Below are 56893 nucleotides of genomic sequence, written 5' to 3'. Positions count from 1 at the left end.
CCGTACAGGGCCAAGTCAGCTTCGCTCTTCATCAGGTTGTTGAGCTTCTGGATGGTGGTGACAACGATCTTGTTGTCGTCCTTCTCCAGGTTGCGCTTCAGGCCCGCCGTGCTGTCTGAGCCGTTCACACTGTCAGGCGAAAAACGCTGGTACTCCTTCATGGTCTGGTAGTCCAGATCCTTGCGGTCCACCACGAAGAACACCTTGTCGATGAAGTCCAGCTCAGTGGCCAGGCGCGCCGCTTTGAAGCTGGTCAGGGTCTTACCAGAGCCCGTGGTGTGCCAAATGAAACCACCGCTCTCCGTGTTGCTCCAGTTCCTGGACTGATGGCTGCTCTTGATCTTCCACAGAATGCGTTCCGTGGCAGCGATCTGGTAGGGGCGCATCACCAGCAGCGTGTTGCTAACGTCGAACACCGAGTAATGCAGCAACACGTTGAGCAGCGTGTGCTTCTGGAAGAAGGTGGCCGTGAAGTCCTTCAGATCCTTGATCAGCGTGTTATCCGACCTCGCCCAGTTCATGGTGAAGTCGAAACTGTTCTTGTTGCGCTGCGTGGTGTTGGCGAAGTAGCGGGTGTCGGTGCCGTTGGAGATCACGAACAGCTGCAAGAACTTGAACAGCGACTGATCGCTGTTGAAGCTCTCCTTGCTGTAGCGGTGCACCTGGTTGAAGGCCTCGCGGATGGCCACGCCACGCTTCTTCAGCTCCACCTGCACCAGCGGCAAACCATTGACCAGGATGGTCACGTCGTACCGGTTGGCGTGCGTGCCCGTCTGCTCAAACTGCTTGATGACCTGCACCTTGTTGCGGGTGACGTTCTTCTTGTCCAGCAGGTAGATGTTCTGGATGCGCCCGTCGTCAAAGACGAAGTCGTGGATGTAGTCGTCGTGGATCTTGCGGGTCTTCTCGACGATGCCATCACTTGGCTTGTCCAGCCAAGACTCTACAAATCGCAGCCATTCACCATCGGTGAACTGCACTGCGTTGAGCGCCTGCAGTTGCACGCGTACGTTGGCCAGCAGATCGACGGGGGTCTTGATGAACGGAGCGAACTCGTAGCCCTGATTGACCAGATCCTGGATCAGCTCACGCTCCAGATCGCTTTCGCTCTGGTAGGTCTCTGCGACCTTCCACTCGCGGGTGTATTGGTCGAGGACGATGAAGTTCTTGGACTCGGCGATGGCCTTGTAATCGTTCATTTATCAGGCGCCCTGTGGCTGCCAAAAGGCATGTGTAATCTTCAAGTGATCCAGCAGTAGCTTGACTGTGGCGCCTTCAGCCGGCGTAGGCTGAGCAACGGCCATATTCGACAGCGTGCTGTGGCTGGTGAAGTTGATGATGCGGCTGTAGTACAGCTGCTTGTCATCCGGCAGAAGTTCAGACCACTTCTGGTACCCCAAGAAGCTGGCTGTCTTCTCGTACAGATTACGGAGAAGCGTGAAGTGAAAGCGCTCGACCTTGCTGCCCGCAATGGCCTCTTCAATGGTCTGCAGCAGATGCAGATGGTAGGAAAAGCTCTTGTTGGAGTCGCCTGGCTTTTCAGTGAGCGTGAAGCTGCCGTCTTCCAAACGCTCCAGCATGTAGCAGCCCTTGTTGCTGAACTCGTTGAACAGCACGTTGTAGAACAGCGGACTGTGCGTGGTGATGATGAACTTCAGGTCAGATTGACTGGATTTGATCGAAGAAGCCAGGTTAACCGCCAGTTCGATCAGGTGGTTCTCGTCCAGCGAGCTTACCGGGTCATCCACGAAAACGTGGGTCAGGTTATTGAAGGCCTCGGTGGACCGGTTGTCGGCTTCCGGGATGTTCAGCTCGGCAATCACCTGCTCCAGCAGTGCATTGAACACACTCCAGATGAAGTTGCTTTCTTCGCCTTTAGAAATCTTGATGTGGGGTTCTGGCGCCTTGTTTCCGCGCTCAAACGAGAAGTTGACGGATGAGAAGTCTGCGCTGAAATGCGGCGTCAACTTGTCGCTGGTGTAGCGCTGGAAGGTGGTGGTGATGCTCTGGTCCTGGCCTTGCTCTTCCAGCACCCATTTGGTGAACGCATTAGGTTGAATCATCAGCTTGGGCTCAGCATCCCGCCCCAAGTCGTTGTCCCAATAGAACAGGTCTTCGGTGAAGGCACTGTAGTAGAGAATCTTCTTGTCGGCCAAATTCGATGGCGACGGGTCATCACCTTCCCCTTTAGGCGCAATCAGTTGCTTGAACGCCCGTGACAGGCGCGTCTTGCCCGTGCCGTTGAATGCATAGATCAGCTGCACCTTCTTCTTGGCGCCTTTCAGCTGCTGGGCTATCTCTTCGAGCTTCTTGCCCATGTCATGCCTCTACGCCCTCTGATTTGGGGAAGCTCAGCAGCAAGTCGCGGTAGTAAGCGTACTGCTTTTGGCGCAACTCGATTTCTCGGGGCAAGCCTTCGGTGAGGGAGTTCGTGAGGGCGTCGAATTTGTCGAGGGTGTGGGCGATTCGATCTTGCTCCGGTAGTTCAGGAATCGGAATCAGTAGCTCTTTCAAGCTGCCTGCATTCAGTGCAGGAATTCCATCGTATGTACACAGAGCCTGAATCTCCGGCTGCATTTTTTGCAATAGATGATAGAGGTACCTAATTCTGAGTGTGGTCTTGTCGCGAATCGTGGCTGAATAGTTCAGATTGCCTCGAAAGTACTTCCCTTCAGCCCAGGTGATGGAGCCCACCCCAGCGCCTCGTGAAGTAATGCCAATAGGATCGTCGCTTACGTTCCATTCGTCAATGAACCCGAGTGGTTCTTTCCCGCTATTTAGGACGGGGTAGTGGCCCGGATTTTCAGAAATCATTTGCTTGTTTACGGATTGGCCAGTCTTAATGACCGTCATTTCCCCCAACGTCTTCCACTCCACCTCACCATCGTCAAAACTCAACAACAGATCCCGATAGTGGTTGTATTGCTTCTTCCTGGCGGTAAGTTCGGCGGTAAGCTCGGTGGTAAGCTCGGTGAAGGTGTCCAAGATGCGGACAATTTCGCCTTGGATTTCAAGCGATTTTGGGGGATTTTCGGGGCAGGGGATGGGGACAAGAAGCGGTGCGAGATCCCGTGTGTTGAAGTACGGAATTCCGCCACCCTTTGCTAGGCCTTGAATCTTTGACTCATTGCTCTTTAGAAAAAAATATAGAAATCTTTGGTTTAGTTGGATGATTGGTGATAGAAGGAAAACATTATTAGCCAACCAAATTGGGGTTGGCCAATAGTTGACGTGGCCGGCGTATGCACCATGCGAAGTCACAGTGACACTAATAGGCCCGAAGTTCCACTCTGAATGTGCGCCAACTTCCGTTTTGCTGGCGGTCACTATTGGATAGGTCCCTGGAATAATGTTGACTGGTTTTAGTTGTTCGCCGCGTTTAAATTCAACAACGTCAGCAAGCGGCATCCACGCTACGTCAACGCCGTCTAGCAACTTGTGCACGTACTTCAGGTGGCTCATGCCTCCACCTCCCCGCCCTCAATCTCCGCCACGATGGCGTCAATGTCCCTGCGCAACTTGTCGATGTTGGCCATGGTGGCTTTCAGATCGGCGTTGAGCTTGGCGATGTTCACCACCTCGCGGGTGTCTTTGGCTTCGACATAGCTGCTGACTGACAGGTTGTAGGCATTGGCCGCCACTTGCTCCAGGGGCACGGACTTGGCTAAGTGCTCGACGTTTGCCTTGCTGTCGAACACGGCCATGATTTGCTCGATGTGGGCATTCAGCAGCACGTTGTTGTTGGTTTCTTTCTTGAACAGGCTGCTGGCGTCAATGAACTGCGTGGTTGTGTCCTTCTTGTTCTTAGCCAGCACCAGAATGCTCACCGCGATGGTGGTGCCAAAGAACAGATTGGAGGCGAGAGAGATCACGCTCTCGACGTAGTTGTTGTCCACCAGGTACTGGCGAATCTTCTGCTCAGCCCCACCCCGGTAAAAGATGCCGGGAAAGCACACGATCGCCGCACGCCCCTTGGCCGACAAGTAGTTCAGAGCGTGCAGCACAAAGGCGAAGTCCGCCTTGGACTTGGGCGCCAGCACGCCGGCCGGGGCAAAGCGCTCGTCGTTGATCAGCGTGGGGTCGTCACTGCCGATCCACTTCACCGAGTACGGTGGGTTGGAGACGATGGCGTCAAAGGGCCTTTCGTCAGCAAAGTGCGGCTCTTCGAGCGTGTTGCCCAGCTGGATGTTGAACTTGTCGTAGTTCACGTTGTGCAAGAACATGTTCATCCGCGCCAAGTTGTACGTGGTGTGGTTAATTTCTTGCCCGAAGAAGCCGTCTTCGATCAGGTGCTGGTCGAAGTGCTTTTTGGCCTGCAAGAGCAGCGAGCCCGAGCCGCAGGCCGGGTCATAGATCTTGTTGATGCTGGTCTGGCCGTGCATCGCCAGCTGCGCAATCAGCTTGGAGACCTGCTGTGGTGTGAAGAACTCGCCGCCTGACTTGCCGGCGTTGGCGGCGTAATTGGAGATCAGGAATTCGTAGGCATCGCCGAACAGGTCGATGTGGCTGGCATCGAAGCCGCCGAAGTCCAGTTCCGCCACGCCCTTGAGCACGGCGGCCAGTCGCGAGTTCTTGTCCTTGACGGTGTTGCCCAGGCGGTTGCTGGTGGTGTCGAAGTCGGCAAACAGGCCCTTGATGTCGAGCTCGGAGGGGTAGCCGCTGGCAGAGGCCTCAATGGCTTTGAAGATGTTGGTCAGGTCGGTGTTCAGGCTCTCGTTTGTGTTGGCATTCGCCGCAACGTTGACGAAGAGCTGGCTGGGGTAGATGAAGTAGCCCTTGGTCTTGATGGCGTCGTCTTTCGCAGCCTCAATGTTCTCGTCATCGTCCGCCATGGCGGCGTAGTCCACGCTGGCATCGCCGCCGGTGATGTAGTCGACGAAGTTCTCGCTGATGAAGCGATAGAACAGGGTACCCAGCACGTATTGCTTGAAGTCCCAGCCGTCGACGGCTCCGCGCACTTCATTGGCGATCTTCCAGATTTGGCTTTGTAGCGCAGCTCTTTGCTGGATGCTGGTCATGTATTGTTCTTTCGATTACGACTAAAGATTGATGGCGCAGCCAAGTGAGTACTCCCGGCTAATTCACACCCTCAAGCGCACGGGATAGTCTACTTGGGCTCTATCAGCCCCTCGGCCTGAGCGCCTGTACCCGGCGGTTGCTGCAAACGTACACGCCAACGATCTCGAACGGCTTGCACGGCACACGCGTGAGCACTGCGCCCGCTCGTTCTATGTAGGCTGTGACCATGCTCGATCGCGTGGCACGACCAAGTGAAAAGCCCCGTGAGCTTTTGAGCGCACGGGGCTTTCGGTGCTTGGTGAGCCGGAAGTTCCTACTTCTGAACGGTACTGAATCGGGTACAGGGTCATTGGTGGCCTGGGGCGGATCGAACCACCGACACGCGGATTTTCAATCAGCGTGGCGACTTCACATAACGCCGCTTGGTTATTTTTCGGGCAAACCGCGGCTACTTTGGTTTTCTTTGAGTTTGTGCAGCCGGCCACGGCCCTTTGGCGCAGTATCAGGCCTTCCTTGGTGCAGATCGCGATTGGCCGTCCGAGCCCGGTGCTGTGGTCACCACGCCCAGTTGGCTCAGCAACTGCGCCGGCCGCACCCAGTAGAGAGCTTCTCCGCCACAGCCGCGGTCGATCCACGCCAGGTTCAGCGCCTCGTACACGGGCTGCCAGCCCTCGCCACGGCGCAGCAGCAGCGAGGGACTGGGCACGTAGCGGCCATGGCGCACGCGGCGCCAAAGCCGACGCGCCGGCCGGTAGTCACTGTCGACCTCTCCACGAGCCAGTACATGGTTGAGGTAGCTGCGCTTGCGCCGCTTGTCGCCCCACAGGTGCGGTGGCAAGGCCTCGAGCACACCGTGCAGTTGTTCGGCAAAGAAGCCCTCCTGGTACTTCCAGAGCTCCATTGGCCGCTGCACGCAGCGCGACCATTGCGTCTTCAAGCCTGCCAGCATCAGCGTAAGCACCCAGTATTCGCCGTGGTGGCGTTCGATGCGCACCAGGCGTCCATCGGTCTGCACGTCAATGGCTGAGGGCGCCAGCAGATCGAAAATCGCCGGCAGCCCCGTGCGGGTGAACTCCGTCTCCTCCAGCGCGCGGCCGACCGCGAACAGCCATGCCGTGTGCCCGAATTCGTCGTGCACGTCTGGATCGGCGCCCTTGTCCAACAGTGCCCGCACCAGTGGCGCGTTGCCGGCGCGCGCAGCCAGCATCAATGCGGTGGCACCGACCGGCGTGCGGTGGTCCACGCCATGCACGTCGGTCTGGCGCAGCACCTCCTTGAAGTTTTTGGCCGCATAGGGCTGCAGGTGACGCTGGCGCAGTGACGCTACCGTGCGGCGCACCTGCAAGTGGGCCTCGTCCCACAACGGCATCCGGATATCGCGGGTATCGAGCCAGCCTGCGCCAATGAAATTGCCGTCAAGTACCAGCGGACGTGCCGGAGCGAAATTCACGGCCGCGAGCCGCTCGACCCAGTGCTGCTGCCCATGCCACAACGCGTAGTCGAAGAGGGCCTGCCGCGGCTTGATACTTGGATTGGCGGCGTCGAACGCCTTGAGCGCAAGCTGTTCAATGTGTCCTTGGTCCCACGGCGCCCAGGGCACCGTGCGATGCTGCAGGAAGGCCTCGCGGATGGCCTGTGCCTGCTCGGCCTTGCCCTGCAGCTCGAGCTTGCGCGCTTCCTGTGCCCATTCGTCCTTGGTGGAAGCGCGCGACGGCTGCAGTTGCGCCTCGCCGGGCCGCAGGCCCAGCAACTCCAGCAGCGCATGGCCGGTGTCGGACTCCACCAGCGTGAGCGAGCGCACCGCGCGCGTCATCGCCACGTACAGCGCATTGACGTAGAACTTGTAGACCTCCAGCGAGCGATCAGACTTGTCACGTGCGCGGGCGTAGTCCAGGCTCTCGCGCTGCACGTCGGCTGCCGTGACGCCCTCGCACACCTCGGCGTACGCCGCGCGCTGCCCCGACACCAGGTTGAACAGCACCACGTGCGGGTACTCGAGGCCCTTGGCCTCGTGCACCGAGAACAGCAGCGGCGTGCGAAAACGTTCCCGCGCCGCGGCCTTGTCCTCATCGCGCAGCACGATCACCGCGTGCTGCACGGAAGCGCGCGTGGCCGCGTCCAGCGCCTTGAGCGCCGCGTCCTTGGCCGGCACCAGCGAAACGTCGCCCTCCTCGCCAGAGGTGCTGGTGACGAGGAAGTTGCTCTCGCGGTCCACCGAGCCGAAACGCGACTGCTTGATCTTGAGCAGCCGGTTGGCCAACTCCGTGACGCGGCGGGTGTTGCGGAAGTTGGCCTGCAGCACGTGCAGCTGCTGGCGCTGCGCCGCCGTGCCAGCCAAGCCGTGCCAAAACATCGTCTTTACCGCGGCCCAGGAGAAAAAGTTGGGGTGCACGATCTGGTTGCTGTCGCCGCACAGCAGGAACTGCCCCGGTATCTTGAGCGTGGCCAGCACCAGCGCCAGCTGCACCGGGGTGAAATCCTGCACCTCGTCCACCACCACGAAGTCGTACTCGGGAACCGCCCGCGCGCGCCACTCATGCGCCACGAGGTTGGCATCGAAGAGCCCGGCCTCGGCCAGCCACTGGCGGTAGCGCTGGAACAGCGCGTGCGCCGCCTCGCGCGCCGCGGGCGGCAAAAGGCTCTGGCGCGGACCCAGCGCCAGGTACTCCTCCAGCGCCATCGGCCCGCCGGGCTGGGCGCCGATGACGCCGCGGAACTCCTCGAACAGCGCATGGGCGTCGATGTCGCCCAGGGCGCGCACGGCCTGGCGGTGGCGCTCGCACCAGCCGCGAAAGGAGCGCAGGTCCACTTCGCGCCCCGGCGGCACGTGCAGGGTCTCCAGCAGCTCGCGAAAGCTCACGAACTGCGCTTCCTGCGCCGGGTTCTCGAACCCGTGTGCCCCGTAGAGTGCCAGCGCGCCTTGCGCCAGGTACGGCGAGAGCGTGACGTACAGCACCCGCCCGGGAAGCTCGCGCAGCCGCGAGATGGTCAGCGCCGTCTTGCCCGAGCCCGCGGAGCCGGCCACCACCAGCGGCAGTGCCAGCCGCGACAGCGTGTCCTGCGCATCGTCGAACACCACGGGCTTGTCCAGCAGCTCGAACTGCGAGCGCTGCGGATGCAGCCAGCGCAGCGGCGCGAGCTCCGTCTCAGGCACCGCCGCGGGCTGCACCGGCGGCTCCTGCTCGATCTTGGCCTCGTCCACCATCGCACCGCGCAGGAAGCGCGAATGGTCATAGGCGTGGTTGAGGATTACCTCCAGTGCCAGGCACACCGTCTGGCCCTCAATGCGCGCAAACTGCAGGAGCAGCCGGTTGGCGTGGTCCAGCCGCGCGCGGTAGTACGGCCCCGCATGCAGCTTTTTCACGTCCGCCGTGCGGAAGTCGCCGGCCTCGATGGCTGAACGCACCTTGTCGAAGGCCGCGCGCACGCGACGCAGGTCGAGATCCTTGTACTGGAGCACACGCATGGGGTTGAAGCGCTGGGGCAGATGTACCAGGGCGCCCATTGTCCGCGCATCGCATTGAGCGAAATCGTGTTTTACGTGGCTCTGATACCATGACCTCGCAAAACACGAGATTCATCATGCAACGCATCAATGCCACGCTCTCGTTCGAAGTGACGGTGCATCGCTCCAGCGCCGACATCGAACGGTTGCGCCCCCGCAAGGAAGCCCTGCGCAGCACTGTGAACGCCCTGGCCGAGATCGCCACCGAGCGAATGCTCACTCAGCGTGAGCAGTTGCACGAACGCCTGGTGGAGGACTTCCTGCAAGGGGTGCAGCTCACGCCGCTGGATGTGCGCCGTGCGCGCATGACGGCCGAGGCGCTCAAGGACATCTTTCAGAACACCGAATGGCTCAGTACCGAGGAAATGGGCGAGCAGGGCGAAGCGGTCGAGGCGCTGGCCTGCGGGACGCCGGTTGCGACGCAAGACATTCCGGCTGCGCAGCGCCGGGCTGCGGCCTCCAGAGTCAACCGTTGGAAACGCGAGGGGCGGCTGTTCTCGATCCCGCGACAGGGAAGGGACTGGTACCCGCGCTATGCCGTCGATGCGATGTTCCGTCCGTTGCCTGTCGTCCAGCACATCGTGGCGGCCTTTGGCGAGGGCTCGCCGCTGCGCATCGCGAGCTGGATGGAGTCGCCCAACTCCTATCTGGACGGGCAACGTCCCCGCGAGCTGCTGGAGAAGGCGCCGCAGTTGGTACTGCACGCGCTGGAGCGGCACCGCGTGGGCGCACTGCATGGATGAGCTGATTGCAGCGATCCAGGGCACGCCTCATCTTGCACAGGTCAGCATCAACGGCTGGTGGCGGGTGCATCCCGATCGTTACGCCGGGGACGCCTTCAATCCCAGCGCCGACAGCAACGCGCGCTTCAGTCCGCTCAAGCGCGCCGACACGACGGTACTGCCGGTGATGTACGCCGCCGACAAGGTCGAAGGTGCGCTGATGGAGACGGTGTTCCACGAGGCGCCCTGCCCGTCCGCCGGAGCGCAGCTGCAACGCGCCGAAATCGAGGCCAAGTCGCTGGTGCTGTCGCAGCTGAACTGCAGTGCTTCACTGTCGCTGATCGACTTCAGCAGCACCGGGCTGCGTCGCGTGGGCTTGGTGAAGAGCCAAGTCATTGATACCAATGCTGTGCACTACCCGGCTACGCGGGCGCTGGCACAGCACCTCTACGAGCGCGAACCACAGGCGCAGGGGCTGCTGTGGATGTCCCGGCTCTTCGACCAGAGCCGGGCCGTGATGCTGTTCGAGGACCGAATCCCGGCGCAGTCCATCAGTGTCACTGCGCCGCCGCGCAGCGTCCTGGACGCTGACGTGGAAGAAACGATCATGGACTTGGTCGATCAGCTGGGCATGCGCTACCTGAGTTGAAACCTTTTGTGGCCACAGTTGACATAACGTCCTGATGCAGCCTGCACCGTGTAGGCGCCAATTAGTAATGTCGCATTCCAGCCAAGTAGAGATGTCGCATCTGTCGCAGCCCTGGGCACTGCTGGGAGCGCGGCCATGGCGACGGATGGAGCGACGATCACGATGAGCATGCGCGAAGCCGATCGGCTCAAGACCGTGCAGGCAGTGGTGGATGGTGCGCTGCGCGTGGGCGTGGCCGCGCAGCGCTTGGGGGACTGAGCCGACGTCAGCTTGAGCGGCTGCTGCAGCGCTACAAGGTTCAAGGCGCCGCCGGGCTGCTGTCGCGCAAGCGCGGCCGGCCTAGCAACCACCAGTTGCCCGCTGGGCTGGCCGAGCAAGCCATCGCGCTGATCCGCCGGTTCTATGCCGACTTCGGCCCAACACTGGCGGCCGAGAAGCTGTGCGAGCTCCATGGCGTGGTGCTGGGCAAGGAGACGGTGCGCCAACTCATGATCGCCGCGGGCCTATGGGTGCCACGCCGCCAGCGCACAGCGCCCGTGCACCAGCCCCGCAGCCGCTGCTCGTGCCTGGGAGAGCTGGGGCAGATCGACGGCTGCGAGCACGCGTGGTACGAGGACCGCGCGCCGCCGCGCACGCCGCTGGTGTTCGTGGACGGCGCCACGAGCTGGCTGATGCAGCTGTACTTCGCGCCGACCGAGACGACGTTCGCCTACTTCGAGGCGCTGCGTGTCTACCTGGGCTGCCATGGCAAGCCCATGGCGCTGTACAGCGACAAGGACAGCATTTTTTCGTCCCACACGTGATTCGGTCGATTTCGGCCGTGGCCAGTGAGGCTGGCGCTGGAATCCATGAAGTGGGTCGAAGTTCCAACGGGTGCGGCGATTGCCGCAGAACAGGCCAGCAGCGCAGGTACAAGTCGCTTCCTTATCGTCTCCTTCATGACAAGGCGACGAAACTCGGAACTCCTTGCGCAGAAGTGAACACTCCACCTGCTGGTCAAATCGCAAACGGGCGCTAGAACTCCTGCGGGCGACGCAACAACGATTGCCGGCAGTGTCGGACTACCGGAATCGGACACACACGGTGGAACACGTTGCCCGCCGCCACCCAAAGGTACTCGGGAGCCCGCTGGGCGGCGAACCAGGCAGATCCATGCTTTCGACTTACGCCGTACAAGTTCTGCTAGCGCATGAAAAAGCGGCCTACAGGCCGTTTCATTTTTCCTAAGTCCTTGATTTTAAAAGAGTCTCAACTTGAGACGCTATGAATGCCGTGCCTTGGCCATGTCGTCGAGCAGCGTGGCAATGCGCCGGCGGGCATCTTCCATGTCCACGTCCGCGTGAAACTCCACCCGCACCACGCTGCCGCTGATCCGGTAGTCCGCAAATTTGAACTTACCGGCCTTCACGGTGCCGGTCGCCGTGGCAGCCCGCGTCGCGCGGGGCGCCGTCCTTACATGGGCCGGCGCCTGGGCTTGCGTGATGCGCCCCGCCGCGATCAGGCGCACGGTTTCCACAACACGTTCGGCATTGGCTCCCGTGCACAGCTTGGCCAATTCCTCGGCGCAGGCTGCGCCCATGGCATCGGGACGCAGCTCCAATTCGGCCAGCGCCTCCGCCGGCAAACGGGAAAAGGCAAAAAGCCGGCTGATGGTGGCTTTGTGCACGCCGGCCAGGCGGGCCATTTCGGCCAGGCTGGCGCCGGTCGCCCGCTGCTCACGATCGAACCCCTTGTACTTCTCAAAATCGGGCAAATCATGGGCAATCAGGTTGGCGTAGAAGGCGGCCCGCTCGGCCGCCTGCTCCGCCACGTCCAGCACTGTGACACGTATGGCCGGCATACCCAACTCGCGGTACGCGGCCAGACGGTTCTCGCCGCTGACCACCTCGTAGCGGCCACTGTCCTTGCGGCGCACGGTGATGGGGTGCACCAGCGGGTTGGCGCGCAGGTTCTCCCGCAGCTCATCGAACTGCTCCTGCGTGAGTTTGCGCCGGCGTCCGGGCACGCTGTCTATGGCATCCAGCGGCAGCTCATGCGGCTGCCGCCGGGCCAGCTCGGTTTCGAGCTCGCGCACGCGCTCATGAACGTCGCCTTCCTGTGGCGCTTCGCCATCCGGTGAGGAAGGCACCGCTTGCGGCGCCACTACGCTGGCGCGCTGCAGCAGTTCCTCGTCGCTAAGCCGGGCGCCCCCTGCACGTTGCAACGGATTGAGCTTGACCGCCACCGGCGCCGCCGCCTTCTTTGGGCGCAGCGACGCAATCATCTCCGCGTCGGAAAGGTGCTTAGGCGACATGTTGGGGCTCCACGGTTCGGCTGCCGCCCTTGGCGGTGAACAGGCCCAGACGGGCCGAGATAAGGCGGGCCACGGCGCGCACATCGTCGGCCGCGGCGGACGTCGGCCGCGCCAGTAGCAGCGGCGCCTTGGGTTCGCTGTCCAGCGCGCGCGGAAAGTCCTCGCTGCGGCGCACGGTCTGCGCCAGTAGGGCGTCGCCATACTGGGCCGCGATAGCCGCCACGTGCATGCTGGAGCGCACACGCTGCGGGTCATGCTCGTTGCCCAGGATCATCAACTCCGGACAGCGACCGTAGTGCTCCACCATCTCGTTGAGCACGATGGCCAGGTAGGACAGCGCCTTGGTGCTGTAGTGCTCGAAGTTCACCGGGGACACCACCGCGTCGCTGGCCAGCAAGGCCGCGCGCGTGAGCCGGTTCTTGGACGGCGGGCAGTCAAAGAGGATGGCGTCGTAGATAGACAGGTCGCAGCCTGGCGTCTTGCCGGCACGGCCCTCGGCGATCCACTTCGTGAGCGCCAGGTCCGACTGCGCACCGGAGAGCGTTTCCACCAGCAGCCGGTAGTCCACGATGTCCAGCATCAGGTCTGCTGGCACCAGGTGCGGGCCCATCTCGCCCCAGGGCTTCTTGATCACGCGCGCGAGCGGCTGGCGCTCGTCCGCGCCCGGCAGCAGGTGGCCCAGGTGGTACTCGATCACATCATCTTCCGGCCGTCCCTGGGCCTTGGCCTCTTCCAACGTGAGCTCGCTGTCGTAGCCAAATCCCAGCGTCAGGCTGCCCTGGAAGTCCAGGTCCACTACCAGCACGCGCAGTCCCTGCAGTGCCAGGGCAACGGCCAGGTTGCCCGCCAGGGTGGTCTTGCCAATGCCCCCCTTCGGGTTCCATACCGCCATCACGGCCCGCTTGGCAGGTGCGGGGCCGTGATGCGTCGCGCGCCAGCGTGCGATGGAAAACAGGTCTGCCGGCCGGAACACGCGAGTGGACGAAGCCCCGGTCTGTTTGCGTTCCACCTTCAGGCCCGCGTCGTCGGCGCTTCTGCGCAACGTGTCTATGGTCAAGCCCAGCGCGGCGGCGGCGGCTTGGCCTCTGTACGTAATGGACAACTTCCTCTCCCAGCAACTTTGGCGGCGCGACTTTACCCGCCACGAGCATGGATGCAAGGTTTTTTGTTGTTTGCTCGCAAAACTCCTTGCATCCAAGCAAATAACTGATGAAACAAGCGTGAAGCCGGAGTGCTGGCGACCACGGCAGGCGCGCCCTTCATCCCCATGCCAGGACAAGGTGGGGAAATTTGTGCGCCTCCGTTTTTCGACGTGAACAAGGCCACGAACAGCGCATAGCGCGCCTCATCACCGGCCGGCATGCACTGCGCGGCATCGACAAAGTGGGGCTTCTTGTGAAGCCGCGGCGAGCACGAACATCAAAAAGGTGAGATTTCTTGTGCCGCGTTGCCTGGGCACCAACACGGCCTTCACAACAGCGCGGCGCGGAAGGTGGGGAAATTTGTGCAACAGCATTGTGCGACCGGGCACCCGCCACGAGTTGCATTGGCGACACCAGTGAAGCCACCGTTCCAGCAGGCCCTGCCTCCACACGCGTGGCGGTGTTGCAGTTGCCGGACAAACCAAGGTCACGGGCAGCAAAGTGAGGTTTTTTGTGCCGCCAACGAAGCATTGCGGGCAGTGCTTGGAACCTGGCCACTCCAGGCTGTACAAGGTGGGGAAATTTGTGCTGCCGCCTGGCATGCCTTGGCAAAGGAGGCTGAAACCTCGGCCTGCTTCACAAATTTCCCCACCTTTGCCTCGCGCCAGAGATGCCGTGGCATTACCGCATGCATCACAAAAATCCCCGGCATGGCTTTTGTGCATCAAGGTCCGGCATGCGCAGCCCTTGCCATGCGTAATTCCATCGGTCTTCCTGCGCAGCTCGGCTACAGGACACGTGTTCTGGTGGACGCTCGGTTTTTTACTGTCTACAAGCAAGCATCAATACAAGCAAGCAATTCGGCCGGCAATTTCTTTTTGAAAATCAACAACTTGCGCAAGAAAAAGTGGGGTTTTTTGTGTGCAAGGCAGGGTTTTTTGTGCGCAAGGTGAGGTTTTCTGTGCAGCGATGGTGGGGAAGCTTGTGCGGCAAAGCGGGGTTTTTTGTGCGCGATGGGGAGGTTTTTTGTGCAGCTACTGCAGCGCACCGGCGCCGACGACAGATTGGTGTTGCCCACGGCGCGCTTCATGGCCTTGTTGCGCGGAATCAGCAAAGGTGAGGTCATCTGTTGACCGACCCCACCTTTATGCCTAGTCTCGCGCATCCCTGAGCCCGGAGAGCATCTTGCGCGACCGCCCCGTTCCCTTGTCAGCCAATCCAGGCGAGCAACTGGCGCTGGCGGTGTTTGAGGAAACGGTGAGCCGCGAAGGCGCCCAGGCGACGCTGGCGCGCTCCAGCACCGACATCACCTACCGCAAGTCCAACGTGCTCATCGACGTGGGGGAGCTCAGCCTGGCCGCGCGCAAGGGGCTCAACGTGATGCACTTCCTCGCTTCACAAGCGCCGGCGGACGTGCAGCGCTTTGACGTGGAGCTGGGGCTCTTCAAGTTCCTTATGAACTATGAGAGCCGCAACCACCAGCACCTGGAGAAGGCGCTGCGCGAGGCGCAGAAGTCCAGCATCCGCATAGAGCGCATGCGCCCAAACGCGACGTCGCCGGACTGGATCTCCGTGCCGCTGGTCGGCGCCGTGGGCGTGGCCGGCGGCCGGGTGTACTTCGACTTCCACCCCGCCATACGCAAGCTGCACCTGGACCCCAGTAGCTACACCTACCTGTCGCTGCGCACGAGCTGCGTGTTCACGTCCATCTACGCCCACGGCCTGTACGAGCACCTGAAGGCCCTGGCCTACAAAGGATCGCCCACCGAGTGGGTGCCACTGGAGGACGTCAAGCGCTGGCTGGGCGTGGCAGAAACCAAGTGGCTCGCCGAGTTCAAGACCTTCCGCAAGGAGGCGCTGCAAAAGGCCGTGGACCAGCTCTGCGAGCTTTCGGACCTGCACGTCGAGTACGAGACGAAGTCCGTGCCGGGATCCAAGAAGGTAGGCCACATCCGCTTTCTCTTCCGCACGCAAAGCGGGGCGCTGGCGGTGTCGGTGGAGCACACCCAGGCGCTTCGCAGCCTCTACGACACGCTGGTGCGCGAGTTCGGCCTGGGCCAGTCGGACGTTGAGCAAATCACCCAAAGCGGCACCTCGCCGGAGCGCATCAAGGCCGCCATCGACTTTGTGCGCCACCGCATCGCCACGCAGCGCAAGAAGATCAGCGCCCCGGGCCGCTACCTGATGACGGCCATACAGGAGGGCTACGCCATCCCGACCGCCGAGGTCGAGGCGGTCGTCCCTTCCGCGCCCCTTGCTGCGCCGGCCGCCGCTGATACGCCCGCGCCCGCCGCGGCGTCCCGGCGCGCCGCTCCCTCGCCGCGCGCGCGCGCCACGCGCCAGGCGGCGCATGAGCAGCAGGCCGAGCAGGCGCTGCAGCGCGACTACCAGGAGCAGGGCGAGCGCGGCTATGCGCTGTATTTGGCCGCCGCGCAGGCGCAGCGCGACGAATGGCGCGCCTCGTTCGCCAGGACCCTGGTGTTCCGCGCGTTGAGCACGCAACTGCAGCGCGCCAAGGGCCCGCTCAGGGAAACCGAGTTGCACGACTCGCTGCGCCTGCGCCACGCGCTGGGCCAGCACGTCCTCAAATCCATGGGCAAAAAGCCCCGCGGTGCCGATGGGGCGGCCAAGGACCAAAGCCTGCTGTTCCCCGCGCAGTAATCGCGCCGCTGCCATTTCCGCAGGACAGCCCAACCGCCATCGCCCGGCCGCTTGCACGGCGGCTCTCGCATGCTTGCTTGATATCTTTTCATCAAAGCGCACCATTTTTTTGGAAAACTACGAGACCCCCAAGTTGCGCTGCTTCGATGCCGACTTCAGCGCTGCGAAGGCGTGCAAGTGCTCAGGCCGCGGCCGGGATCGCTGCGCCCGGTGTTCGGCCGCCTCACGTTCGCGCCTTTTGTCTTCGCGCTCGCCGGCCAGCGTGTTGGGACCCTTGACCGACCCTTGCACTGCAACCCCCTTGTGCCCGCCAGAAGGCGTCACAGGTCGCGTCCAGTCCTCGCCGCTGTGGATCAGGTGTATCAGGTAGCCAACGGGCTCCCGTGCGGCGAGGATGGCCGGCAACCGGTGCGCCATCACGTCTTGCACCCACACGTCGTGTGCGCGTGCAACGGCCAGCAGCTTGCGCACGGCATCCGGCTGTATCACCTGCAGCAGCGGCTTCAGGTCGTCGCGTACATGAATGGCACGGCCTTCAGCGGGATCTGTTGGGCTGCGGGCTTGGGTAGCGGCAGCTTCTTCCGCGGGCTGGGGCGCAGCCCCTTCGCTCCCTGAAGGGTTTGGTTCTTTATCTACTGGCTGCGCAACCTTTTGCGCACGTGGGCCGAAGAACAGGGCATCGGCGTAGGGCGTAAGCCAGGTTTGCGCGATCGGCGTGCCGGTACGGCGTGCGCCGCGCATTTCCTGGGGCGGGCGTTCGATGAGTCCCCATGCCACCAAGTCGGCGTTGGCGCCAGTGATGCTGCGCCGGCAGTAGTCCGTCGCGCCCTGGAGCTCGCGGACTGCCGTGTCGAACACGCGGCGCCGGCCGCAGCCATCAACGCTGCTGAGGTCAGCCTTGGCCAAGTACTCGTACAGCACGGCCTCGGCCCGAGCGGGCAGGCCGTGCAGTTCGCCTCGGTGTATCTGCTCCCCGAGCCGCAGGTGAGCTTCGTGAATGGGTTCAGGGAGATTGCGCGAGCGGCGGCAAGAAGGGGAGGGCGCACGTGCGCCCGTCTGGTCCGAAGTGGACTGGTTCATGAATTTGCAGGGACGAGTTCACCCGCGTGTTGCGGATTCCTTCGCGGCCCCTACACTTCAAGCCTGCAACAGCGGTGTGTCGGTCTCTACAGCAAGGGATCACGCATCACGGAGGACGCCTCGGGACTGGTAACCCCGGGGCGTTTCTCTTGGCGGGGTCAGATTTGCGTCTGAGCGGTCCCGGTCCTTTCTTCATCGGTGGCGCTGGCCAGTGGTAGGCCGGTCCAGCGCCGAGGTTGGCAAGGTCCACAGCGGCGGCGGCCATGGCTGCCGCAGCACCGTCAGGGTCTCAACCGGCGCGCAGCCTGTGCCCTTGACGCTGCCGGACACCCTGCGTCTGGCGTTGCGCCTGTTCCTGCGCCTGCTTCTGGTCGGCAGCCTGGTGGATCAGCTGGGCTTGCTTCACTTCCGGCAGCACCTGGCGCGTCAAGGCTTCGCGGCCGAGCGCGCTCCGCTGCGCGAGATCGTTGAAGTCGGTGTGCTTCTTCATCTGCTCCAGCGCCGCGACCTGCTCAGGCCTGAGCAGGTCAGCTTGCAGCGCTTGCTTGGCATCCGCGGTGATGCCGCCTTTGGCCAGCAACTCGCTGGCGTTTGCATGGGCGCGGTAGGTGGCGGGCGTGACTGGCGGCAGGTGGTCGGGATACGTGTTCTCGCCCGATGCGAATACCGGGAAGATAGCGCGGCCGCCAACGTCCCGCGCTGCGGCTTCGGCCTTCTCGCGGCCCGGGTTGAAGCCCTGCGTGATCTGCACCGCCTGGTCGTCGTCGCCGGCCACCAAGATGGGTTTCAAGGGATGGAGCTCGCGCAGAGCCTTGGCCACCGGCCCCAGGTTCCCGGAGTCGAAGGCCACGACCGCCGCCACGGTCGCACCCGCGGCTTCCTTGAGCGTCGCCATGGTGGCGTAGCCCTCGCCGACGACGATCACCGGCGCACGCTCCAGCTCCTTGATGCCGCCCAGCACATGGAAGCAGCCCTCCTTGCGGCTGTCCTTGGCGAAACGCTTCGTGCCGTCGGCGTCGATGTACTGGGTCGTCCACTGCTTGCCGGCTTTGTCGTAGGCGGGGACGAAGGTGGTCTTGCCGGCGTGATCCGTGAAGAGCCCGCGATGGGCCTGTACGCCCTTGGCCCGCAGGTAGGGCGTGGGCTGGTTGGGGTCCAGTGGCTCGACGGTTGCCAGTTGGCGCTGCACGCGCTGCGCGGCGGCCTCGTGCTGGCGCTGCTGCTCGGCCTCGCGCTCGACGCGTCTGGCTGCAGCCTCGGCGGTGAGCTGAAGCCGCTCTTCATCGCTGAGCCGGTAGCCCTTGGCCTTCCAGCGCAGCTCCTGGCCGGTGCGGTTGTTCTTGGCGTAGCCGGCCGGCACGTGTCCATTGAGGTGGGCGACGTAGAAGCCCGCCTGCTCCTTACCCTTGTCGCCGACCGCGGCAATGCGGTGCGACGCGCCGTCCATGACCGGGTGCTGGCCCTCAACGATGAACCCCATGCTGCGCAATTCATGGCCGAACTCTTCGCGCGCGGCTATGGCCGGATCCTGCTGCTGGCGCTGGTTCGCGGGCAGCCACTTGCCCAGCGTGCCCATGTCAGCGCCTTCGCCCACGTACCAGGACTTGGCCAAGCCGTCCCAGCGCGCGCCCGCGGCCTTGGCCTGGTGTCGCTCGACGTAGGGCACGGCGAGGTAGGTGCGCGGCTCCTCTTGGACCGGCGCCGACGGCTGATCGGTTGGCGTTGCCTGCGCCTGCCGAGCCGCCTCTTCCCTGCGCGGCCACTGCGCCAGCAGCGGCGCCGCCTCCACGCCGGCGGGCACGTACCAGGACTGCTCCTGGCGGTCCCAGCGCGCTCCCAGCGCCTTAGGATTTATCCGTAAATAATGTTGACCTTCAACGGAACCTTGCGAAAGGCAATGATGGCCGCTGCCAAGTGGTTGAGCGCTACGAAGCTGCGCTCAAGCTTTTCGTAGCGTACGAGCAGCTTTCGGAACCGGTTGAACCAGCCATGGCAGGCCTCCACCACCCATCTACGAGCTCTCTTCTTGGGGTCCAGGCGCAAGACGTCGGCTTCCTTGCGGCGGTCCACAACGTGAGGGATGTAGCCGTGTTCCTCGATGATGTTCAGGCACTCGGCGCTGCGGTAGGCAGCATCGGCACACAGGTGTTTGCTGCGGCGTACCGGCGGGGCCTTGCGCTTGACCATGACAGCGCTGAGCACCTCGTCGAGTCGCTTGCCGTCATTGACGTTGGCCCCGGTCACGATGAGGGACAACGGGACGCCACACCCGTCGACCAACAGGTGGCGCTTGCTCCCGTTTTTTCCCCCGATCCGTCGGATTCGGGCCGACAGCTTCTTGTGCCAGGGGCGCCTTCATCATGGCCCCGTCGATGCTTTGCCAGCGCCAAGCGATGCCCTGCATGTCGTCGTACTCGGCAAGGCCGGCACACCACAGCGCCTCGAAAAATCCCGCTTCCTCCCATTCGAGGAAGCGCTTGTGGATGGCGCTGGCGCTGCCGAAGCGTTCCTTGGGCAGCGCCTTCCACTGACAGCCTGTGCGCAGCACGTAGACGATGCCTTCGAACACCTGCCGCGCGGGCTTGGGCGGCCGTCCCGCACCGGGCTTGCGAAGATAAACCTTGTCCGGTGAAGGCAGGCGCTGAGGAACCAACGGCTCCACTCGCTGCCAGAAATCATCCGTCACGTCCCAGGACTCAACCCGCTTGCCCAACCTCGCGCTCCGTCACCGCATCAAGTGCAGCTCGGAGTCATTTTAGCTAATTACGGATAAATCCCTAGTTCCGTCGCGAGGAACTCATGCGTTGCTACCCGAGGAAGTCAGCGCACTGTGTAATCCACCGCTGCCCACTCGAAGTAGGGCTTCAGCTCGGCGATCAGTGCCTGGTGCGCCGGGTGGAACAGGTAGTCGTTGAGCGCCTGCACGTCGTCGAAGGCTGACTCCAGCGCGTAGCCCCAGCAGATGGGCCGATCGAGCTCGTTGGCCGAGAGCTTCCACTCGCGGATGAAGTCGATCTGGTGCACCAGCGTGTCCATCTGCGCCACCAGCCGTTCCTCGAGCACCGGCTGCGCCGGCACGTCCGCCTTGCGGCGGAACAGCACGATGTGCTTCAGCATGGCTGCCCCTTGCGTGCCACCAGCCAGGCCGGCGCGTCCTGCAGCGCCACGGGGCGCAGGAAGCGGTCCATGGCGTCATAGCCCACCGAGGTGGTGAAGGGCTGCGTGGAGGAAGGGAAGGGCCCGCCGTGCTGCTGCGCCGCCGTCACCGCCACGCCCGTGGGCACGCCGGCGAAGAGCACGCGGCCGGCGGTCTGGGCTGCGGCACGCACCAGGCGGCGGTTCTCCGGCGTGTCGGCGTCCGCACCTCACACCGTCACGGTCAACGAGCCGCCCACGGCGCGCAGCACGGCAACAGCTTCGTCATTGGAGCGCACGCGCACGGCCAAGCAAGCCGGGCCGAACACCTCTTCGCGCAGCGCGTGGCTGGTGATGAAGGTGGCCGCGTCTGTGACGGCCAGGAAGGGCTTGGGCGCCGCGTTGGAGGCGTCGGCACAGGCCGGCGACTCCAGCAGCGGCTGCACGCCCTGGGCGGCCGCAAGACGCGCCACACCGGCGTCGAAGTTGCCGCGCATGCCCGGTGTGAGCATGGCGTGCGGCGTCTGCGCCGCCAGTGCCGTGCCCAGCGTGGCCAGGAACGCTTCGCTCTCGGGCGTGTCCCACAGCAGCACGATGCCGGGGCTGGTGCAGAACTGGCCGCAGCCCTGGGCGATGGACGCCGCCAGCGTCTTGGCCAACTCCTCGCCACGCTGCGCGAGCGCCGCGGGCAAGGCCAGCACCGGGTTGATGGAGCCCAGCTCACCGTAGAAGGGAATCGGCACCGGGCGCGCCTGGGCCGCGGCCTCCAGTGCGCGGCCGCCTTGGAAGGAGCCGGTGAAGGCCGCTGCAGCGATGTCGGGGTGCTGCACCAACGCCACGCCCACCGCGCGGCCGGCGCCTTCGACCATGCCAAAGAGGCCCGCGGGCAGCTCCAGCCGCGCGATCACGTCGCGGGCCAGTGCCGCCACGGCGCGGGAGAGCTCCGGGTGGCCGGAATGGGCCTTGACGACCACAGGGCAGCCGGCAGCCAGGACCGAGGCCGTGTCGCCACCCAGTACCGAGAAGGCAAACGGGAAATTGCTGGCCGAGAACATGGCTACCGGGCCCAGCGGCACGCGCACCTTGGCGAGATGCGGGCGGCCTGCCGGCGGCGCGCCGGCCACGGCCGGGTCGTCGGTCAGCGCAAAGGCGGCACCAGCCTCCACCCGCTCGGCGAAGCCGCGCAGCTGAAACGCAGTGCGGTCGAGCTCGCCATTGAGGCGTGCAGCACCCAGCGAGGTCTCGCGGTTGGCCAGCGCCACCAGATCGGCGCGCTGGGCCTCCAGCGCCTCGGCCAGGGTGCGCAGCAACCGCGCGCGGGTGGCGCCGCTGGAAGCAGCCCAGTCGTCGGCCACGGCTGCGGCAGCCGCCACGGCAGCGTCCACGACGTCGGATCGGGTCACGGTTTGATCATTCATGGCGGTTCATTCCCAGCGCAGGTGGTAGCCGCGGCCGGCATAGTCGAAGTCCACCAGCTCGCCCATGCGCGTGCCGTTGACCTCGGGCAGCGACTGCGCGTTGCTCACGGTGGGCGCGGCGTAGTAGGCGCGGATCTCCTTGATCAGCCCCGTGGCGTCGTCGAAGACGTACCACTCGTCGCCGCGCTGGGCGACGCTCTGCTCGCGCTTCCAGTGCGTCCACTCGATGACGGCCTCGTTGGAGTCGTGGCTGCACAGGATCTTCTCGATGGTCCACTGCGAACCCAGGTTCTGCACGCACCAGACCCACTTGCGGCTGATGGTGTCGGCGCTGCGCCAGGGAATCTCCGGCAGCCCGGGCGGGAAGTAGTGCGCCGCGTCGGGCGTGAAGCACGACATGAGCGCGTCGTAGTCGCCAGCGTTGCAGGCGTCGAAGTAGCGGCGGATCAGCGCGGCGCGCGCGTCGGCGGGAGAAATGGCCATAGTCGATGTGTCCTCAACGGGCTTTGGACTGCCTCAGGCAGCTTTGATCGGCGGGCGGCCGGCGGCCACCCAGGCCTTGTGCTGCTCGCGCGTGGCGGGGCTGGGCGGGTACAGGCCCCACAGCGCCTCGCCGGCCTGCACGCGCATCGCCAGGTAGGCTTCCAGGTCGTCCTGCGCCTCGCACAGCTCGGCCATCTCGGCGGCCAGGTGCGCCGGGATGACGGTGATGTTGTCGCCGTCGCCGTGGATCACGTCGCCCGGGTACACCGCCACACCGGCGCAGCCGATGGGCACCTGCAGGTCGGCCACGTGGTGGAAGGACAGCCGCGTCGTGGCCGTGACGCCGGCGCTCCAGATCGGGAAGTTCATCTGGGAGAGCTCCGTGCCGTCGCGGAAAGCGCCGTCGGTGACCACGCCGCGCGCGCCGCGCATCTTCATGCGCGTGATCAGCATGTTGCCCATCGAGGCGGCGCTGGCGTCGCGGTAGCTGTCGATCACGACCACCTCGCCGGGCTTGACCTCTTCCACGCCCACCCACTGCAGGTTGTTGATGTGCGGCTCGGTCGTGAGCGTGGCGTAGGTGTCGATGTCCTCGCGCGCCGGGATGAAACGCATGGTGAAGGCACGGCCGGCGAAGGGCTTGAACGGCGTGTTCAACGGCTTGAGGCCCACCATCACCGGCTGGCGGTAGCCCTTCTTGAAGAGCTGCGTGGTCAGCGAGCCGCTGGTGGCCTTGGCCAGGCGGTCGAGCACATCATCGGGCACGAATATGGGGGCGGGACGGGTCGGGATGCTCATGGAATGACTCCTGCGCAGTAGCGCTCAATGCAATAGATGGTGGTAGTCGGGCTCAGGCGCCCTTGCCAAAGGTCTTGTGGTCGGCGGTCCAGGCCAGGGCCTGCTCGCTCAAGCTGAAGCCCAGGCCGGGCCGGTCAGGCACCCACATGCGGCCGTTCTTGAGCTGCAATTGCTCGTTGAACATGGGGCCCAGCCATTCGAAATGCTCCAGCCAGGGCTCGATCGCGTAGGCCGCGGCCAGGTGCAGGTGGATTTCCATGGCGAAGTGCGGCGCGAGCTTGCGGCCCTTGAATTCACCCAGCGCCATGATCTGCAGGAAGGGCGTGATGCCGCCCACGCGCGGCGCGTCGGGTTGGATGAAGTCGCTGCCCTCGGCCATGATCAGCTGGGCATGTTCGCCGAAGCTGGTGAGCATCTCGCCGGTGGCAATGGCCGTGTCAAAGCGGCTGGCCAGCTGCGCATGCCCTTCGAAGTCGTAGGCGTCCAGCGGCTCCTCGATCCAGGTCAGGTCGAAGCCCTCGAAGGCGCGGCAGGCGCGCGTGGCCTTCTGGCGGTCCCACTGCTGGTTGGCGTCCACCATCAGCGGGAAGTCGTTGCCCAGCAGCTTGCGTACCTCTCCGACTCGTTGGATGTCGATGGCGAGGTCCGGCTGGCCGACTTTGAGCTTGATGCCGCCGATGCCGCTGTTGCGCGAGATCTCGACGTTCTTGAGCACCTGGTCCAGCGGCGTGTGCAAGTAGCCGCCCGAGGTGTTGTAGCACTGCACCGAGTCGCGCTGCGCGCCCAGGAGCTTGGCCAGCGGCAGACCGGCGCGCTTGGCCTTCATGTCCCACAGCGCGATGTCGAAGGGCGCGATGGCCTGCGTGGTCAGCCCGCTGCGACCCATGCTGGCACCGGCCCACAGCAGCTTGGTGAAAAGGCGCGAGGTGTCGTTGGGGTCCTCGCCCAGCAGGTGCTCGGCGAGTTCCTGCGCATGCGCGTACATGCCGGGGCCGCCGGCGCGCTTGGAGTAGCCGAAGCCGATGCCTTCGTGCCCGTCGCGGCTGCGGATCTCGGCAAAGATGAAGGCTATTTCGGTGAGCGGTTTCTGCCGGCCGGTGAGCACCTTGGCGTCGCTCACCGGCGTGGCCAGCGGCAGGTAGACCAGCGACAGCTTGATCGACTCGATGCGGTCGCCGCTGTCGGCGGCGGTGCGGGCGTCGCCCGCGACCTGGGCGTAGGAAACGATGTTGGATTCGACGGCCATGGCGGCTGCTCCTTGAATTATTCGACCTTCAGGCCACCGGCCTGGATGACCTTGGTCCAGCGCACGGTTTCGTCGTGCACGAACCGGGTGTAGTCAGCCGACTTGGACGCTACGACGACAAAGCCGTTGACTTCGAGCTTGGCGCGGTTGGCGGGATCGCTGAAGCCCTTGACCATCGCGGCTTCGAGCTTGTCCACGATGGGTTTCGGCGTGCCCTTGGGCACTGACAAGCCCGTCCACGACACCGCGCTGAAGCCGGGGTAGCCCGACTCGGCCACGGTGGGAACGTCCGGGAACAGCGGGTTGCGCTGCGGGCTCGTGACGGCCAGCGCGCGCAGCTTGCCGGCCTTGACGTGCGGCAGCACCGCATCCTGGTTGACGATCATCAGCGGGATCTGGTTGCCCAGCACGTCCGAGAGCGCTGGCGCGCCGCCCTTGTAGGGAATGCCCACCATGTCCAGCCCGGCGGCCTGCTTCAGGTACTCGGTGGTCAGGTGCCCGGAGGACGCGTTGATCTGGCCATAGCTCACCTTGCCGGGATGAGCCTTCACGTAAGCCACGAACTCCTGGAACGTCTTGGCCGGGAAATTGGGGTTCACCACCAGCACGTTCGGGCCGGCGGCCAGCTGCGAGACGTGGATGAGGTCGCGCTCGGAGTCGTAGCTGGGCTTGGGCGAATTGAAGCCATGGATGATGGCGTTGGAGCCGATGCCTGAGAGCACCAGCGTGTAGCCGTCGGCCGGCGAGCGCACGGCCTCGGCCACGCCGATGGCCCCGCCCGCACCGGCCTTGTTGTCCACGATCACGGTCTGCTTGAGCTGGGCCGCCAGCACGTCGGCAATCAACCGGCCCATTGCGTCGCTGGTGCCGCCAGCGGGGAAGGGCACGATGAGCCGGATCGGCTTGGTGGGCCAAGCCGCTGCATCGCCTTGCGCCTGCGCCGCCAGGGGCAGCGCCACCAGCGCGGCCAGTACACCGGCCAGGAATCTCGAACGCTTCATCATGCTTGTCTCCATGTGGTCGCGGCACAAGGCGGCCGCCAGGCTGTTGCGCAGTCCACCAAGTCCTCAGGGCACTGGCAGCCGCGACGTTTTCGTGATCGATGTGTGAAAAGACGCTTTCAGTCCGTGACGCCGATAGGCCAAGGCACGAACTCGTTGCGCCCAACGCCCAGTGCTTCGCTGCGCGTGGGCTCGCCTGAGGCATGGCGCAGGATCTGCTCGAAGATGCGCTGCCCCATCTCGGCGATCGTGGCCTCACCGTCGATGACGACGCCGCAGTTGATGTCCATGTCCGCAGTCATGCGCACGTACATGGGCGTGTTGCTGGCGAGCTTGACGGTGGGTGCCGGCACCGAGCCGAAGCACGAGCCGCGGCCGGTGGTAAAGCAGATGAGGTTGGCGCCGCCGGCGATCTGGCCGGTGGCCGAGACCGGGTCGTAGCCTGGGGTGTCCATGAACACCAAGCCGTGCTGCGTCACGGGCTCCGCGTAGCGGTACACCTCCATCAGCGGCGCGTTGCCGCCCTTCTTGGCGCCGCCCAGCGACTTCTCCAGCACGTTGGCCAAGCCGCCGGCGTTGTTGCCCGGGCTCACGCGGCCGTTGATCTGCGTGTCGCGGCCCGCGTTGTACTGCAGCCACCAGTCGATGCGCTCCACCAGCTTCTTGCCGACCTCGGGCGTGACGGCGCGGGCGGTCAGCGTGTGCTCGACGCCGAAGATCTCGCTCGTCTCCGACAGGATGGCGGTGCCGCCATGGCGGATCAGGATCTCCATCGCCGCGCCCAGCGCCGGGTTGGCAGACAGGCCAGAGAAGCCGTCGGAGCCGCCGCATTGCAGCCCGACCATGATGTGCTCGGCTGATACTGGCTCGCGCTTCACGGCATTGGCCTCGGGCAGCATCCGCGCCACCATCTCGATGCCGGCTTGAATGGCCTTGCGCGTGCCGCCTGCCTCGCCCACCACCAGCGTGCGCAGCATCGGCCCCGGCTGCAGCCCGGTGGCGGCGAGGAACTCGTCCAGCGCGTTGTGTTCGTTGCCTTGGGCGATCACGAGCGCCCCGGCGGTGTTGGGGTGGCGGATGTAGCCCGAGAGCGTGCGGCGCAGCAGGTCCATCGGCTCGCCGCTGAGCTCCATGCCCGCGCCCTGCTCGTGCACGTAGGGCACGACGCCATCGACGTTGCCAAAGCCTGCCAGCACTTCCTCGTCAAAGGCGTCGGCGACCTTGCGCGCCACGGTGGCCGCGCCATGGCCCACGATGAAGACACCGATGTAGTTGCGCGTGGCCACCCGGCTATCGGCGCGCTTGATGCCTTGGAAGGTCGCGCGCTTCTCGGGCGGCAGCAGCTCGGTGGGCCGGTAGTCCAGGCCGTGGCGGTAGTCCTTCTGCAGCTCGCCGAACGCGATGTTGTGGCTGTGCATCCAGGTGCCGGGCGGCAGGTCCTCCGAGGCGAAGCCGATGATGGTGTTGTACTTCAGGACCGGCTCGCCCTGGGCGATGAAGCGCGCGGCGATCTTGTGGCCGGCGGGCACCGGGTGCAGCGTAACGAGGCCTTCACTGGGCACCTCGGTGCCGGCCGGAACTTCCATGCGGGCAACGACAACGTTGTCAGCGGCATCGAGCCGGATGAAGGGATTGCGCGGGGTGGCGGTGGTCATGCTTGGAACTCCAATCGATTGCTTCAGGCCAGCACCCCAATCGGCCAGGGCACGAACTCGTTCTCGCCCACGCCCAGGTCCTCGGCACAGGTCTTCTCGCCCGACGCGTGGCGCAGCAGCCGCTCGAAGATGGCGCGGCCCATCTCGTCCACCGACGCCGTGCCGTCCACCACCGGCTGGCAGTCCATGTCCAGGTCATCGGCCATTCGCTCGAACAGGGCGCCGTGGCTGGCGAGCTTCACCACCGGCACCATCTGGGAGCCGAACACCGTGCCCTGGCCGGTGGTCATGGCCACCAGCGTGGCGCCGCTGGCGATCTGGCCCGTGACGGCCACCGCCTCCTGCGTTGGCGCATCCATGAATACGAGACCGGAAGCCGTCACCGGGTCGGCGAAGCGGATTACGCCGTCCACCGTGCCGCTGCCGGCGCAGCGCAGGTTGCCGAGGGCCTTCTCAGCCGCCGTGGTTAGGCCGCCGCTGGCGCCGTCGGCGCGCGCGCGCCGGTTGATCTGCGTGTCGCGCCCGGTGGTGTAGGCGTGCCAGGTGTGGGCCCGCTGCGCCAGCTGTTCCGCCACGTCAGGCGTGGCCGCGCGTGCCGTGAAGCCAGGGCCAGCCAGCGCCAGGTCGCTGCTGCCGGCGACGAGGGCCGTGCCGCCATGGCGGCGCAGCAGGTCCACCGCAGCACCCAGCGCGAGGTTGGCGCAGGCGGCGGAAAAGCCGTCCGGGCTGGCGGCATGCAGGCCCACGACCAGCTTGGAAACGGGCACCGTCTCGCGCCGCACGTCGTTGGCCGCGGGCAGCATGGCCTGCACGGCGGCGATGCCGGCATCGATGGTGGCCTGCGTGCCGCCGATGTCTTGCATTACCAGGGTGTGAAGCATCGGTCCCCGCACCAGCTTCTCCTGGTCGAGGAAGCCTTGCAGGTTGTTGCGCTCGCAGCCCAGCGCGATCACCAGCGCGCCTGCGATGTTGGGGTTGCGGATGGTCCCAGCAATCGTGCGGCGCAGCAGGTCCATAGGCTCGCCGGTCATTTCCATGCCGCAGCCGATCTCGTGCACGAAAGGCACGACGCCATCGACGTTGGCAAACGCGGCCAGGCGCTTGGGCGTAAACCAGTCCGCCACCCGCCGTGCGGCCGTGGCACCGCAGTTGCCGACCACGAACACGCCGATGCAGTTGCGCGTGGCCACGCGCCCGTCGGCGCGCACGATGCCCTGGAAAGCCGCCGGCTCGTTCACGGGCGCCAGCGCGGCGGCCACGCTCTTGGCCTCCACATCGCCACCTGCCGTGACGTTGTGGCCGTGCAGCCAGACCCCGGCAAGCGTGTCGGCAGCAGCCACCCCAATGACCGCGTCGCCTAGCCGAACCGCCTCGCCCGCACGCAGCGGACGTGCCGCGAGCTTGTGGCCTGCAGGGACGTCCTGCTGTACCTGGATGCCTTCGTCGGCCAAGGCCATGCCTGCCGCCAAGGGGCGAGCAGCCACCACGGCGTTGTCCTGCGCATGCAAACGGATCGTCATTCGGGTGGGTGTGTTCATGGCAAGACTGATGAATTGCGCTGAAAGCGCTTTCAATACATTTTGAAAAAAATCGGCTTCTCCTGCCGATCAATGTCGAAAGTATATGAAAGCGTTTTCAAAGGTGCAAGACTGATTGGGCGTCCCTGTTGAGGCGGCGGGTATCATTGCGGCGATGGCAGCTACAGGCTGCTGCTTTCATTGCCGTTATCACCTCGTGGCTCGTTCTAATTCCGCAATTGCTGCCTCTCGGCTTCCAGCCAGCACCCGCATGTCCGACGTGGCACGCGAGGCCGGCGTGTCGCTGGCCACGGTGTCGCGGGCCATCAACGAGCCGGAAAAGCTCTCTGCCGAAAAGCTGGCGCTGGTGCGCGCCGCAGTGGAGCGCCTGGGCTACGTGCCCAACTTGAACGCGGGCAGCCTGGCCTCGGCTGGTGGCAAGTCGCGCATCGTGGCGGCCATCGTGCCTACGGTGGCCAACGTGGTGTTCTCCGAGACGGTGGATGCGCTGGCGCAGACGCTGGCGCGCGGCGGCTACCAGTTGCTGCTGGGCCAGACGTCCTACCGCAGCGGCGACGAGGAAGGGCTGGTGGAGGCTTTCCTGGGCCGGCGCGTGGATGGTCTGGTGCTCACCGGCACCACGCAGTCGGCCTCGCTGCGCGCGAAGCTCAAGCGCGCGGGCATTCCAGTGGTGCAGACCTGGGACCTCATGGACAAGCCCATCGACATGCTGGTGGGCTTTTCCAACTTCGAGGTAGGACGTGCGGCAGCCGAGCACCTGATTGCCCGGGGCCACCGGGGCTTGGGCTTCATTGGCGCACAGGAAGAGCGCTCACGCCAGCGCCTGGAGGGCTTCCGGGCTGGGGCAGCCGCGCACGGCGTGGCTGACGTTCAGGCCGAATTGATTCTTCCACCCGTAGACATCGCTGATGCTGGGCCGCGCTTTGCACAGATGGCTAGCCGCTGTCCCGAGCTCAATGCTGTCTTCTGCAACAACGACATGCTGGCCGCAGGCGTGGTTTTCGAATGCCATCAACGCGGTTGGGCCGTGCCGCAGCGCATGGCGGTGCTGGGGCTGGGCGACCTGCCCATCGCGCGTGCGGCATTTCCGCGCCTGAGCACGGTGGAGGTGCGCCGGGGCCAGATTGGCACCCGTGCCGGGCAGATGCTGCTGAGCCGGCTCAGTGGAGAGCGTTCCGGTGCCGACATCGTTGACCTAGGCTTTGAAGTTGTCACGCGTGCGAGCACGTGAAGAGGCATTTCAAGATTGTCCTGTGCCGTTGCTAACGCAACTTGTTTAACATAAATGTTAATGAAGCGATGTTGCCCGGCAGGGGCCGGTATGAGCGTCTTCCTTCGCCGATTACGTTGAGTTTGCAACGTATTTCACATAATGGTAATTGTCATGTCGCCACACATGATGTGCTCTTCTACGGAGCATCAACGACCATTGCACCTGCTGCCCCAGCATTATGGAAGTCGTCTACGCTCTCTCCGTTCGAGCGCTTTTCTGCGGGCAACCTGTAATGCCGGGACTATCCACGGCGGCGAAAGCCCTGCCGTCAATGTGCGGCCATGACGGGCCCCGCTGCCAAACGCCTGTCAGGCTTCTTGCAGGAGCGGCTTGCCTCGACCAGCATCCGGGTATACGGATGCCGGGCCGCATCGCTGCAGACGTCGTCGATCGTGAGCAATTCCAGGATACGACCCTGCTGCATGATGGCCATACGGTCGCATAGATGCGCCACCACGCCAAGGTCGTGGGCCACGAGCAGGTACGTCAGCCCGTCACGCCGGCGTAGCGAGTCAAGCAGGTTCAAGATCTCGGACTGCACCGACACATCCAGCGCTGATGTCGGCTCGTCCAGCAGCAGCACGCTGGGTTCCAGGATCAGGGCTCGCGCAATCGCCACGCGCTGGCGCTGCCCACCCGAGAGCTGATGCGGATAGCGGTAGCGGAAGCTGGCATTCAAGCCGACCTTCTCCAGCATGGCCTCGACGCGCGCCGACTCGTCGCCGATGCCATGAATGCGCAGCGGCTCGGCCAGCGCTGTATGCACGGTGTGGCGTGGATGCAGCGAGCCATAGGGGTCCTGAAACACCATCTGCACCTGCCTGCAGTGCGCCCGGTCGAGCTTGTGGCCCAGCCGGCGCCCTGCAATACCTAACTCGCCCTGCCAGTGCTTGTACTGCCCGGCCAGGCAGCGCAGCACGGTGGTCTTTCCTGACCCCGATTCGCCGACGAGGCCGAAGCACTCGCCGGGCTGGACGGTGAAGCTCACATCGTGCAGCACCCGTGTGGCCTGCGGGCCGTGGCCGAAATCCAGGTTCAGGCCGCGTACGTCGATCATCGTCATGGTGGTCCTTATCAGGCATTCAGCCAGGCAGCGTCGCGCTGCAGCACGGGCAGGGTACGGCGCCGGCAGTCGATACTGGGCAGCGCATCGAGCAGGCCTTGCGTGTAGGGATGCTCGGCGTGGTCCAGGTCGGCCGCGGCGATGGATTCGACGACGCGGCCGGCATACATCACCAGCACCCGATCACAGAAGTGGCGCACCAGGTTCAGGTCGTGGCTGATGAAGATGAGACCCAGGCCACGCTCGCCGATGAGGTCGTCCAGCACCGACAGCACCTGCAGCCGCACCGAGATGTCCAGGGCCGACGTGGGCTCGTCGGCGATGACGATCTCTGGCTTCTGGATCAGCATCATCGCGATCATGATGCGCTGGCCCATGCCGCCCGAGACCTCGTGCGGATAGAGCCGGCAGACCCGCTGCGGCTCGCGGATGCGCACGGCTTCGAGCATGGCCAGCACGCGCTCGTCCGCCTCGCGGCGCGAGGCCTTGTGGTGGGCTCGAAAGGCCTCGGCCACCTGATCGCCCACGCGCATCACCGGGTTCAGCGAGTACTTCGGGTCCTGCATGATCATGGACATGCGCCGCCCGCGGATGCCGCGCATGGTGGATTCCGAGGCGCTGCGCAGGTCTATGCCGTCGAAGCTGAGCCGCTCCGCCTCGATGTGGGCGCTGCGCGGGTGCAGCTTGAGCAGCGTGCGGCCCACGGTCGACTTGCCCGACCCGGACTCGCCCACGATGCCCAGCTTCTCGCGCCCCAGCGTGAACGAGACGCCGCGCACGGCATGGACGGTCGAGCCGCCGGTGGCGAAGCGGATGTTCAGGTCCTCGACCTGCAGCTTCGGCTCATTGATGTTCAGGCTCATTTCAGGGCACCTTATTCGCTGCGCGGGTCGAGCACGTCGTACAGGCCGTCGCCCAGCAGGTTGAACGTCAGGCTCACCAGCAGGATCGCGCCACCGGGCGCCGCCACCATCCACCAGCTGTCGAGCATGTAGCGCCGGCCTTCGGAGATCATGGCGCCCCACTCGGGCAGCGGTGCCTGTGCGCCCAGGCCGAGAAAGCCCAGGCCGGCGGCCGTGAGGATGATGCTGGCCATGTTCATGGCCAGCCGCACCACCACCGAGGGCAGGCACAGCGGCACGATGTGCCGCACCAGGATGCGCAGCGCGGATGCGCCTTGCAGCCGGGCCACGACGATGAAGTCGGCGTTGCGCAGCGACAGCGTCTCGGCGCGGGCAAGCCGCGCGATTGGCGGCCAGGCCGTGAGCGCGATGGCCAGCACGGCATGGTCCAGGCCCGGGCCCAGCGCGGCCACGAAAGCCAGCGCCAGCACCAGGCTCGGGAATGAGATGAAGATGTCGGTGATGCGCATGAAGACCGTGTCCACCCAGCCGCCGAAGTAGCCCGACGTTGCGCCCACGGCCAGGCCGATGGGGCCGACCACCACGGTGACGAGCGCCACGATGTAGAGCGTGATGCGGGCGCCGTGGACAAGGCGGCTGAAGATGTCGCGGCCGAACTCGTCGCTGCCGAACCAGTGCGCGGCGCCAGGTGGCTGCAGCGCCGCGGCCAGGTCCTGCGCCAGCGGGTCGTGCGTGGCGATCCAGGGCGCGAACAGCGCCACGCCAAGCAGCACCGCGATGACCACGGCGCCCGCCAGCGTGAGCGGATTGCGCAGCAACCGGCGTCCGCCCTGGGACAGGTCGCGCAGCAGCGCCTGCAGGCTCGAATGCGGTTGCCCGGCATGCGTGCGGCCCGGCTGGATGGAAGAAACGGACGTGTGCATGGAGCTCATTTGCGGGTCCTCGGGTCGAACACCTGGTACAGCAGATCCGACAACAGGTTGAGCGTAATGAAGATGAGGCCCACCACCAGCACCGAGCCCATGACGGCGTTCATGTCGCCCAGCAGCAGGCTGCTGGTGAGGTACTGGCCGAACCCGGGCCAGCCGAACACCGTCTCGATGAGCACGGCGCCTTCAAGCAAGCCGCCATAGGCCAGCGCGATGATCGTGAGCAGCTGGACCAGGATGTTGCGAAAGGCATGGCGCCAGATGACGGTGCGCTCGGGCAAGCCTTTCACGCGTGCCGTGAGGATGTACTCCTGCGACAGTTGCGAAAGCATGAAGCTGCGCGTCATGCGGCTGATGTAGGACATCGAGTGCAGGCCCAGGATGCTGGCCGGCAGCACGATGTGGTGCAGCGCGCTGCCGAACATCTCCCACTCCCCGGCCAGCAGCGTGTCCACCAGCAGCAGCCCCGTCACGGGCTCCAGCAGGCCGTCGAAGGCCAGGCCCACCCGGCCGATGCCGCCGGCCCAGCCCAGCCACGCATAGAACACCAGCAGGCCCATCATGCCGAACCAGAAGATAGGCGTGGAGTGGCCGAGCAGGCTTAGCAGGCGCACCGCGTGGTCGCCCAGGCGGCCCCGGTGCGTGGCGGCGAAGACGCCCAGCGGCACGCCCAGCAGCGCACCGACCACGATGGCCAGCGTGGCCAGCTCGATAGTGGCCGGCAGCACCCGCGCCAGGTCGTCGCGCACGGCATGGCCCGTCAGCAGGGCATTGCCCAGATCGCCATGCAGCAGGTCGCGCAGGTAGTAGCCGAACTGCACGACCAGCGGGCGGTCCAGTCCGAGCTGGCGGTAGACCTGGTCGTAGGTGGAGCGGTCGGCATCCGGGCCGACGATGGACAGCACGGGATCGAGCGGCATGACCCGGCCGATGATGAAAGTCAGCAGCAACAGGCCCAGCAGCGTCAGCAGTACGCTGCCCAGGCGCTGCGACAGGGATCGCATGCGCATGAAGCGCAAGCCTGGCGGAATGGGAATGGCAGACACGGTGTTCTCCGTCACGGGGAGGTGGATGGGCGCTGGCGCGGCAGGCAGCAAGGCCACGCGCGTTCAACGCTGCTTGTAGACCTCGCGCAGCCGCGTTGTGGCCGACGGATGGCCGACGAAATTGCGCACGCTCTTGTGCAGCACCACGGTGTCGACCATCTGCGACACGGGCTGCATGGCGGGCACGACAGTGTCGAACACTCGCTGCACCTCCTGATAGGTCTGGGTCTGCTGGCGCTCGTCACGCTGCAGCAGCGCCTTCTCTATGAGCTCGTTGAGCCGCGGGTCACTGAACGAGGTGCGCCAGCCCTGGAAGTTCGAGAGCTTGGCCTGGTCGCGGTTGTCCGGGTTGTAGGCCAGCGCGCGCAGGCTGGAATGCGGATGCGGCTCGGCGCCCCCGCCGCCGCGTCCGACGATGATCTCGAAGTTGCGCTCGCGCATGGCGCCGTACACCTGGTTGCCGGTGCCGGGCAGGATGCTGGCCTCGATGCCGGCCTTGGCCAGCGTGGCCTGCAAGCTGGTGGCAATGTTGGTGAACGGGGACTCGGCCACGACGCGGATGGTGGTCTTGAATCCGTTGGCATGGCCCGCCTCGGCCAGCAGCCGGCGCGCCGCCTCGGCGTCGAGCTTGTACCCCGGCTCGGGCAGCGTGGCCGCCAGCCCCAGCGGCACCGGGCGCTGGTGGTAGACCCCATAGTGCGGCATCACCACCGCGTTGATGCCGTCGAAGTCGATGAGGTGGCGCAGCACGGCCTGGCGCACGCGCACGTCCGCGAACTTCGGGTCCTTGGCGCTCACGGCCACGTAGTACAGCGTGCCGCGCTTGACCGCGTGCACCTCGGCGTCGGGCGTGCGCTTCATGGCCTCGATGTCCGGGACCGACATGCCCGTGGCGATGTCGAGGTCGCCGCGGCCGAGCATCAGCCGCAGCGACTGCGACTCGGTCATGTGGCGCAGCACCACCCGGCGCAGCTTCGCCGGCTCGCGCCAGTAGCCGTCGAAGCGGCTCATCAGCAGCAGCTCCTTGGCACGCCACTGGTCCAGCCTGAAGGGGCCGGAGCCGGCGGCGTGGGTGGTCAGCCAAGCCGCGCCCATGTCGCCATTCTTCTCGTGCTGCAGCACCGTCTTGCGGTCGAGCACCACCGCGCTGACCGAGGTGCCGAGCGTGTAGAGCACGAGATGGGGATCGGTGGGTGCGGGCAGCTCGATCACCAGGGTGTCGTCATCGACGGCCCGGATGGCCTGCTCCACGTTTTTTGCTGTGAAGCCGTAGCTCTTCCACGGCGTGGCCAGCGCCAGGTTGAGCTTGAGCACGCGCTGCAGCGACCAGGCGGCATCGTGCGCCGACACGGCATGGCCGGAATGAAAGCGTGCGCCGCGGCGCAGCTTGAAGGTGATGCTGCGGCCGTCCTCTGCGATGGCCCAGCTCTGGGCCAGTCCGGGCAGCACGCGGGAGGTATCCAGCGGGTCGAGCTCGACCAGGTAGTCGTAGACGTTGCAGGCAATCTCGACCACGTCGTTGCCGGTGGCGGCGGCGGGGTCCAGGGACAGCAGGTTGTTCATGCTGACGCCGATGACGAGCTGGTCGGCGGGCGTCCTGGCGGGGGCGGCCGTGGCCATCAGCAGCGAGGCGGCCAGCAGGCACGCGCGCAGGGCAAGGCGAGACTTCATGGGCAGGCTGGGATGGGCGTACAACCGCCGCTCAGTAAGTGGCCACGGCATGGGCCGCGATGTACTCGAAGTTGATGTCGTCGCCCAGTCCGGGCTGTTGCGACAGGTGCACGAACCCTTCGCCGTCCATCGGGTCCGACAGGCTGTTGAGATAGGCCGGCACCTCGTCGTAGTCGAGGAACGGGTGCAGCAGGCCGCGCTCGTACCAGCGGCAGTTCTTGACCGCGGCGCAGACGGCCAGGTTGGCCGCACCGTTGCCATGGATCTCGCAATTCATGCCAAAGGACTCCGCCAGGTGAGCGACCTTGAGGGTTGGCGTGATGCCGCCCACGCCGGGCACGCCGGCACGCAGCACGTCGCACGCGCCGGCCTTCACCCAGTCGGCGCGGCTGTGATGCTTGCCCGACAAGCTTTCGGGACCCACGATGGGGATGTCGAGCTGGCCGGCGAGCCAGGCGTACGAGTCCATGCTCTGCTCGTTCATCATTTCCTCGAACCAGGCGAAGTTGAGCTTCTCCAGGGCGCGGCCGATGCGCACGGCGTCGGTACGGCTGTAGTTGTGGTAGCCGTCCAGCATCAGTTCGATGTCGGGTCCGACGGCCTCGCGAACCGCGGCGCAGGCCTTGATGTCCATGCCGGGATCGGGCGCGAAGCGCACCGGCGGCATCCAGGTGTGCAGCTTGATCGCCCTGTAGCCCCGCGCCACCAGCTTCTCGGCGAATGCGGCGTACTCCTGTGGCGTGGACAGGCCGCCGGCCAGCTCGTCGCCGCACATGGTGCTGCCGTAGGCAGGCACCTTGTCACGGTAGCCCCCCAGCAGCTTGTACACCGGCAGGCCCAGCGCCCGGCCTGCCAGGTCCCACAGCGCCTGCTCGATGGCGGCCAGCGCCCGGTCGGTGAACTGGCCGGCGCTGCCGCGCTGCCAGTGCTCCAACGCCATCCAGATCTTCTCGCGCTGGAACGCGTCCTCCCCGATGAGCACCTTGCGGGCGTAGGACTTCAGCACGTACGGCCGGATGACCTGAGGCGGCGCGAAGGCATGGCCCTGGTGCCCGTCGTCGGTGGTGATCGTGATCATCGCCATGCGGGCCAAACCCTCCGGCCCGGGATGGGAATGCCCGGCGCTGTCCACGCTGCGCCGGCTCGGATAGGTGAACTCTGTACCGCAAACGCTCTCGATCTTCATGGTGTCGTTGCCCTTGTCAGTCGTCTGATGTGTTCATCCTATCCCGAGAAGTCTGACGACTTGACTAGGGTTTTACCCAAGTTTTGGACGCGGCCAACGTCAGTCGTCCGGTGTGCTGTAGGGGGCGGCCGGTATAGTCAGCCGCCCGCACACCAGACCAACGACATGAACGCCCTGCCCTCGCCTGACCAGCCCACGCGCACCAAGAGCCAGCCGCAGCGCGTCGTGGACGGCGTAACGGCGCGCATACGCAGCGGCGAGCTCGGCCCCGGGGACCGGGTGCCGCCCGAGCCCGAGCTGATGCGCGAATTCGGCGTGAGCCGCTCGGTGGTTCGTGAAGCGATGTCCCGGCTACAGGCTAGTGGCCTGGTCGAAACCCGCCAGGGTGCCGGAACCTTCGTACTGGCGCAGTCAGCGGCCGAACCGCTTCTGAGCATCGCCACCCGCGGCGTGGAAGTGCGACGCGTGCTTGCGATGCTCGAACTGCGCATCAGCATCGAGTCCGACGCGGCCAGCCTGGCCGCACAGCGCCGCGGCGATGCGCACCTCGCCGCCATGCGGCAAGCCCTGGACAGCTTCGACGCGCACAGGCGCACGGGCCAGAGCACGATAGAGGACGACTTCCGCTTCCATGCGCAGGTGGCCGCCGCCACGGGCAACGAGTATTTCGAAGAGGTGCTGCGCAGCCTGGGCAGCCTCACCATCCGCCGCGGCGCAACCAAGCCGGATGCGGCCGCAAAAGCCCCGCAAGCGGATCAGGCCGAGGTACAGCCCCGCTTTGGCGAGGCCCAGCCGTCGCTGGAGTACAACAAGGAAATCACCCAGCGCGAGCATGAGGCCATCTACGAGGCCATACGGCGCGGCGACGCGGCCACCGCACGGGCCGCGATGTTCATGCACCTGAGCAACAGCCGCGAACGCTTGCGCAGCACCCTGCCGGACTGCTGAACGCTTCGCCCGGCGGAACCGCTGCCGGCACGGCGGGCAGCGCCATGCCAGTGGTGTCCCCCACTTTTGCGCAGCCTTCCGGCACGGCATGCGCAGCAGGCGGTTTCAAGAATGACCGCGGCAGCTAGGGTTTTCACTCGTCAGATGACTTTCAGTCCGGGACTACATTGCGCTAACTCGTCTGACGACAGACGACGTATGTAAAACCATCCCGTCGAGACTGGTCATGAAACCATCACTGCTATTCGCGGCTTTCCTGTGCACGGCCGCTTGCACGGCTTCCGCGCAAACCGGTGTCAACATCTTCGGTATCGCGGACGCGTGGGTCGGCCAGACCCGCCACAAGGCCGGGGCTGCGTCCACGGACCGCGTGAGCGTGTTGGAAAGCGGCGGCGCACAGGCCAGCCGCTGGGGCCTGCGCGGCAGCGAGGACCTGGGTGGCGGGCTCAGTGCGCGCTTCGTCCTGGAGCAGGGCATCAGCCTCGATAGCGGCACCGTCACCAATGTGTCGGCCTCCAATGTCGGCTTCAACCGCAACGCCTACGTGGCCCTGGCCAAGAGCGGCCTGGGCGAGGTGCGCCTTGGGCGCATGCTCACCGCCTACGACGCACTGCGCGGCTCCAACAACCAGCTCTACGATTCGTCTGGCTTCGCTTCCACCGGCCAGGTATGGGGCGCGGGCGCGGCAGCCGGCAACGGCCAGGCGGAGGTCAAGGGCAGCGATTACCTCGCCCGCGGCAACAACACGGTCCTGCTGCGGACCGCGCCGATGGGCCCCTTCATCGCATCGGTCAGCGCCAGTGCCGGCAAGGGGCCACGACAGAAACCGCGTCGCCGCGGCTGCTAACTGGCCACGTCGAGTACGCGGCGAACGCGCTGCGCGTGGGCTACGCGTTCCAGAACGAGCGCTACACCACGGGCACCAACAAGTTCGACATGCTTGCCGCCGCCTACGAGTTCCCGCGCTTGCGGGTGGTTGCCAACTACCAGCACCAGGACGACGGGCGCGTCGCGACCGGCCAAAAGTCGCGTGAATACCAGATCGGCGTGAATGCGCCATTCGGCGCGGCAACGGTGGCCCTGGGCTATGCCAAGGCGGTCACGCGCAATGGCGCCGGACGCGAGATCGTCGATGCCAGCGGCATGAGCGCCATGGCGACCTACGACCTGACCAAGCGCACGCGCCTGTACATGGCCTTGCGCAAACTGTCAGTGGACCGCGCCGACGGCTCCCAGGCTTTTGAGCAAACGCGCTACGGCGTCGGCATGACCCATTCGTTTTGAGCGGGCAGGACGCACGTCCATGACGTGAACAAGCCTCGCGGGGTCGCGCCACGCGCCGCAATGTGCGGCATTTGTCCAGCAAGGTCTCACGCAGCGGCCAGCCGACGCTGGGCCATGGTGCGGAACTCGGTGGGCCGGTGCCCGGTGTGCTTCTTGAAGAAGCGGCCGAAATAGGCCTCGTCCTCGAAGCCCAGCACCGCGGCAATCTGCTTGATGCTTAGCAGCGAATAGGCCAGCTCGCGCTGTGCCTCGTGGACAACGCGGGTATTAACCACCTCCAGCGCCGAGATGCCCAGCACGTCGCGGCAGAGGCGGCTGAGCTGGCCGACGCTCACGCCCAGCGCGCGGGCTTAGCTGCTGCGTCAGGCGCTAGGTACGGCGCCATGATCTCCTGCAGCCAGTCCATGAACGCCTGCACGCGGCGTGGCAGGCGCCGGTGTGCGTAGAGCAGCGACACGGGCATGGGCGCGGGCCGCAAGCCTGGCAGCACCTCGACAAGTTCCCCGCGCTCGATCCAGGGCCGCATGGCAGGCTCCGGCGCCTGGATGATCCCTAGGCCTGCCAGGCAGCCGTGCAGGTAGGCCTCGGAGTTGTTGACGGTGAGCGCACCGGCCATGGGCACGAGACGGGTCTGCCCGCTCTCGTCGAAATATTCGAAGCCGGGTGAGCGGGCGCCCAGGCCGGGCAGGTAATGGATGAGCCGCTGTGTCGCCAGGTCCTGCAGCGACTGCGGTAGCCCAAAGGCGCGAACGTAGTCCGGGCTGGCGCAGTTGATCAGCGGCAGCCGCCCCAGTGGCCGTGCCATCAGGCTGGAGTCGCCCAGCGGCCCCACGCGCAGCACGCAGTCGAAGCCCTCGCCCACCAGGTCCACGCGCCGGTCGGTGCTGCTGAGCTCGACCTGCAGCGCGGGATGCGCCTGCAGGAACTGAGGCAGCCGCGGCAGCACCAGGTTGCGCGCCATGCCGATGGGCATGTCCACGCGCAGCCGCCCCTGCAGCGCCGCCGGTGTGTCCTGGAACATCTGGCGCAGCTCCTCGGCATCGGCCAGCAGCTCGCGGGCACGCTGTGCGAAGGTCTCGCCATCTGGCGTGAGCTGCACGTGCCGGGTGGTGCGGTGCAGCAGCCGGACGCCCAGCAGCTTCTCCAGCCGCTGCACGGCCGCCGACACGCTGGTGCGCGGCAGCCCCATCACCTCGGCCGCCTTGGTGAAGCTCGCCGTTTCCGCCACACGCATGAAGACATGCACCACGTCCAGCGGCAGCGGCACTGGATTGTTCGTCATGGATGGACAGTCTAGTCAGGCAGCGCCCGTTTATCCGCGCCAGCCGGACAAATAAGCTCCGCTGCATCTTCTCCCCCGCCCTGCAAGGAGCACAACATGGCGAACAAGGTTGCACTCATCACCGGCGGCAGCCGGGGCCTCGGCCGCAGCGCCGCCGAACACCTGGCCTCGCGCGGCATCGATGTCCTCGTCACGTACCGCAGCCGGCGTGACGAAGGCGACGCCGCCGTGGCCGCCATCGAGGCCGCCGGCGCGCGCGGCGCGGCGCTGCAGTTGGACGTGGGCGACAGCGCCACCTTCCCAGCCTTCGCGCGGGCCGTGCGTGAGCAGCTCGCGCGCTGGGACGTGCAGCAGTTGGACTTCCTGGTGAACAACGCCGGTATCGGCATTCACGCGCCGTTTGCACAGACCACCGAGGCGCAGTTCGACGAGCTGGTACGCATTCACCTCAAGGGGCCCTTCTTTCTGACCCAGGCGTTGCTGCCGCTGCTGGCCGACAGCGGGCGCATCCTCAACGTCTCCAGCGGCCTGGCGCGCTTCACGGTGCCCGGCTATGCCGCCTACGCGGCGATGAAGGGCGCTGTCGAGGTGCTCACGCGCTACCAGGCCAAGGAACTGGGCGCGAGGGGCATCCGCGTCAACACGCTGGCGCCGGGCGCCATCGAGACCGACTTTGGCGGCGGCGTGGTGCGCGACAACTCGGCCATGAACCAGCAGCTCGCGGCGCAGACGGCGCTGGGCCGCGTGGGGCTGCCCGCCGACATCGGCGCCGCGGTGGCGGCGCTGCTCTCCAACGAAACAGGCTGGATCAACGGGCAGCGGGTGGAGGCGTCGGGGGGCATGTTCTTGTAAAGGCCGCCCTCGCCTGGCTTGGCGGCGGTGCGAAGCGCTCGCTGGCTGCACGGCCTCAGGGGCGTTTCACGGTGCCCACCGGCGCCGATGAGGGCGCGGTTCGTGCTGCGTGCCGGGCGTGGGTCGAAGCCCAGGGCGCCGGCCCTGCCGGACAGCCCTGGCAATGCTGGTCAAGTCACCTTCGTGCGACAGTGCCGCGGTGTTGTCCACGCTCAAACGCCTGCACGCCATGACCGACCTGTCTAGCTTTCCCATCGCGCGGCAGCGCCCGCCGATGTTTCCTGATCGCATCCAGCTCTATTCGCTGCCCACGCCCAACGGCGTGAAGGTCTCGATCATGCTGGAGGAAACGGGCCTGCCCTACGAGCCGCACCTGGTCAGCTTCGACAGGCAGGAGCAGCTCTCGCCCGAGTTCCTGGCGCTCAACCCGAACAACAAGATCCCCGCCATCATTGACCCTCACGGGCCCAACGGGGAGCCGCTGGCACTGTTTGAATCTGGCGCCATCCTGCTCTACCTTGCGGACAAGGCCGGCATGTTCCTGCCTGCGGACCCCGCCGTCCGCTACGAGGCGATCCAGTGGCTGATGTTCCAGATGAGTGCCATCGGCCCGATGTTTGGCCAGGTGGGCTTCTTTCACAAGTTTGCCGGGAAGGACTTCGAGGACAAACGCCCACGTGACCGCTACGTTGCCGAGGCCAGGCGGCTGCTGGCCGTGCTCGACCAGCGCCTGAGCGGCCGGCAGTGGATCATGGGCGACGAGTACTCGGTGGTGGACATCGCAACTTTCCCCTGGGTGCGCAACCTCATTGGCTTCTACGGCGCAGGCGAGCTCGTCGAGATAGATCGCTTCCCGCAAGTCACGCGCGCCCTGCAGGCCTTCGTCTCTCGGCCTGCGGTGGTCAGGGGACTCGACATTCCCCAGCGGCAGTGAATTGCGGTTGTCGGCAGCAGCTGCCCAGTGCTCGCCCACTACGGGCCCGAGACTTGCCCGCAATGCTGCGCTGCTTGTCGACACGCTCGGCCATGCAGCAACACCAGCGCGGCGGCAGGGCTGTTTTCTCAGTTTGCCGGGTACCGGCCGAAGTGCTTCGCAATGCACGGCTGTCGCGGGAATGCCCGCTGGACAAGCGGCGGGGCCGGCCGCCTGCGCGTATGCCGATCATTGGAGACTGAAGACCATGCTGCAGCACAACCCGATCTACGTGTACTTTCCAGCCAGCGACATGGGGCGCGCACGCCAGTTCTACGAAGGCAAGCTGGGGCTCGTGCCGCAGCAGGAAATCAACGGTGGTGTTGTCTACGCCTTCGGTGGGGGCACCGCCGCGTTCCTGTACCCGACCCAGAATGCCGGAACATCGAAGGCCAGCCAGGCGTTCTGGGCCGTGGCCGCCGTGGACCAGGAGATCGAGGAACTGAAGCGACGCGGCGTCGTTTTCGAAGACTACGACATGCCAGGCGAGAAGAACCCTTCAGGCGCGATCTCGGCGGGAGGCGCCAAGGCGGCATGGTTCAAGGACAGCGAGGGCAACATCCTTGCGTTGATCCAGAGTCTTTGAGCCGCCGCAAGGCCAGCCTCCTGGCAAGCCATTGGCCAGCTCGCATGGAAGGCATGGGGCTTGCGCTTGAAACGCATCCACGTTCGGGCTGGCTCGCGCGGGGCGGCTGCTGAGCCGGTGCGCCGCGCCGCGCCCCAGGCAGTGGAAAACGGGTTGAGCGCGCCCGGTCAGTTGCGGCATGCACCGGGCCAGCAACGCCAGGCCGACATGAGTGCAGCCAGGGCATCCCGGTAGAGGCACAGCCGCCAGCCGCGGCGCATGTAGCGCTGCGTCCGACCGTGAAAGGCGGGAACGGGCTGCACGCCGAGCAGGTAGCCGCGCACATCCTCATTGACCGTGACCGAGGCCACGACGTGGCCCCTGCCGTCCACGGCGTGAATGAGCGTGCCGCGCCAGCCGTCCTCGGCGAACCAGTGCGCCGGCAGCGCCACGGGAAGCTTGGAGGTCACCATGAGCGGCAACGGTACAGCGCTGGCCTCGGCAGCCGCCGCGCAGGGTTTTCACGGCCGTGGAAACCGCAACGGCGCGGCTCACGGCCTCGCCTAGGGAAGTCGGCCACATTGGACGTTGCGATCGAATCTACGATGCATGGAACGGGGTTTGACCGCGCTGTCACGGCACCTGCTGGACTTTTGGGCGTTCTAGTGGCGAGGCAGCGCTCGGATGCTTGTTGCGAGCCGCCAAGCGCCAATAAGGGCTCCGTGGGCGAGAGGGGCTTGCCCCTTGCTTGTCGCGCTAGCGCCTATCGGTCGGCCAGGAGGAACTCCGCGATGCGTTTCTCCTTGAACTGCGAAGTGACGTAGTCGATGAACACTCGCGTCTTCGCCGGCAGGTGCTTCTTCTGCCCTGAGTAGTACATCGAGATTGGGCCATCATCCCAGTACCAGTTCGGCAGCACGCGCTTGATGGCACCCGTCTTGAGCAAAGGCGCCGCGTGCGGCATGGCCATCAACGTGACGCCGAGACCCATCGCGACGGCTCGCGCTACAGCCTCGGGGTCATTGAACGCAATGCGAGGTGTAGTCTCGAACTTCACCTGCCTGCCTGGCTTGTTCCTCAGGTACCGGCTGCGAATCCTCCCCAGCTGAATGGAGCGCATGCCAATCCAATCCCAGTACTCAAGCTCAGACGGGTCCCTCGGTTCAGCCTTTCCTTTGAGATACGCCGGGGATGCAACCGCCACCACATGGATTCGAGCGAGCTCGCGCGCCACCACGCCAGGCGAGAGCTCAAAGCCTCCACCAATGGCCACGTCAAAACCTTCAGAAATCAGGTCGACGCGCCTGTTCTCCAAATGCCAATCTGACAGGACTTTTGGGTACTGCTTCAAGAAGCCTGGCAAAAGAGGCAGCACGTAGTCCGAACCAAATCCGGGCGGCATGGTTACGCGCAGCGTCCCGCTGGGCTCATCGGATGCGCGGCCCACCTCCGTGATGGCCGTCTGAATGCTCTCAAGCCCTCCGGAGATGCCTTCCAAAAATCGCTCACCGGCCTCCGTCAGCGAAAGCTTCCGGGTGCTCCGCTGGAACAAGCGGACACCGAGGTTGGACTCCAGCTTCGCCACGTTCCGGCTAACTCCAGCAGGGGTCAGACCGAGCCGCCTAGCCGCGCCAGAGAAGCTCTGAGCCTCCGCACTCCGGACAAACGACTCCAAGTTCGCCAAGGTTTCCATGCGCCCTCTCAATGCACAAGCCACTGCAAACACACAGGCCCTTGCGACCTTCTCAGGATACCTTGCTTCAAGCATCGCTTGAAGCAGATTCAAGACCGAAACGGCTACAAGCATCGAGCCCAAATCTTCATAGTTCAGTCATCCCGCAACGCAACGCTCACGTGAAAGGAACCTTCATGAGCAACGTGAACAACAACCTCCCTCTGGCCGGTCAGGTCGCCCTCGTCACTGGTGGCTCGCGCGGCATCGGTGCCGCCATCGTGCGCCGCCTTGCACACGACGGCGCGGATGTCGTCTTCAGCTACTCGAACTCTCCGGACCGCGCAGACCAGGTGGCCAACGACGTGAAGGCTCTCGGCCGCCGTGCCCTGGCCGTGCAAGCCGACCAAGCCAAGACCGCCGACGTCGAACGCCTCGTCAGGACCGCCCATGAGGCTTTCGGTCGCCTGGATATTCTGGTGAACTCGGCGGGCGTGTTCATCACGGGGTGGACGGACTCCTTGTGCAAAAAGGTGCGCTTGTGGTTACGTCCAGTTGCTTTCGAGCTATTTAGGGTTATTACTTATTTCTCGGCTCAGACTGAGTTGGCCCCGAAACACCAGCCATGGTCTGAACCAGCTGATGACCGATGGCGGCCCCCACTTTCACCCAGTAGAGTCGGCACCCCACTTCCTGCGCCGAGGCAGCGATGTCCGCATTTGCCGATCGCTTCGTTGGATGCGACTGCCTGCCGGGGCGGCTGAGCGATTTCGACCGGGAGCATTTCTTCTCGCTCACCAAGGCCGACGTCGAGGCTGTGAAGGAGCAGTTCCGGGAGGGGCACCAGCTGGCCGCGGCGTTGATGGTGCTGTTCATGCGTGTGGCCGGTCGTCCGTTGGATGGCTTCACCGTCCTGCCGCGCAACCTGCTGCGCTACGCGGCCGGCGCCCTCGGCGTGGCGGCCCCGTCCATCGCCAGCCTGCGATCCACCTATCGGCGCAAGCAGACCCTTTTCGCTCACCAGCGTTGGGCCAAGGAATACCTCGGCCTCACCGCGCTCGAACCCGCGCAGGAGCAAAACCTCGTGTCGGCGCTGGAGGTACAGGCGCAGGATGCCGCGCACACCGACGATCTGGTGCAGGCGGCCAGGCACTGGCTGTTCACCCGCCGCATCCTGATTCCGTCGAGCCGCCGGCTGCTGGACTGGGCGCGCGATGCCTTCGCAAAAATCGAGACGCAGATCGTGATCTGCGTGGCCGATGCCGTGGGCCGCGCGAAGGCTGCGAAGCTGCTGCTGGCTGTCCACGCTCCGCGGCCCGGCACGGACGTGAGCCGCATCGAATGGCTCAAGACGCCGCCCAGGCGCCACAGTCCCACCACGCTGGCCGAGACGATGGAGAAGGTGCGCTACCTCAAGGGCCTTGGCGTGCACGAATGGGATCTCTCCGGCGTTGTGCTGGCACGGCAACAGGCCTACGCGCGACAGATCCAGGCCCGCCGGCCCTACCGGTCCCGCGACATCAAGCTCGCCGCGCAGCTCGTCGAGGTGGTGTGCTTTCTGCGGGTGACGCTGCTGGAGCTCACCGACGCGGCGCTGCATTTGGCCAGCCGGCGCGCACAGCAGCTTGTGCGCTCGGCGGCCGAGCGTGCCCGCACCCGGCACGCCCAGGAAAGTGCGAGCCAACTGCGGCAGGCCGCCCTGGCCAAGGCGGTGCTGCACGACGGCGCCAAGTCCTGGGAGGAACGCGTGCTGCAGGCGCAGGAGCTGCTGGCTGCGGTCGGCGATGCCGTGCCGGTCAGCTTCGCATCGCGGGTACGCAAGGCTTTGGCCGAGGACTCGACCCGTGTCCATGCCTGTCTCGACGTGCTCTCAAGCCTGGAGTTCCAGGGAGGGTCCAAGGACGCCGGGTTCACACAATGGCAGGCGTGGACAGCGCTGCGTGCCCGTCCTGGCCACAAGGACGGCGGGCGCGACGAGCTGCCGGACGTTGGAGCGGCATGGAGAAGCCTGGTTCACCAGCGGGACCGCAAGGCCGGCTGGCGGGCCTTCGAAGCCAGCACGATGCTGGCACTGCGGCGCAGCCTGCGGCGCGGCTCGGTATGGATCGACCATTCCTTGAGCTTCCAGAGCCGCGAGCAGTTGCTTATCCCGCCACAGCAGTGGGCACTGCAGCAGCGCGAGCATGTGGAGCTGCTGGGCGTGCCGGAATCGTTCGACGCGCTGCTGATGCCGCTGGTGGCCGCCATCCACGCGGGCATGCAGGCCGTGGTGGAAGCTCTGCGCGTGGGCAAGGTGGAGATCGGCACGGATCGCATGCTGCATCTGCCAGCCCTTCTGGCGCTGCCCGACGACGGCGAGCCGGTGCGTACCCGTGAGGCCATCTACCAGCGCATCGGTGACGTCCAGCTGCCTGAGCTGCTTCTTGAGGTGGACGCCGCCACCAACTTCAGCGACGCGCTGCTCGGACACCGGGCAACCTCCTCGCAAGAGCTCCTTGCGGTGTACGGTGCGCTGCTGGCGCACGGCACGGACCTCGATGCCCGAGGCGTGGCGCACATGATTCCCGAGCTGGACGCCGCACAGATCCTGGTGGCCATGCGCGCCATCGAGGGCAGCGGCCGGCTGCGTCGCGCCAACGAACGCGTGGCCGAATTCCAGAGCCGCATCCCACTGGCGGCACTCTGGGGCGAAGGCGACAAGGCGTCGAGCGACATGCTCGCGCTCGATGCGTCACGGCACCTGTGGAATGCGCGCGTCGATCCACGCCGGCGCACCTACGCCGCGGGCATCTACACCCACCTGCGCGACCGCTGGGGCATCGTCTATGACCAGCCCATCGTGCTGGGCGAGCGCCAGGCAGGTGCGGCCATCGAGGGCGTCGAGCAGCACAACCGCGTCGAAGACCGCATCAGGCTGTCATTGGTTGCTTGCGATACCCACGGCTGGACGGACGCCGCCATGGGCATCGCGAAGGTTTTGGGGTTCGACCTGTGTCCGCGCCTGCGCGACCTGGCCGAGCGCAAGCTTTTCCTGCCCAGGCCGTTTCTCATTCCCGACGAATTGGACGCCGTGACGGAACGACGCGTTTCGCTCAAGGCCATCGAGCGCGGCTGGCCGGAGCTGCTGCGCCTGGGCGCGTCCATTCGCAGTGGCCGGGTGTCGGCCGCGCAGGTGATGCAGCGCTTCGGCTCGGCGGCTCGTGGCGATCCCGTGCACCGGGCTGCCGAGCATCTGGGTCGGCTGCTTCGCACGGTGTTCTTGTGTGACTATTTGGCCGTGGCGGACTTCCGGCGCGAGATCCACACGCTGCTCTCGCGCGGTGAATCTGTGCACCAGTTGCAGCGCGCGGTTTACAGCGGCCGGATCGCGCCAGAGCGAGGCCGGCGACCTGACGAACTGCGGGCGATCTCGGGTGCGCACACGCTGCTGACGAATGTGGTCCTCGCCTTCAATACCCATCGCATGAACGACGTGGTCCTCGCGCTGCGCAACAGTGGCATGCGCATCGAGGACGACTGGCTGCGGCGCATCGGGCCAGCGCATTTCGGGCACATCAACTTCCGCGGCACGATGCGTTTTGGCGTCGAACGGTACGTCGAGTCCTTGATCCAGGCACGAGGTGAGCGGTCGCCCAGTCTTCGAACAGGCCATGCCTGAGAAGCCAGCCGTGGATGGACCGGTCTGCGCTCAAGAATGGCGGCGGGCATTTGCAGTTTGTAAGCGCCTTTTTCGCACACTGGGCCCCTTGACCTTGTCACAGGGGGAAGGTTCACACTTGCTGCCATATGGAAACTACAGCCCTGTGCGCTTGACATGGGGCAACTAAACTACCGTCATGTGGCGTGTTTTCCGGATCGCGATGATGTGGCTGCTGGCCGTCGCGCTGCCCTTGCAGGGCAGCGTCGCGGCCTCGCTGCGCGTGTGCGGTTCGGGCCATGACCGCATGGCCGTGGCCGCCGCCGTCATCGCGGAACACGACCACGCGGCGCACCACCACGACGCCGTCGAGGCGCTTGCCCACGACGACGCAGCCGCCACGCAGGATCTGCACAAGAGCGCGCAGCACAAGTGCAGCGCCTGCGCAGCCTGCTGCGTCACGGCGGCGCTGCCCGCAGCCACGCTGCGTTTCGAGGCGGCTGTAGATGCCATGGCGCCGCCGACGCCACTGTTTCTCAGCGCCGTGGCGTTCTTGACGGACGGCCCGGACCGTCCACCCCGCCTCCTGTTCGCCTGACGCGCCCTTGGCGCGGGTCGTGGCTCGCCTGGCCGTCGTCTGACGGCGCAGCGGCTGCGCATCCGCCGCCACTCACGTCCTTGCCCCACCGGCTGCATTGATGCGGCCGCGCCGGGCCCGTCCAGCGAGCATCCTCATGGCCTCATGGTCCTGCACCGCCGCAGTTGCGGTGCTCATCGCCGTCCCGGCCCTGGCCGCGGCGCAAGGCGCCGCCACGCCGGCCGCGCCGCAACCCGTCTACCGCTCCACCTTCGAAGGCTATCGGGCCTTCACCGACGAACCAGTCCGCCCCTGGCGTGAGACCAACGACACCGTCGGCCGCATCGGCGGCTGGAAGGCCTACGCCCGGGAGATCCAGGCGCCTGACGCCCGGCCCGCTGCGGCCAGCGCCAGCGCACCCGTGCCCGATGCCGCCGGCGGCTCGCACTCGAACCACCACGCCCCCGCCAAGCCATGACGACGCCGTTCACGAACCACGACACGGTGCGCGCCCGGCCGCGCAAGCGCCTGGCCGTCGCCGCGCTGGCATTGCTGGCGCTGGGCGGCTGCGCCAGCACGGCCGTCCAGCAGAACCTGGGGCTCGCGCAGGACGTGGCCAGCCAGCGCCTGGGCGCGCCGCTGAAGTGGCTGACCACGGACGAGGCGCGCCAGGAGGCGCGCGCTGACGTGGACCGGCTGCTGCTGCAGCCCCTGTCCGCCGCCGACGCGGTGCGCATCGCCCTGGCCTACAGCCCTGGCGTGCAGGCGCTGCTGTCGGATGCGGCGACCACCTCCTACCAGGCAACGCAGTCGGCCCGGCTGCCCAACCCGGTCTTCGCCTTCGAGCGCCTGGTGCGCAACGAAGGCGGTGAGCGCGAGCTGGAGATCGGGCGGGCGCTGAGCTTCCCGCTGCTGGACCTGTTGCTGCTGCCGGCGCGCACGCGCATCGCCAACGCGCAGCAGCAGCAGATCCGCCTGCGCATGGCCGGCGATGTGGTGCAGGCCGCGACGCAGGCGCGCCAGGCCTGGGTGCGCGCCGTGGCGGCCGTGCAGGCGCAGGCCTACTTCGAGCAGGTCAAGGAAACCGCCGACGCGGGCGCCGAGCTCGCGCGCCGCATGCAGTCGGCCGGCAACTTCAACCGCCTGCAGCGCGCCCGCGAGCAGGTCTTCAGCGCCGAGGCCGTGGCCCAGCTGGCCCGCGCGCGGCAGGAAGCCCTGGCCAGCCGCGAGGCCCTGGTGCGTGCCCTGGGCCTCAACGACGCCCAGGCACAGGCCCTGAAGCTGCCCGAGCGGCTGCCGGACCTGCCCGCCGCGCCGCGCGAGGAGCGCGCCGTGATGCAGGCCGCGCTCGACGAGCGCCTGGACATGCGCCAGGCCCGCGCCGAGCTGGAGTCCTCGGCCCGCTCGCAAGGCATCACGACCGTCACCAGCGTGGTGGGTGACTTCGAGCTGGGCGCCGTGCGCAACAGCGAGACCGGCCTGCCGCCCAAGCGCGGCTACGAGCTGGCGCTGCCGCTGCCGATCTTCAACGCTGGCGACGCGACGCGAGGCGCCGCCCAGGCGCGCTACATGGCCGCCGTGCACCGCACCACGCAGTTGGCCGTGGACGCAGCCTCGCAGGTGCGCGAGAGCTACGGCGGCTACCGCACCGCATTCGACCTGGCGCGCCACTGGCGCGACGAGATCGTGCCGCTGCGCAAGACCATCTCCGACGAGAACCAGCTTCGCTACAACGGCATGCTCATCGGCGTGTTCGAGCTGCTGGCCGACGCCCGCGACCAGGTCGCCGCCGTGGCCCAGGCCCTCAACACCCAGCGCGACTTCTGGCTCGCCGACGTGGCGCTGCAGGCCGCGCTCATCGGGCGTCCCGCCACCGCGGGCGTTTCCCTGCAAGCCGCCCCGGCCGCGACCGGCGGCGGCAGCGCGGGCGGCCATTGAGCGCCACCCCCGTGCCCAATACATTTCCTGGAGTCCTTCCATGACGACGAATCGACGTCGCTTCCTGGCCGGGTCGGCCGCCGTGGCCGCCGCCTCGGTCAGCAAGGTGGCCATGGCCGCCTTGCCCGAGCCCGTGATCCAGACCAGGCCCGACACCATGCCGCCGCTCGTGCCCGGCACCGGGCGGCCCTACAACCCCGTGGTCACGCTCAACGGCTGGACCCTGCCCTGGCGCATGAAGGGCGGGGTCAAGGAATTCCACCTGGTGGCCGAGCCCGTGGAGCGCGAGATGGCGCCGGGCTTCAAGGCGCACCTGTGGGGCTACAACGGCCAGTCGCCGGGACCCACCATCGAGGTGGTCGAGGGCGACCGGGTGCGCATCTTCGTGACCAACAAGCTGCCCGAGCACACCAGCGTGCATTGGCACGGCCAGCGCCTGCCCAACGGCATGGACGGCGTCACGGGGCTGACCCAGCCCGGCATCGCGCCGGGCAAGACCTTCGTCTACGAGTTCGTGGCGCGCCGGCCCGGCACCTTCATGTACCACCCGCACGCCGACGAGATGACGCAGATGGCCATGGGCATGATGGGCTTCTGGGTCACGCACCCCAAGGCCAGGCACCCGCTCATCGACGAGGCGGACCGCGACTTCTGCTTCCTGCTCTCCGCCTACGACATCGATCCGGGCAGCTACACGCCGCGGATCATGACGATGCTGGACTTCAACCTGTGGACGTGGAACAGCCGCGTCTTCCCCGGCATCGACTCGCTCAACGTGCGCCAGGGTGACCGGGTGCGGCTGCGCATCGGCAACCTCACGATGACGAACCACCCGATGCACATCCACGGGCACGAGTTCGCCATCACCGGCACCGACGGCGGCCCCACGCCGCGCAGCACGCGCTGGCAGGAGGTCACGACCGACATCGGCGTGGGCCAGATGCGCCAGCTGGAGTTCATCGCCGACGAGGAGGGCGACTGGGCGTTCCACTGCCACAAGAGCCACCACACCATGAACGCCATGGGCCACAACGTGCCCACGATGATCGGCGTGGACCACAGCGGCGTGGCCAGGAAGATCAGCAAGCTCATCCCCGACTACATGGTCATGGGCGAACGCGGCATGGCCGACATGGGCGAGATGACCATGCCGCTGCCCGACAACACGGTGCCGATGATGACGGGCGAGGGACCGTTCGGCGGCGTCGAGATGGGCGGCATGTTCAGCGTCATCAAGGTGCGCCGCGACCAGAAGCCCGGCGACTACTCCGATCCGGGCTGGTTCAAGCACCCGGCAGGCACCGTGGCCTACGAGTGGACCGGCCAGCTCGCCGAGCCCGAGCGCTCCAGCGACGCCGGGCGCAGCGCCATGCCGCGCGCCGACAAGGGCACAGCGCCCACCGAGGTCCAGGTGCGCAAGCCCAGCGGCCATTCCGGCCACTGAGGACGCAGCACCCCTTTCCCGAATTCAGAAGTACCCCCCACATGAAACTGCATCAACTCACGTTTGCCCTGGCTGCCGGTCTCTTCGTCGCGGGCAGCGCCCTGGCGCATGAGGGCGACGGCCACGCCGCCCCGGCCACCACCACGGGCCACGTCCATGCCGACGGCCACGAGCACGGCCACGGCGACACCGACGCCATCGGCGTGGCGGGCCAACCCGACAAGGTCACGCGCACCGTCAACGTCGACATGACCGATGCCATGCGCTTCAACCCGTCGAGCGTGCGTGTCAGGCAAGGCGAGACCATCCGCTTCGTGGTGAAGAACTCGGGCCAGGTGAAGCACGAGTTCGTGCTCGGCACCGAAGCGGCCCTGAAGGAGCATTACGAGCTGATGAAGAAGTTCCCCGAGATGGAACACGCCGACCCCAACCAGATCACGGTCGCGCCCGGCCAGAGTGGCGAAGTGGTCTGGCAGTTCACCAAGGCGGGCCAGGTCGATTTCGCGTGCCTGCAGCCCGGCCACTATGACGCCGGCATGAAGGGCGCCGTGAAGGTGGCTGCCGGCAAGCCGGCCAAGTCCGCCCAGGCCAGCGGCGGCCATGCCGATCGCAAGCACTGATTCCGACAGGACGCTCCAAGGAGACGAACGATGATTACTCAACGCCGCCGACTGCTCGGCACGCTGGCATTGCTGCCCTTCGTGTCGCTCGTGCACGCGGCCAATGCGCCGCTGGTCGAGGTCTGGAAGAGCCCGACCTGCGGCTGCTGCAAGGACTGGATCGCGCACCTGCAGGCCAACGGCTTCCCAACCAAGGTCAACGAGACCGGCAACACCGCGATGCGCAGTCGCTTGGGGCTCGACGTGAAGTACGGCTCGTGTCACACGGCACTCGTCGGTGGTTACGCCCTTGAAGGTCACGTACCGGCGCGCGAGATCCAGCGCCTGCTCAAGGAGCGCCCCACGGCCATCGGACTGGCCGTGCCCGGCATGCCCGTGGGCTCGCCCGGCATGGACGGCCCGGACTACGGCGGCCAGAAGGACCCCTATGACGTGCTGCTGCTGCGCAAGGACGGCACGGCCGTCACCTACCAAACCTATCGCTGAAGAAGGGACTGATCCATGAAGAAGCTCATCCTCGCCGCGCTGCTGGGCGCTGCCGGCATCCTGCCCGCGGCTGCCCAGACGTCCGACGCCGATCACGCAGCGCACCATCCCGCCGCGGCCGCGTCGGCCGCCGCAGCCGCTGACCTGACTGACGGAGAGGTGCGGCGCATCGACAAGCCCAATGGCAAGGTCACTCTCAAGCACGGCGAGATCAAGAACCTGGACATGCCGGGCATGACCATGGTGTTCCAGGTCAAGGACGCCGCGATGCTCGACGCCGTCAAGGTGGGCGACAAGGTGCGCTTCCACGTCGAGAAGCAAGGCGGCGCCTTTGTCGTCACGCAGATGCAGACCGCCCAGTGACCGCCATCAGCGGCAAGTGGCCCTGAGCCCGCGTGCCCTGCATCGCTCGCGCGAAGCGAAGGAGCCTGCGGGGCCTTCGCTTCTCCTGGGTCACGAGGGAATGCTCCGGGCCTGGTTCGGGCGGCAAGGGCGCTTCACTCGCCAATATGCCTCTGAGCGGGGAACAGGTGTTGCCTCGCCAGTGGGCCGGATGACCGGCGCCTGGTCTGGAAAGGTCCATGCAAAGCCATGGAGCGCCGCTGCACCAGCGGCCGGGGAGGCTGATCAGGCCTGTGTGCGCTGCCGCATTGCCGGCGGCCTGCCTGTGTGGCTTTGTCGAAAGGTCTGATCCATGCAACCTCCTTCAATGGTTTCCTCGCTCGTGTCGCGTGCTGGCGTGGCCGCTGCCGCTTTGGCGCTGGCTCTGCCGTTTCCTGCCGTCCAGGCCCAGGAAAGCGGCCCAGGCCGCGGCCTCACGGCCACCTTCGAGGTCGATTTCCTGAAGTCGATGATCGACCACCACTACTCGGCGCTGCGCATGTCCGAGCTCGCGGCCGGGACCGACACGACGCGCAATCCCGAGCTGGGACGCTACGGCGAAGGCACGTCGCCCACGCCCGGCACCGCAGCCACGAGCCCCAAGGCGCTCTCGGGCAGCATTCGCTCCATGGCCCGCGAGGAGAACCGCGTGCAGCGCGAGGAGATCGGCAAGGCGCAGATGTTCCTGAGGACGTGGTACGGCCAGGCCCACGAGCCGCAGCTCACCGACATGGGGCGCCAGCAGATCCAGCTGCTGGAGTCCACGGCGGCCGGCGCCGAATTCGACCATACGTTCCTCGAAACCATGGCGCGGCACCACTACATGGCCGTGACCATGGCCACCGATTGCCTGGTGACCGCGGACGTCAAGCACGTCCCGCTGCAGCGCTACTGCAGCGGCATCCAGCACACGCAGATCAACGGCATCAGCGAGATGCGCGACATGCTGTGCAACCGGTTCAAGTTCTGCGACTACCAGCCGCTGCAGGGGCTGCGGGGCCGGCACACCGGCAGCGACGGCGAGCCGGGCGCCGGCGGCTGATCGACGGCGCTCACGCGCCGTGCCCCGTGCACGGACAGCCCATTGATGCCGGTCAATCAAGCCGGGGTGGGCTGCCGTAGCATCAAGGCGTCCATCCCACACGCCCGGCTTTACGCCCCCCTGCCATGCGCTTTGCGTTGCGGCCCCGCCTGAACCGCGTCATCGCCCGGCTGATGTGCTGGGTGCTGCTGTTGGGCTGGATGGCCGGTGCCGCCAACGCCTGCGTCCTGCAGGCGCCGGTGGCCGTCACGGGGGCGCACGCCGCCGCGCATGAGCACGCCGCGGGCGATGCCGGGCACCACCATCACCAAGACGCCGCTTCCGGCGCCGCCCACAGCGACGACGGGCAGGAGCACGAAGCCCTGCCCGGACAGCAGGCGTGCAAGAGCCTGTGCGACAGCGAGCAAAGCGCGGTCGCCAAGACCGGTGCGAGTGACGCGGCAGCAATGCTCCCACTGGGTGCTGTCATGACCGGCCATTGCCTGGTCCTGCCCGCTGCACTGGTGACGCGCGTGCCGCGTCCTGATGCCGCCACCCTGCCGGCGCCCCCGCCCATCCCCATCGCGTTCCTGCGGCTCACGATCTAGAGCCTGGTCTGTCGCCCGCCTGCCAGTGAGTGCGCCGCAAGGCCTGCTTCGCGGCGGGCTGCGCGCGCTGCTGCCGGCGCACCCCCAACGCACCGGCCAGCGCCCGCTGCGCATCTGATTCCCACACTTCAATCCACCTGGAGGACTTGCGCCATGGCACTTCGCCCCCTCGCTCTTGCCGCCATCCTGGCCGCGCTGTCGCTCGGCGTACACGCCCAGACCAGCCCGGAGGACCACGCCGCGCACCACCCTGACAGGGCTTCCGCGCCGGCCGCGGCTGCACCGGCGCCACGCGTGCCTGCTCCTGCCGCGGCGGCCAGCGCCAGTGCGGCAGGTGCCATGGGGATGATGGGCCAACCCGCCGGCATGGAGCAGCACATGAAAGCCATGCGCGAAATGCACGAAAAGATGGGCAAGGCGCGCACGCCAAAGGAGCGCGAGGCGCTCATGGCCGAGCACATGAAGCTCATGCAGGAAGGCATGGCCATGATGGACGGCATGAAAGGCATGGGTGGCACGGCACCCCAGGGTGCCGCCGCACCGGCCTCGGCTGCGCCTGCGGCGCGCATGCAGGCGCTGGAGCAGCGCATGGACATGATGCAGTCGATGATGCAGATGATGATGGACCGCATGCCGGCCCCTGCAACCAAGCCCTGAAGCCTGCCGCCGCACGTCGCCAACAAGGTAGCGGCGTGCGGTCGCCAGGGCCTTGACCTTCCCACGATGGGAGGGTCTAAGTTTCACCTGCAGCCGGCTCGCTGAGCCGGCGTCCAAGAAGGAGCCTGGACCATGGAAACCTCCCATCACCACGACACGTCAAGCGTCGGTCAGGGCAGCGGCACGCGGCGCAGCCCGTGGACCGTGGTCATCGTCATGCTGCTGCTCATCGGCGGCTTCTACCTGCTGCGCGAGCACTGGGGCCACGTCGCGGGGTTGTGGCCGTACCTGCTGCTGCTGGGGTGCCCGCTGATGCACCTGTTCGGCCACGGTGGTCACGGCCATGGCGGCCACGGCCACCACCAGGGGAGCTCGAACAGTGCCAACGCCTCGTCGCCCGACGGCAAGTGGTGATGCCATGGATGAGCCTGTCCACCACCACACCCACGCTGGCCACGGTGCTGCACCGGGTGCCGGGCAGGGCCATGGCCATGAGCACCATCACCACGGCGCGCAGGATGCCCTGAAGGACCCGGTGTGCGGCATGGCCGTGACCGAGGCCTCTGCGCACCACCTGGAGCATGCTGGCCGGCCCTACTGGTTCTGCAGCATCCGCTGCAAGGACAAGTTCGCCGCCGAGCCTCAGCGCTATGCCGTCGAAGCTCCGGCGCCTGCCCTTGCCCCGACCGACCCGGCGCCCGCGGGCACGATCTACACCTGCCCGATGCACCCGGAAATCAGGCAGGACCGCCCGGGCAACTGTCCCAAGTGCGGCATGGCGCTGGAGCCACTGCTGCCCGACCTCGACGCCGAAGAGCGCAACCCGGAGCTGGAGGACTTCACTCGCCGCTTCTGGTGGACGCTGCCGCTGACGGTGGTCGTGACGCTGCTGGCCATGGTCGGGCACCGCCTGGGCCTCTTTGACATGGCCACCCAGAGCTGGATCGAGCTGGCGTTGTCGGCCCCGGTAGTGCTGTGGGCGGGCTGGCCTTTCTTCGTGCGCTGGGCGCAGTCGCTGGTGAACCGCAGCCCCAACATGTGGACGCTCATCGGCACGGGCACCGGCGCCGCGTTCCTCTACAGCCTCGTGGCCACCGTGGCGCCGCAAGTCTTTCCCGAATCCTTCTTCGCCATGGGGCGTGTCGCGGTGTACTACGAGGCCGCGGCCGTGATCATCTCGCTGACCCTGTTGGGCCAGATGCTGGAGCTGCGCGCGCGCTCGCAGACCTCGGCCGCCATCAAGTCGCTGCTGGGCCTGGCGCCCAAGACGGCGCGGCGCATCCGCCCCGACGGCGGCGAGGAGGACGTGCCGCTGACACACGTGCACGTGGGCGACCTGCTGCGCGTGCGCCCGGGCGAGAAGGTGCCGGTGGACGGCGCCGTCGTCGAAGGCGCCAGCGCCGTGGACGAGTCCATGCTCACCGGCGAGCCCGTGCCCGTGAGCAAGCGCGCCGGCGACAAGCTCATTGGCGCCACGCTCAACACCAGCGGGGCCCTCGTGATGCGCTCCGAGCGGGTGGGCGCGCAGACCATGCTGTCGCAGATCGTGCAGATGGTGGCGCAGGCGCAGCG

Annotated in this window: 51 protein-coding genes and 3 pseudogenes (2 of these 54 cut by a window edge); 26 read left to right on the top strand and 28 right to left on the bottom strand. The window is 66.1% G+C overall.

Going from position 1 to position 56893, the window contains the following annotated elements; translation table 11 throughout:
• From SM757_RS04280 to SM757_RS04260, 5 genes are all read right to left on the bottom strand, one after another.
• Positions 1-1199, bottom strand: partial view of a type I restriction endonuclease subunit R gene (locus SM757_RS04280; RefSeq protein ID WP_322464466.1) — the beginning only. 1921 nt of this gene lie to the left of the window's left edge; the window shows 1199 of its 3120 coding nt (coding positions 1-1199); its start codon is at positions 1197-1199; its stop codon lies beyond the left edge, outside the window.
• A 3-nt stretch (positions 1200-1202) separates the two neighbouring features.
• Positions 1203-2318, bottom strand: a complete 1116-nt coding sequence (locus tag SM757_RS04275) for an anticodon nuclease (protein ID WP_322464465.1) — start codon at positions 2316-2318, stop codon at positions 1203-1205.
• A gap of 1 nt (position 2319) precedes the next feature.
• Positions 2320-3462, bottom strand: a complete 1143-nt coding sequence (locus SM757_RS04270; RefSeq protein WP_322464464.1) for a restriction endonuclease subunit S — start codon at positions 3460-3462, stop codon at positions 2320-2322.
• Positions 3459-5018 (bottom strand): type I restriction-modification system subunit M, encoded by a 1560-nt coding sequence (locus SM757_RS04265; RefSeq protein WP_322464463.1) that lies wholly within the window; start codon positions 5016-5018, stop codon positions 3459-3461. Before SM757_RS04265 ends, SM757_RS04270 begins: the two co-directional genes overlap by 4 nt.
• A gap of 503 nt (positions 5019-5521) precedes the next feature.
• Positions 5522-8524, bottom strand: coding sequence for an ankyrin repeat domain-containing protein (locus tag SM757_RS04260; protein WP_322464462.1), 3003 nt, complete (start codon positions 8522-8524; stop codon positions 5522-5524).
• Between the two features lie 77 nt (positions 8525-8601).
• Between SM757_RS04260 and SM757_RS04255 the strand changes: the two genes are divergently transcribed.
• The 3 genes and pseudogenes from SM757_RS04255 to SM757_RS04240 form a co-directional block, all read left to right on the top strand.
• On the top strand, positions 8602-9267 hold the full coding sequence (locus tag SM757_RS04255; RefSeq protein WP_322464461.1) for an MbcA/ParS/Xre antitoxin family protein: 666 nt from the start codon (positions 8602-8604) through the stop codon (positions 9265-9267).
• Entirely contained in the window at positions 9260-9895 is a 636-nt protein-coding gene (locus SM757_RS04250) for an RES family NAD+ phosphorylase (RefSeq protein ID WP_322464460.1), read from the top strand. Before SM757_RS04255 ends, SM757_RS04250 begins: the two co-directional genes overlap by 8 nt.
• A 135-nt stretch (positions 9896-10030) precedes the next feature.
• Positions 10031-10683: pseudogene (locus tag SM757_RS04240) on the top strand (helix-turn-helix domain-containing protein); the annotation flags it as partial.
• A 473-nt stretch (positions 10684-11156) separates the two neighbouring features.
• Here SM757_RS04240 and SM757_RS04235 read toward each other — a convergent pair.
• Entirely contained in the window at positions 11157-12158 is a 1002-nt protein-coding gene (locus tag SM757_RS04235) for a ParB/RepB/Spo0J family partition protein (RefSeq protein WP_322464458.1), read from the bottom strand.
• A gap of 19 nt (positions 12159-12177) precedes the next feature.
• Positions 12178-13290 carry a ParA family protein gene (locus SM757_RS04230; protein ID WP_322464457.1) on the bottom strand — a complete coding sequence of 371 codons (1113 nt, stop codon included), beginning with the start codon at positions 13288-13290 and terminating at the stop codon, positions 12178-12180.
• Positions 13291-13746: 456 nt separating this feature from the next.
• On the opposite strand from SM757_RS04230, the gene SM757_RS04225 reads away from it, so the two are divergent.
• The gene (locus SM757_RS04225; RefSeq protein ID WP_322464456.1) at positions 13747-14283 is read left to right on the top strand and encodes a hypothetical protein; all 537 of its coding nucleotides are present in this window, start codon (positions 13747-13749) and stop codon (positions 14281-14283) included.
• A gap of 232 nt (positions 14284-14515) precedes the next feature.
• Positions 14516-15991 carry a replication initiation protein gene (locus tag SM757_RS04220; protein ID WP_322464455.1) on the top strand — a complete coding sequence of 492 codons (1476 nt, stop codon included), beginning with the start codon at positions 14516-14518 and terminating at the stop codon, positions 15989-15991.
• A 117-nt stretch (positions 15992-16108) separates the two neighbouring features.
• Here the strand turns inward: SM757_RS04220 and SM757_RS04215 are convergent, their stop codons facing one another.
• The 11 genes and pseudogenes from SM757_RS04215 to SM757_RS04165 form a co-directional block, all read right to left on the bottom strand.
• Entirely contained in the window at positions 16109-17071 is a 963-nt protein-coding gene (locus tag SM757_RS04215; RefSeq protein WP_322464454.1) for a hypothetical protein, read from the bottom strand.
• 289 nt (positions 17072-17360) lie between these two features.
• Positions 17361-18911, bottom strand: a complete 1551-nt coding sequence (locus SM757_RS04210) for a DUF5710 domain-containing protein (RefSeq protein ID WP_322464484.1) — start codon at positions 18909-18911, stop codon at positions 17361-17363.
• Positions 18912-18922: 11 nt separating this feature from the next.
• Positions 18923-19733: pseudogene (locus tag SM757_RS04205) on the bottom strand (IS5 family transposase).
• A 158-nt stretch (positions 19734-19891) separates the two neighbouring features.
• A complete protein-coding gene (locus SM757_RS04200) occupies positions 19892-20188 on the bottom strand; it encodes a Dabb family protein (protein WP_322464453.1) in 297 nt (98 codons plus the stop codon).
• Positions 20182-21624: pseudogene (locus tag SM757_RS04195) on the bottom strand (aldehyde dehydrogenase (NADP(+))). Before SM757_RS04195 ends, SM757_RS04200 begins: the two are co-directional and overlap by 7 nt.
• 6 nt (positions 21625-21630) lie before the next feature.
• Positions 21631-22107, bottom strand: a complete 477-nt coding sequence (locus SM757_RS04190; RefSeq protein WP_322464452.1) for a nuclear transport factor 2 family protein — start codon at positions 22105-22107, stop codon at positions 21631-21633.
• 33 nt (positions 22108-22140) lie between these two features.
• The gene (locus SM757_RS04185) at positions 22141-22905 is read right to left on the bottom strand and encodes an RraA family protein (RefSeq protein WP_322464451.1); all 765 of its coding nucleotides are present in this window, start codon (positions 22903-22905) and stop codon (positions 22141-22143) included.
• 52 nt (positions 22906-22957) lie between these two features.
• On the bottom strand, positions 22958-24151 hold the full coding sequence (locus tag SM757_RS04180; RefSeq protein ID WP_322464450.1) for an L-talarate/galactarate dehydratase: 1194 nt from the start codon (positions 24149-24151) through the stop codon (positions 22958-22960).
• Between the two features lie 17 nt (positions 24152-24168).
• Positions 24169-25152: a Bug family tripartite tricarboxylate transporter substrate binding protein gene (locus SM757_RS04175; RefSeq protein WP_322464449.1), complete on the bottom strand. Its 984-nt coding sequence runs from the start codon at positions 25150-25152 to the stop codon at positions 24169-24171.
• A gap of 119 nt (positions 25153-25271) precedes the next feature.
• Complete coding sequence (locus SM757_RS04170; protein WP_322464448.1) at positions 25272-26807, bottom strand: UxaA family hydrolase; 1536 nt, start codon at positions 26805-26807, stop codon at positions 25272-25274.
• A 23-nt stretch (positions 26808-26830) separates the two neighbouring features.
• Positions 26831-28345 (bottom strand): altronate dehydratase family protein, encoded by a 1515-nt coding sequence (locus SM757_RS04165; protein WP_322464447.1) that lies wholly within the window; start codon positions 28343-28345, stop codon positions 26831-26833.
• A gap of 250 nt (positions 28346-28595) precedes the next feature.
• Here SM757_RS04165 and SM757_RS04160 point away from each other — a divergent pair, with 250 nt between their 5' ends.
• Positions 28596-29576, top strand: a complete 981-nt coding sequence (locus SM757_RS04160) for a LacI family DNA-binding transcriptional regulator (protein ID WP_322464446.1) — start codon at positions 28596-28598, stop codon at positions 29574-29576.
• Positions 29577-29886: 310 nt separating this feature from the next.
• Here SM757_RS04160 and SM757_RS04155 read toward each other — a convergent pair whose 3' ends face one another.
• From SM757_RS04155 to SM757_RS04130, 6 genes are all read right to left on the bottom strand, one after another.
• Positions 29887-30675, bottom strand: coding sequence for an ABC transporter ATP-binding protein (locus SM757_RS04155; RefSeq protein WP_322464483.1), 789 nt, complete (start codon positions 30673-30675; stop codon positions 29887-29889).
• A gap of 17 nt (positions 30676-30692) precedes the next feature.
• Positions 30693-31544 (bottom strand): ABC transporter ATP-binding protein, encoded by an 852-nt coding sequence (locus SM757_RS04150; protein ID WP_322464445.1) that lies wholly within the window; start codon positions 31542-31544, stop codon positions 30693-30695.
• An 11-nt stretch (positions 31545-31555) separates the two neighbouring features.
• Positions 31556-32476, bottom strand: a complete 921-nt coding sequence (locus SM757_RS04145) for an ABC transporter permease (protein ID WP_322464444.1) — start codon at positions 32474-32476, stop codon at positions 31556-31558.
• Positions 32473-33483, bottom strand: coding sequence for an ABC transporter permease (locus SM757_RS04140; RefSeq protein ID WP_322464443.1), 1011 nt, complete (start codon positions 33481-33483; stop codon positions 32473-32475). Before SM757_RS04140 ends, SM757_RS04145 begins: the two co-directional genes overlap by 4 nt.
• Before the next feature lie 99 nt (positions 33484-33582).
• Positions 33583-35190, bottom strand: a complete 1608-nt coding sequence (locus tag SM757_RS04135) for an ABC transporter substrate-binding protein (RefSeq protein ID WP_322464442.1) — start codon at positions 35188-35190, stop codon at positions 33583-33585.
• 31 nt (positions 35191-35221) lie between these two features.
• Entirely contained in the window at positions 35222-36376 is a 1155-nt protein-coding gene (locus SM757_RS04130) for a mandelate racemase family protein (protein ID WP_322464441.1), read from the bottom strand.
• A 165-nt stretch (positions 36377-36541) separates the two neighbouring features.
• Here SM757_RS04130 and SM757_RS04125 point away from each other — a divergent pair, with 165 nt between their 5' ends.
• The 3 genes from SM757_RS04125 (at position 36542) to SM757_RS04115 (ending at position 38608) form a co-directional block, all read left to right on the top strand.
• A complete protein-coding gene (locus tag SM757_RS04125) occupies positions 36542-37324 on the top strand; it encodes a FadR/GntR family transcriptional regulator (protein ID WP_322464440.1) in 783 nt (260 codons plus the stop codon).
• A gap of 226 nt (positions 37325-37550) precedes the next feature.
• Positions 37551-38171, top strand: a complete 621-nt coding sequence (locus tag SM757_RS04120; protein WP_322464439.1) for a porin — start codon at positions 37551-37553, stop codon at positions 38169-38171.
• Between the two features lie 35 nt (positions 38172-38206).
• Entirely contained in the window at positions 38207-38608 is a 402-nt protein-coding gene (locus tag SM757_RS04115) for a porin (protein WP_322464438.1), read from the top strand.
• An 86-nt stretch (positions 38609-38694) separates the two neighbouring features.
• Here SM757_RS04115 and SM757_RS04110 read toward each other — a convergent pair whose 3' ends face one another.
• Positions 38695-38943, bottom strand: coding sequence for a helix-turn-helix domain-containing protein (locus SM757_RS04110; protein WP_322464437.1), 249 nt, complete (start codon positions 38941-38943; stop codon positions 38695-38697).
• Entirely contained in the window at positions 38940-39890 is a 951-nt protein-coding gene (locus SM757_RS04105) for a LysR family transcriptional regulator (RefSeq protein WP_407655736.1), read from the bottom strand. Before SM757_RS04105 ends, SM757_RS04110 begins: the two co-directional genes overlap by 4 nt.
• A gap of 96 nt (positions 39891-39986) precedes the next feature.
• On the opposite strand from SM757_RS04105, the gene SM757_RS04100 reads away from it, so the two are divergent.
• From SM757_RS04100 to SM757_RS04090, 3 genes are all read left to right on the top strand, one after another.
• The gene (locus SM757_RS04100) at positions 39987-40742 is read left to right on the top strand and encodes an SDR family NAD(P)-dependent oxidoreductase (RefSeq protein WP_322464436.1); all 756 of its coding nucleotides are present in this window, start codon (positions 39987-39989) and stop codon (positions 40740-40742) included.
• A 229-nt stretch (positions 40743-40971) separates the two neighbouring features.
• Positions 40972-41676, top strand: coding sequence for a glutathione S-transferase N-terminal domain-containing protein (locus SM757_RS04095; RefSeq protein WP_322464435.1), 705 nt, complete (start codon positions 40972-40974; stop codon positions 41674-41676).
• A 247-nt stretch (positions 41677-41923) separates the two neighbouring features.
• A complete protein-coding gene (locus SM757_RS04090) occupies positions 41924-42301 on the top strand; it encodes a VOC family protein (protein ID WP_322464434.1) in 378 nt (125 codons plus the stop codon).
• 167 nt (positions 42302-42468) lie between these two features.
• On the opposite strand, the gene SM757_RS04085 is transcribed toward SM757_RS04090, so the two are convergent.
• Positions 42469-42753, bottom strand: coding sequence for a hypothetical protein (locus tag SM757_RS04085; RefSeq protein ID WP_322464433.1), 285 nt, complete (start codon positions 42751-42753; stop codon positions 42469-42471).
• 290 nt (positions 42754-43043) lie between these two features.
• The gene (locus SM757_RS04080) at positions 43044-43973 is read right to left on the bottom strand and encodes a LysR family transcriptional regulator (RefSeq protein WP_322464432.1); all 930 of its coding nucleotides are present in this window, start codon (positions 43971-43973) and stop codon (positions 43044-43046) included.
• A 176-nt stretch (positions 43974-44149) separates the two neighbouring features.
• Between SM757_RS04080 and SM757_RS04075 the strand changes: the two genes are divergently transcribed.
• The 14 genes from SM757_RS04075 to SM757_RS04010 all read left to right on the top strand — a co-directional run.
• Positions 44150-44716 (top strand): SDR family NAD(P)-dependent oxidoreductase, encoded by a 567-nt coding sequence (locus SM757_RS04075; protein WP_322464431.1) that lies wholly within the window; start codon positions 44150-44152, stop codon positions 44714-44716.
• Complete coding sequence (locus SM757_RS04070) at positions 44662-47610, top strand: Tn3 family transposase (RefSeq protein WP_029001692.1); 2949 nt, start codon at positions 44662-44664, stop codon at positions 47608-47610. Before SM757_RS04075 ends, SM757_RS04070 begins: the two co-directional genes overlap by 55 nt.
• A gap of 178 nt (positions 47611-47788) precedes the next feature.
• The gene (locus SM757_RS04065; RefSeq protein ID WP_157119220.1) at positions 47789-48187 is read left to right on the top strand and encodes a hypothetical protein; all 399 of its coding nucleotides are present in this window, start codon (positions 47789-47791) and stop codon (positions 48185-48187) included.
• 136 nt (positions 48188-48323) lie between these two features.
• Positions 48324-48644 (top strand): hypothetical protein, encoded by a 321-nt coding sequence (locus SM757_RS04060; protein ID WP_051244368.1) that lies wholly within the window; start codon positions 48324-48326, stop codon positions 48642-48644.
• Positions 48641-50104: a TolC family protein gene (locus tag SM757_RS04055; protein WP_084267846.1), complete on the top strand. Its 1464-nt coding sequence runs from the start codon at positions 48641-48643 to the stop codon at positions 50102-50104. Before SM757_RS04060 ends, SM757_RS04055 begins: the two co-directional genes overlap by 4 nt.
• Before the next feature lie 40 nt (positions 50105-50144).
• Positions 50145-51548: a multicopper oxidase family protein gene (locus SM757_RS04050; RefSeq protein ID WP_066341524.1), complete on the top strand. Its 1404-nt coding sequence runs from the start codon at positions 50145-50147 to the stop codon at positions 51546-51548.
• A gap of 41 nt (positions 51549-51589) precedes the next feature.
• Positions 51590-52168, top strand: a complete 579-nt coding sequence (locus tag SM757_RS04045; protein ID WP_084267847.1) for a cupredoxin domain-containing protein — start codon at positions 51590-51592, stop codon at positions 52166-52168.
• Positions 52169-52198: 30 nt separating this feature from the next.
• Positions 52199-52654, top strand: a complete 456-nt coding sequence (locus SM757_RS04040; protein ID WP_029001687.1) for a DUF411 domain-containing protein — start codon at positions 52199-52201, stop codon at positions 52652-52654.
• A gap of 15 nt (positions 52655-52669) precedes the next feature.
• Positions 52670-53017, top strand: coding sequence for a copper-binding protein (locus SM757_RS04035; RefSeq protein WP_029001686.1), 348 nt, complete (start codon positions 52670-52672; stop codon positions 53015-53017).
• A 331-nt stretch (positions 53018-53348) separates the two neighbouring features.
• A complete protein-coding gene (locus SM757_RS04030) occupies positions 53349-54077 on the top strand; it encodes a DUF305 domain-containing protein (protein WP_084267848.1) in 729 nt (242 codons plus the stop codon).
• Positions 54078-54202: 125 nt separating this feature from the next.
• Positions 54203-54664 (top strand): hypothetical protein, encoded by a 462-nt coding sequence (locus tag SM757_RS04025; RefSeq protein ID WP_066341528.1) that lies wholly within the window; start codon positions 54203-54205, stop codon positions 54662-54664.
• A 153-nt stretch (positions 54665-54817) separates the two neighbouring features.
• On the top strand, positions 54818-55321 hold the full coding sequence (locus SM757_RS04020) for a hypothetical protein (RefSeq protein WP_066341530.1): 504 nt from the start codon (positions 54818-54820) through the stop codon (positions 55319-55321).
• 132 nt (positions 55322-55453) lie between these two features.
• The gene (locus SM757_RS04015; RefSeq protein WP_211235140.1) at positions 55454-55735 is read left to right on the top strand and encodes a DUF2933 domain-containing protein; all 282 of its coding nucleotides are present in this window, start codon (positions 55454-55456) and stop codon (positions 55733-55735) included.
• Positions 55736-55739: 4 nt separating this feature from the next.
• Positions 55740-56893: the 5' portion of a heavy metal translocating P-type ATPase gene (locus tag SM757_RS04010; protein ID WP_084151202.1), read on the top strand. It continues 1234 nt past the right edge of the window; the window shows 1154 of its 2388 coding nt (coding positions 1-1154); its start codon is at positions 55740-55742; its stop codon lies off the right edge, out of view.

Source organism: Azohydromonas lata (genome assembly GCF_034427735.1).
Lineage (GTDB): Bacteria > Pseudomonadota > Gammaproteobacteria > Burkholderiales > Burkholderiaceae_C > Azohydromonas > Azohydromonas lata.
Note: the sequence above shows the minus strand (reverse complement) of the source record. Positions and strands in the feature narration are given on the sequence as shown.

Coding starts and splice junctions, on each gene's coding strand:
- SM757_RS04275 (WP_322464465.1), bottom strand. CDS start 2,318: ATGGGCAAGAAGCTCGAAGAGATAGCCCAGCAGCTGAAAGGCGCCAAG.
- SM757_RS04270 (WP_322464464.1), bottom strand. CDS start 3,462: ATGAGCCACCTGAAGTACGTGCACAAGTTGCTAGACGGCGTTGACGTA.
- SM757_RS04265 (WP_322464463.1), bottom strand. CDS start 5,018: ATGACCAGCATCCAGCAAAGAGCTGCGCTACAAAGCCAAATCTGGAAG.
- SM757_RS04260 (WP_322464462.1), bottom strand. CDS start 8,524: ATGGGCGCCCTGGTACATCTGCCCCAGCGCTTCAACCCCATGCGTGTG.
- SM757_RS04255 (WP_322464461.1), top strand. CDS start 8,602: ATGCAACGCATCAATGCCACGCTCTCGTTCGAAGTGACGGTGCATCGC.
- SM757_RS04250 (WP_322464460.1), top strand. CDS start 9,260: ATGGATGAGCTGATTGCAGCGATCCAGGGCACGCCTCATCTTGCACAG.
- SM757_RS04235 (WP_322464458.1), bottom strand. CDS start 12,158: ATGATTGCGTCGCTGCGCCCAAAGAAGGCGGCGGCGCCGGTGGCGGTC.
- SM757_RS04215 (WP_322464454.1), bottom strand. CDS start 17,071: ATGAACCAGTCCACTTCGGACCAGACGGGCGCACGTGCGCCCTCCCCT.
- SM757_RS04200 (WP_322464453.1), bottom strand. CDS start 20,188: ATGCTGAAGCACATCGTGCTGTTCCGCCGCAAGGCGGACGTGCCGGCG.
- SM757_RS04190 (WP_322464452.1), bottom strand. CDS start 22,107: ATGGCCATTTCTCCCGCCGACGCGCGCGCCGCGCTGATCCGCCGCTAC.
- SM757_RS04185 (WP_322464451.1), bottom strand. CDS start 22,905: ATGAGCATCCCGACCCGTCCCGCCCCCATATTCGTGCCCGATGATGTG.
- SM757_RS04180 (WP_322464450.1), bottom strand. CDS start 24,151: ATGGCCGTCGAATCCAACATCGTTTCCTACGCCCAGGTCGCGGGCGAC.
- SM757_RS04175 (WP_322464449.1), bottom strand. CDS start 25,152: ATGAAGCGTTCGAGATTCCTGGCCGGTGTACTGGCCGCGCTGGTGGCG.
- SM757_RS04170 (WP_322464448.1), bottom strand. CDS start 26,807: ATGACCACCGCCACCCCGCGCAATCCCTTCATCCGGCTCGATGCCGCT.
- SM757_RS04165 (WP_322464447.1), bottom strand. CDS start 28,345: ATGAACACACCCACCCGAATGACGATCCGTTTGCATGCGCAGGACAAC.
- SM757_RS04160 (WP_322464446.1), top strand. CDS start 28,596: ATGTCCGACGTGGCACGCGAGGCCGGCGTGTCGCTGGCCACGGTGTCG.
- SM757_RS04155 (WP_322464483.1), bottom strand. CDS start 30,675: ATGATCGACGTACGCGGCCTGAACCTGGATTTCGGCCACGGCCCGCAG.
- SM757_RS04150 (WP_322464445.1), bottom strand. CDS start 31,544: ATGAGCCTGAACATCAATGAGCCGAAGCTGCAGGTCGAGGACCTGAAC.
- SM757_RS04145 (WP_322464444.1), bottom strand. CDS start 32,476: ATGAGCTCCATGCACACGTCCGTTTCTTCCATCCAGCCGGGCCGCACG.
- SM757_RS04140 (WP_322464443.1), bottom strand. CDS start 33,483: ATGCGCATGCGATCCCTGTCGCAGCGCCTGGGCAGCGTACTGCTGACG.
- SM757_RS04135 (WP_322464442.1), bottom strand. CDS start 35,190: ATGAAGTCTCGCCTTGCCCTGCGCGCGTGCCTGCTGGCCGCCTCGCTG.
- SM757_RS04130 (WP_322464441.1), bottom strand. CDS start 36,376: ATGAAGATCGAGAGCGTTTGCGGTACAGAGTTCACCTATCCGAGCCGG.
- SM757_RS04125 (WP_322464440.1), top strand. CDS start 36,542: ATGAACGCCCTGCCCTCGCCTGACCAGCCCACGCGCACCAAGAGCCAG.
- SM757_RS04120 (WP_322464439.1), top strand. CDS start 37,551: ATGAAACCATCACTGCTATTCGCGGCTTTCCTGTGCACGGCCGCTTGC.
- SM757_RS04105 (WP_407655736.1), bottom strand. CDS start 39,890: ATGACGAACAATCCAGTGCCGCTGCCGCTGGACGTGGTGCATGTCTTC.
- SM757_RS04100 (WP_322464436.1), top strand. CDS start 39,987: ATGGCGAACAAGGTTGCACTCATCACCGGCGGCAGCCGGGGCCTCGGC.
- SM757_RS04095 (WP_322464435.1), top strand. CDS start 40,972: ATGACCGACCTGTCTAGCTTTCCCATCGCGCGGCAGCGCCCGCCGATG.
- SM757_RS04090 (WP_322464434.1), top strand. CDS start 41,924: ATGCTGCAGCACAACCCGATCTACGTGTACTTTCCAGCCAGCGACATG.
- SM757_RS04085 (WP_322464433.1), bottom strand. CDS start 42,753: ATGGTGACCTCCAAGCTTCCCGTGGCGCTGCCGGCGCACTGGTTCGCC.
- SM757_RS04080 (WP_322464432.1), bottom strand. CDS start 43,973: ATGGAAACCTTGGCGAACTTGGAGTCGTTTGTCCGGAGTGCGGAGGCT.
- SM757_RS04075 (WP_322464431.1), top strand. CDS start 44,150: ATGAGCAACGTGAACAACAACCTCCCTCTGGCCGGTCAGGTCGCCCTC.
- SM757_RS04070 (WP_029001692.1), top strand. CDS start 44,662: ATGTCCGCATTTGCCGATCGCTTCGTTGGATGCGACTGCCTGCCGGGG.
- SM757_RS04065 (WP_157119220.1), top strand. CDS start 47,789: ATGTGGCGTGTTTTCCGGATCGCGATGATGTGGCTGCTGGCCGTCGCG.
- SM757_RS04060 (WP_051244368.1), top strand. CDS start 48,324: ATGGCCTCATGGTCCTGCACCGCCGCAGTTGCGGTGCTCATCGCCGTC.
- SM757_RS04055 (WP_084267846.1), top strand. CDS start 48,641: ATGACGACGCCGTTCACGAACCACGACACGGTGCGCGCCCGGCCGCGC.
- SM757_RS04050 (WP_066341524.1), top strand. CDS start 50,145: ATGACGACGAATCGACGTCGCTTCCTGGCCGGGTCGGCCGCCGTGGCC.
- SM757_RS04045 (WP_084267847.1), top strand. CDS start 51,590: ATGAAACTGCATCAACTCACGTTTGCCCTGGCTGCCGGTCTCTTCGTC.
- SM757_RS04040 (WP_029001687.1), top strand. CDS start 52,199: ATGATTACTCAACGCCGCCGACTGCTCGGCACGCTGGCATTGCTGCCC.
- SM757_RS04035 (WP_029001686.1), top strand. CDS start 52,670: ATGAAGAAGCTCATCCTCGCCGCGCTGCTGGGCGCTGCCGGCATCCTG.
- SM757_RS04030 (WP_084267848.1), top strand. CDS start 53,349: ATGCAACCTCCTTCAATGGTTTCCTCGCTCGTGTCGCGTGCTGGCGTG.
- SM757_RS04025 (WP_066341528.1), top strand. CDS start 54,203: ATGCGCTTTGCGTTGCGGCCCCGCCTGAACCGCGTCATCGCCCGGCTG.
- SM757_RS04020 (WP_066341530.1), top strand. CDS start 54,818: ATGGCACTTCGCCCCCTCGCTCTTGCCGCCATCCTGGCCGCGCTGTCG.
- SM757_RS04015 (WP_211235140.1), top strand. CDS start 55,454: ATGGAAACCTCCCATCACCACGACACGTCAAGCGTCGGTCAGGGCAGC.